Raw genomic sequence first — 56,685 nt, forward strand, 5'->3', positions numbered from 1 at the left:
CCGCGCCCTGCAGTCATTCTTCTTCACCAGTACGTGCGGATCGTACGACGCCGCCCTTCGGCTCCTTCACGGCGCGGCATCCTCCGCCGCGACCGCCGTCAGTGCGGATACTGCGGCAAACCTGCGGCCACAGTGGACCACGTGATCCCCAAGTCCCGCAGCGGTGACTCCAGCTGGGAGAATCTGGTGGCCTGCTGCGGTCCGTGCAATGTTCGTAAGGGGGACAAGACCCTCGAACAGCTTGGCTGGGCGCTGCTCATCACGCCCAGGACCCCATCCCATCACCTGTGGCTGCCCGCTGAGGTCGATGCCCCACGGGATGCCTGGATGCCTTTCCTCGACCCGGCAGCAGTGCCCCACCAGACCCGCAGCGCGGCTGCGGCAGCCTGAATCCTTGAACTCCCAGGACCCGGAGAGAGTTCCGCACACCGCCGGGCTGAAAAGAGCGGTATTGGACGTGATTGGCCAGTAGCGTAAGCTGAAGACATTGATCGTCATTGCTTTACCCCAGTGGCCTCAAGAAAACTCTGCGCCAGCCTGGCCTGGCAGGCGCAGAACCCGCACCGTGAATGTATCGGTGCATTAAAAGAAACACAGTTAGGAACACACATGGCCACTGGCACCGTCAAATGGTTCAACGCCGAGAAGGGCTACGGCTTCATCGCCCCGTCCGACGGCTCGGACGACGTCTTCGTCCACTACAGCGCTATCGATCCCGGTAGCGGCGGATTCAAGACCCTCGAGGAGAACCAGCAGGTTCAGTTCGAGACTGCTTCCGGCCCCAAAGGTCTGCAGGCAGAGAACGTCAGCCCTGCCTGACATCAACTCTTCCTAAGGAACGGCCCTCAGGTTCGCCATCACGGCGGCCTGGGGGCCGTTCCCGTTAAATCCGCGACGCAGCCGGGGTGGGTGTGCGGCCCAGGGCAGAGCCAGCTGGGCGTAAACTGCTGGTCGGGAGGACGCTTTGGCTACTGGACTGACCCGCAGGCAGCTCTGTCTGGCTTGCGGAATCACCGCATCGGCCGGATTCGTGGACGGCATCGGCTTCATCCACCTGGGCGGGTACTTCGTCTCCTTCATGAGCGGCAACTCGACCAGAGCCGGGGCTGATCTCGCCGAAGGCGATCTGCTGGGCTGGGGCAAAGCCGTGGGACTGGTGGCCGCATTCGTCTTCGGGGTCATCCTCGCCTCGCTCGTCACCTCAGCACGGACCATGGCGAGAGCACCCTCCCGCGCCATCACTCCGCAGCTGCGGGCCATTTGGCTCTCGGTGGCGCTGCTGGCCCTTGCTGCGGTCTGCGGCACCGTCCCTGCAGCCGGCCCGCAGGGCGCAGAGGCGGCCGTGGCCCCGCTGATCGCCGCCGCGATGGGGGCAGTGAACTCCACCTTTACCCGTGGCGGGGAGGTGTCGGTGGGTCTGACCTATATGACCGGGGCCCTGGTGAAGGCGGGCCAGCTCTTCGCCGCCCGGCTGCGAGGCGTACCTGAGACCGGATGGCTGCGCTACGCAGCTCTGTGGCTGGCCATCGCCGTCGGCTCCGCAGCCGGAGCAACGAGCTACCTGGCGGCCGGGCTGCCGGTCCTCTGGGCGGCTGTGGCGCTTCTGGGCTTCTGCGCGGCCCTGGTGTGGTGGCGTCGTCGTTCCCGGACTTGACTATCCTGGTGTTGAACGGAATCGACGGAACGGAGCAATGTGATGCGGATACGTCAGGGCCCGGAGCAGAACAGCGTGGAACTGCGCAGCGGCACCGCCACCGGAGCACGGACGGCACTCGGCCTGGGGTTGGGCATCGGGGGCTTCCTGTTCAGCATGACGATCGCCTCAAACATCTTTGTGGCCCATCGCGCCTCTGAGCACATGCCCACCCCGTGGTGGGTCCTTATCCTGCCGGTGGTCTTCCTGGCCTTCGGCATCTCCTACGCAGGCAGTGGCAAGCGGGTCCGCACCCTCCTGCGTCGTTACGGTGAGAGCCGTACGCTGGTCAGCAGCTGGTTCGGCCTGAAGAAGGAGGAGACCACCTTCGACGCCGCCCACGGCCACCATCTCTCTCTGCACACCGATGAGCGAATCAGCCGGAACAAGAATGGCACCACCCGTTACAGGGTCTCCACGCTGGCGCTGGTGACACGCGACGGTGCGGAGGTCATCATCGGCAAGCAGGAGCGCAGCGGCCTGGGCGGAGCCCAGCCGCTGTTAGAGCAGGCAGCGGAGATCTCCCTGTTCCTGGGACTGCCGCTGGAGCGCACCGGCTTCGGTGCACCGATCGGCTATGGCCCCCAGCCACCCGGAGGGGTCGCCGGCCCACCGCCGGGCTATGGGCCACCGCCGGGCTACGGCCCGCCCGGTGGGATGGCCGACCCTCCGCAGATGGGGGGCCACCAGCCGCCAGGCGCGCCGAGCCCCGGCGGACAGAACCCTGGCGACGGTGGTGGGTTGCCGGGCTGGACCCGTGGTCAGGACCGGTAGGCGCCGTCGTGCTCCGCTTTTCTGCTCAGCTGGTCGCGATGAGGCTGATGCCGAGCACCACGACTGCAGCGCCGAGAATCCTGCGCGCCGGGTCTTTCTCCTTGAACAGCCACCAGGCCAGCAGTGCTCCCACCACGATCGAGGACTCCCGGGCCGGGGCCACCAGGGCGACTGAGGCCATCGTCATCGCGTAGAGAACCAAGATGTAGGCCAGCGGCGAGAGCAGGGCGATGATCACCGCCGGACGCCGGTCCGCGTTCCAGGTGGGGGTGACCTTTTCCCTTTTGCGCAGTACCCAGGGCAGCATCAGCGCGGCTTGGAAGAGTCCGCCGAGGCCGAAGTAGATGATGGGGTCGATGCCCAAGGTGTTGACGCTGAAGTGATCCCAGAGGGTGTAGGCGGCGATCATGGCGCCGGTGGCCCCGCCGTAGAACAGGCCGGTGGCCAGACCGGAGGAGCGCTGGAAGAGTCTGCGGCCGGTGACGATCAGGATTCCGCTGATGATCACCACGCCGCCGAGCAGTGCCAGGGGTGCCGGACGTTCCCCCAGGAAGCTGACGGCCACCACGATGGTCAGCACCGGCCCGACGCCGCGGGCCACCGGATAGACCACGCCTAAGTCGGCCTTGCGGTACCCGGTCTGTAGGAGCATCGCGTAGCCGATGTGCAGCAGCGCGGTGACCACGCAGGCCCCCAGCAGCTCCCATCCGTAGCTGGCCCCGCTGACCAGCATGTGGATGAGGCCCACCGGCAGGGTGATGAGGCAGCTCAGTGAGTAGTACATCCACACGAACACTGTGGTGTCCCCACGGGAGGTCTTGGCCGCCAGGTTCCACACCGCGTGGAAGACCGCGGCCGCCAGGACCATGGACAGGGCTGTGGTGCTCATGCGTTCAGTCCCAGAGCCACCGCCGAGCACAGAAGGTCGACGACGGCCAGGTGGGCGATGCGGCTGGAGGATTCGACCAGCTGCTCGGTACCTGTGCTGCCGATGGCTATCAGCGGCAGATCGGCGGTCCGGGCCAGGGGTGAGCCGGAGAAGCTGGTGACGCCGATCACGGAGGCCCCGGCGGCTTGGGCGACATCGACGACGTCGAGGGTCTGGCGAGTCACTCCGGAGTGGCTGACGGCGATGAGCACATCCTTCGGTTGCAGCAGGCCCGCCAGGACCACCGAGGAGTAGTTGTCGGCGGAGTGCTGGACCGTCAGACCGCCCATGGTGAGCCGGTAGGCGGCATCGGTGGCCACTGGCAGCGAGGTGCCGGATGCGGCCAGGAGCACCCGCCCGGCGCTCCGGAGCTGCTGTGCTGCGGCTGCCAGAGTGGATGGGCTGATGGTGTCTTGGGCGGCGCGCAGGCTCTCTGCGTGACTGGCGAGGATCACATCGGTGAGGTCTTTGGCGGTGCGGACTTCGGCCAGCGCCTTCGGGGTAGTGACCGGCGAGCCGCTGCCCAGTGCTGCGGCCAGGGCCTGCTTCAGCGCAGGCAGGCCGGAGAATCCCGCCGAGCGTGCGGCGCGCACAGCGGTGGCCGCGGAGACCCCCGAGCGCTCGGCGATCTCAGCGGCGGTGGCGTTGAGGACGAACTGCGGATCAGCGATCACCAGATTCACCACCCGGGCATGCCCCTCCTTGAGCCCGGGCGCCAGTGACCGCAGCCGTGCCCTGAGTGAGACCAGACTCTCTCTGGATGAAACCATATTTCACATGATATCAATTGATTGAAATAGCATTGCAATGGTCGTGATGGTGCTGCTCTGGCCGAGCAGGATCCCAGCGCCGATGGGGGAGGGTTGATGATGATGTTCGCCGGTGGTGTGCCCGCCAACACTACTCGTCGGTCCACAGGTGCGCCGCTCATCACGAAGTGCTCAGCGCTGGGTCTCAGGCTTTGGGATAATCGTCACGGGAGACAATGGGGGAATGCGATGACCGAGCGAACTGAGCCCCGGGAGCCGGTGAGTAACTACGTGGAAGCACTGCGCCGAGGGGTGCCGTTCCGTGATGAGCAGGGCGCGCTGCATTACCCCACGGTGCGCAGCCGACCTCAGCCGGGCTTCACCCTTGATCCGGTGCACAGGTTTCTGCTGACCGGCAGTTTAGTGGTCTCCATCGGCTACACCCTCTGGATGGTGGCACGGATCCCCTCGATGCCGGAACAGGTTCCGATGCACTTCTCAGCCGATGGTTCAGTCAACCGGTACGGCTCCCCCTGGGAGATGCTGATCCTCGCCTGCTTATCGCTTGCGGTGATCGTCGGCTGCGTTGTTCTCACCCGATACCCCCGGATCTACAACTACGGAATTGGCAAAGTCACCGAAGAGAACATCCAGGCCCACTACAAGAACGCCGTGCAGATGATGGTCTGGCTGGCGTTCAGTCTGGCAGTGCTCCACTTCACCATGCTTGGCAGTATTGCCGGGGACTGGCCAGCCAGTCCGGCAATCTGGTTCGGCATGGCCCTCATGTTCGGATCAGCGGCTTTCTTCATCCTGCGAATGTTGAAGATCTGATCCATCAGTCTTTATCGCCGGGCGGGCGCGTCGCTGGTTCGAACAATGACGCTCTGGTGCCCCCGGCGCGATTCGAACGCGCGACACCCGCTTTAGGAGAGCGGTGCTCTATCCCCTGAGCTACGGAGGCGGGGGTGCCTGAATCCAGCACCACACTATGGTAGCGGTTATCAGCCTTGCGGTTTGTCCCGCCTGCCGGTCACCACAACATCACGCACGACGACGCCGACCACAGTGACTGACAGGAGTACCAGCAGAACCCAGCTGATCTGGGTGAGGACCGAGGCCAGGGTCACCAGAGTCGGCTCCGGCGGATCGTGGCCCAGGACCGCGTCGACCAGGAAGTTCCCGGTGATGTCCACGGCGGCGAACCCGGCGGCTGCGGCCACCACCGCCCATCGCCACACTCCCCGGGCCAGCAGTCCCAGTGCGGCCCAGGTCGCCAGGAAGAAGACCACCGGGAAGATGATGCCCGCCGTTTTGTGCAGGAAGTTCAGTTGTCCTGCGGCATCGTCCTCGAAGGCTGCCTGCAGAGCCAGGATGTCGGCGGCGTCGTACCCGGTGATCCGTGCCCCCGGCATCGAGAGGCCGTCGGCGAAGTAGGTCAGCTGGGGCATGGCATAGGCATGCAGGTACAGCCCCATGAACAGCGCCACACCCAGCAGGGCGTACACCAGAATCCGGGGTGAGCCCTGCTCCTGGGGTGCGGGCCTGGCCTTCTTTTCAGCCGGCTGCTTCGGCACATTGCCGCGGTCTGTGTGCTGCTGCGGGTTCCCACGAGTCTTCTTCCGCCGCTTGGACATAGTTCCATCTTCCCAGAGTCGGATGCGTGCCCCTGACGCGGGGAGTCCGTCATCTTTTCCCAACGCCGGTTAAACACTTCCCCAACGAATCCTCACCGTTTTCCCTCCATGATCTAGCGCCAGAGCTATCTTTTTGGCCGGTGCCCCACCGCAGGGCTGCTCCCTAGAGTGACTGTGATGTTCATCGAGGGGCCATGAACGAATCACGTTCTGAGGCCCGGCTCCACCTTGCTGATCCGGGAGGATCCGGCCTGCACCGACGAAGGGGAATCGCGTGAGGCAACACAACTCGCTCGTTCACAGTCCACTGCGCCACCGCGCCGACCACCGACGTTCTCCAGCGCGGCTCTTCGCCGCGGTGCTGACAGTTGGCTTGGTCAGCCTCAGCGGACCAGCTGCGTCCGCCGCGGCAGACGTGTCCGGCTCCCCGGAGCCTGTCGAGTCTGAGAGCTCTCCGGTCGCCTCCCCGACTGGAGAGCCAACCACCAGCACTGAAGAAACGGCTGAGCCGACAGAAGATCCAGCTGAGGAGCCGGGCCCTACGGAGACTGCGGCCGAGGAGTCGGGTTCGCCCAGTCCTACGGAGACCGAGGCCGAGGAGTCGGATTCGCCGATCCCTACCGAGACCGGTGATACGGCGCGGGACCCCTCTGAGTCCGAAACCCCGGTCGAACCTGAGGAGTCTGAGGATTCTGCTCAGGAGCGTACTGAGGATTCCGAGGAGGATGAGGACCTGGCCACTCCGATGGAGGTCCCGGAGCCGGAAGACACGGAGGCGATCATTAACGTCAACGTCGGCGGTGACCGCTCAGGAGACACCAGTGTGGGCAACTTGGCCGGGGTGACCCTTCGCCTCCATGACGGCGGCAGCGGCGGACCAGGCGACCCGGTCGAAGAAGAGTGGGCCACGTGTGAGTCTGATGCAGACGGCGACTGCTCCTTCGTGATCCCGGAGACCCAATCGGGATCGGTATTTCCTCCTACGAGTTCCGGAGAAAACCGAGACCGCCGGTTCTGGGTGGTTGCTGAGTCCGCTCCTGACGGCTGGCAATTGAACCAGGGACTGGTCACTGGTGGAGCGAACAATCAGTCCGTGACGAGCTACGCGTTCCGCACTGGGTACAGCACAATACTCGGTTCAAACAGGGGTGTTCGGGCCGGAAATACCTATCAGTCTGGCGAGGACTTCATGTCCGGCTCCGGCAGTACCGCCTCAGGGGGAGTCTGGCAGAGCTCCCGGGCCAATCCGGAACTGCCTGAAACCTGTGAAGCCGGACTGAATGTGGCCCTGGTGCTCGACCTCTCCGGCTCAGTGTCCAACGTAGGAGCCCTGGGAGACCTCAAGGAGGCTTCCAAAGAGATGACGGAAGCCTTGGCTGGGACCGGATCCTCCCTGGCACTCTACACGTTCGCCACCACCGCACCGCGCAACAACGGGTCAACGGGCCGGAACTATGACCTGATGCCGATCGATGAGGGGAACAACCTCCAGACCATCAAGGACCGTATTGACGCCTACCAGGCCGGGGGAGGCACGAACTGGGACCGCGGCATCTATCAGGCCGCCCAGTCCAGCGCGAACTATGACCTGGCCGTTGTGGTGACTGACGGCCTGCCCACCTTCTACGGGCCGGGCCAGAATCCCTCGGGGCCGGGCAACAGCACGCGTCTGATTGAAGCGGAGCAGGCCATCTTCTCCGCGAACGCCCTGAAGAGCCAGGGGACCCGTACGCTGGCCGTCGGCGTCGGAGCCGGTGTCAGCGGCAACCCCGCCAACCTGAGTGCCATCTCCGGACCGAACGGCTACGCAGGGCAACAGGCTCACGAGGCCGACTACTTCCAGGAAGACTGGGCCAGGCTGGCCGACCTGCTCGAAGAGATCGCTCTCGGCGCCACCTGCCAGGCCAGCATCGAGATCACCAAAGAGACCCTCGTCTTCGGGGACGAGACGCCGAGCAACGGAGGTGCAGGCTGGGAGTTCGGCGCCTCCACCACCGGCGGGACGCTCTCGCCAGAGTCCTCCCAGACCACAGATGATCAGGGACAGGTCGAATACGACCTTCACTTCGACACCCCGACCCCAGAGCCTGCACAGCTGAGCATCGAGGAGATCCTAAGCTCCGAGCAGGCCGCCGAGGGCTGGTCCCTGGAGGACATCACCTGCACCGTCAACGGTCAGGACGTGCCAGTGGGGGATAGCCGCGCGGAACTCACGGTGACTGTCGGCGACGACGTCGACTGCACCTTCCTCAACGTCCAGCAGCTGGTCCCTGGCATCTCCGTCGAGAAGCAGGCCTGGGACACCCCGGATGCCGGTGGCCTGGACGGCGCTGAGGAGATCGAGGCCGGAGCCCAGGTCACCGACGGGGCGACGATCACCTGGACCTACACCGTGACCAACACCGGTGAAACTGTGCTCCACGACATTCAGGTGACCGACGACCAGCTCGACCCGGACGGGGTGGAATGCCCCAGGACCTCGCTTGATCCCGATGAGTCCATGACCTGCACCGCCTCCGGTGCGGTGACAGCCCTAGACCCCTAATTGAATAGTCAGAATCACCACACCGGCCTGAGCTAGCTTGGGCCAGAATCACCGAATGGAGAGAGTATGAACAAGAAAATGACAGGTTTTGTGGCTGGTGCCGCCGGTGTCGCACTGCTGATGAGCGGTGGCACCTACGCGCTGTGGAGCGACTCGGCCGATGTTGACGGCGGCACGATCACTTCCGGCAACTTGGAGGTGGACTTCCTCAAGTCATCGTGGAAGGACGTCTCCAAGGATCGGAGCGACTACCCGCATTCGATCGATCTGGAAGATTTCAAGATCATCCCAGGTGACACTATCGAAGGCACCTTCCCGGTCGATGTCGGGCTCGAAGGCGAGAACCTGGTCGCCGATCTCGCATTTGTCGGCGGAGGCGAGCCGTTGGGCGAACTGGCCGAGGGTCTGGAGGTGACGTACACCGTTCTGGACGCAGAGGGCGAGGAGGTTGCCAGTGGGACCGGCGGCAGTGTCACGGTGACTCTGGCCTCAGAGGACAACCCTCTGGCGGAGAATCTGATCCAGGTCCCCGATACGACCGACGGCCAGGCTGAGTTCTCTGTGGAGGTCTCCGTCTACTTCGATACTGACACCCCTGAGCGCGAGCTGGTGCAGTCCACCGCGGCACTGGCCGGCGGCAGCGTCGAACTGACCCAGGTCCGTGAAGGCGTTGAAGGCTACGAGTGATCCATCGGGGCGGACCGGGCAAGCGCGCGTTCCGCCCAGCTGAGCAGGAGAGACCATGACTCGCACCAGCACACAGCAGCAGAAGAGCACGGCTAGCGCGTGGCGCGCAGTCGTCTCCGGCGGTGCCTTTGTTCTGCTGCTGGCAGTGCTGGCTGTGGCGATTGCGGTGGCAGTGGTGCCCCGGGCCATGAACGGGGCACCACTGACCGTCCTGAGTGGATCGATGGAACCGACCTATTCCCCCGGAGACATGGTGATCTCCGTTCCCCGCGACAGCTATGCGATCGGCGATGTGGTCACCTTCCAGCCCGTCTCCGGGGACCCGACGCTGGTCACCCACCGGATCACCGGGGTTCGCCAGGGCCCAGACGGCATCACCTATGTGACCCAGGGGGATGCCAACGGGGCGCCGGACGATCCCATAGTGGCTAACCAGGTGATGGGCAAAGTCATCTACCACGTGCCCTACATCGGGCACGTTGCCAACGTGATGGGCCAGGATCGCCAGACCCTGATCATCATCGCCGGAGGCGGACTGCTCGGATACGGCATCTACGCCGTGGGCTCCAGCATGATGGCCAGACGAAGCAAGAACGACCGCAATGCAGCTGCTTCGGCGCTGCAGACACAAGGAGACTGAAGTGCTCAACAGAACCAGAAGATGGCCGCTGCCCGCCTTGGCAGCCGCCGCACTGGTGGCCGGAGCAGGGGCGGCAGGAGGCACCTTCGCTCTTTGGAACGGGACCTCCGGCACAGACCAGGCAGTGATCGTCGCCGGTGCTCTCGACATCAGTGTCGACGACGGCGAGAACCCCCGGTGGTACGAGACATCACCTGATGTGGACAGCACTCCGCGAGACATCGACCCTGAAGAGTTCCTGGTTCGGCAGGGAGATACTGTCGGAGCCGGCTACGAGTTCGCTATCGAACTCGACGGCGACAACATGCGTGCGGACCTCCGACTGGACTGGCTACGGAGTCCCGACCTTCCCGAGGGGGTCAGCGGCAGCTATGAGCTCCTGGACGCGGACGGGGAGCCGGTCTTGGATGAGAATGGTATGCCGGTCTCCGGTGATCTTCCTGACGGCGCAACCAGCGTGGACCTGGGAGTTCTCGACTTTGACGGTCAGGCGAGGAGTGAAGGTTTCATCCTCAGCCTCGCGCTGGACTTTGATGATCTAGAGGACCGTTTCGGGTCCGAGAGCGAGCCCCAGGTCGTTGACCTGGGGGACTTCAGCGTCGGACTCGAACAGATCCGTGAAGGGGATGGTTTCCAGTGACCAATCAGACGGAGATCAAGGGACCGCGCCGAATCCGCACCGCAGCTGTGGTCGGCACAGCGGGTCTGCTGGGAATTGCGCTGGGCACCGGCGGAGCGTCTCTGGCGCTGTGGAGTGACCAAGAGGAGTTCACCGGAGACATCGCCTCCGGCTATGAGTATTTCGCCGCCGGGCACCTGGACGACACCGAGCCGGCCCCCTCGGGCAGCGTCTCCACGACCATCGGTGCCGAAGAGGCCTCCACTCTGATGGAGAACGAAGAGATCGCGATCCCGCTGCAGACCGACTCCCTCAGCCAGGGCAACAAGGGACTGACGTACCAGATTGCCGAGCCGGACTGGGGCGAGGGCATCTTCGGTGCTGCCGATGTCACGATATTTCCGGTCGACACAGCAGAGGAATGCACCGTAGAAAACACCCAGGAGCAACCCGAGGAACTCAGTTCCACACCGGTCAGCGCCGACTACTCCGACTCTGAAGAACTGACTGAGGAGTACTGGTGCCTGACGGCCATCTTGGAAGATCTGCCGGGCGAGGGCACCTACCAGAACATCGGTGCTGTCACCGCCGATGATCCCAGAGGAGAGGCGGTCACCGACGACGACGACTGGGATGCTGTGGTCGGTTCCGACTTGGATCCCGAGGATGAGGCAGACCACGCGATCGAATTCAGCTACGAGACCTTCCGGGCAGGAGACCAGACACCATGATCATGCGGCTGAAACGGAAGACCCTTGTGCATGCGGCCGGGGCGGGTGTGCTCACCGCGAGCCTGCTGGGAGCCGCCATGGCGGCAGCTTCTGCGAGCCCCGCCTATGATGATTCCATCCAGCTGTCATGGGACGGCAGCACCTATGCCGCCACGACCACCGAGAGTTTCGTGGGCACACCGGTTGCTGTTCCAGGGGACCAGGCGACCCGCACCCTTGTGGTCCGCAATGACGGCCCCACCGAGGGCGTCTTGCATGCCGTGATCACCAATGTGGAACTTCTTGACCCTGATAGTGAAGACGTCCACTACAACCCGAACCACCAGGCCCCAGATGAATCCGGCTACTATTCCGGGGCGGGCCATCAAGGTGACTTCTACGACGACCTCACGGTCAGCTGGAGCACCGGTGAGGCGTCGATGACACACCTGGATGCCAGCGAGACCACCGAGATCCTCACCACCGACCTCGCCCCGGGGGAGGAGACCGAGGTCTCGATCGGCTATGAGTTCCCGATCGAAGCAACCTCGGGGAACACCGCTAACGTAGATCCGCGCAGCGCCTCTTTCGACGTGATTCTTACCCTCGGCGGAGAGATACCGGAAGAACCGGAGCCCACACCCACCGAGCCGGAGGAGCCCACCACGCCGACAGCTCCACCGCCGGAAACGAGCGAGCCCGAGCCCACACCCAGCCCAGAGCCTGATGCACCAGGTGATCCCGCGGCAGCAGAGCAGCCACGGGACTCCCTGCCGGTGACTGGTGCCAACGTCATGTGGCCAGCGTTGGTGGGGGCCCTGCTGGCATTCTCCGGGCTCATCCTGCACAGGGCCTTCCGGAACAGGCCGCGCTATGAGGGCATGTGAGTCTCCACCGGGCCGCGGAGCACCCGAGCCACCTGGGCCCGGTTCGTGATGCCCAGCTTCCGCAGCACATTGGAGACATGGAAGCGCGCCGTCGCCTGCGAGACGAACAGCACATCGGCGATGTGCTTGTTGGTGCTGCCTTCAGCCAAGAGGTGAGCGACCTCACGCTCCCGGGGAGTCAGCGCAGACAGCAGTTCCAGATGGGCCAAATGGTCGAGGTCTCCCAGAGCCGTGGAACGGTCCACTACACGTGATATATGAGCGACGGCACCGATGCGGTTCAGAGTCTCCGTGGCTTTGCGAAACTGTGTTTTCGCTTCAGCCCCACGCTGCCGTGACGCAAGAAAAGTGCCATAGTCACTTCGGGTCAGCGCCTTGGGGAGTGGATAAGTGGTCTCATTCACCGCACGCTGGTAAAGCTCGTCAGCTTCGGCATCGTGGCCGCGCGAGTGGGCCATACGGGCTTGAAGCCAGCAGAGCGTTCCCCAGGTCTCGGCCCATTTGATGCCGCGCCACTGGGCCAGTGTGCCGATGAGTTCTTCGGCCTCATCGAACCGTTCACAATCAATGAGGGCATGGACCCGGTGGGTGAGAAACCCGCGCCTGGTGTCGATGAGGCCTTCAACCTGCTCTGGGGCTGTCGCGGCCAGGATATCCTCTGGTTTGCCCGCCAGCAGTGCGATCTCACACTCTGCCATGACCGCCAGATCAAAGCCGTAGCCCACCCATTCCACCTCGTGCAGCCGCTTGGTCTCCTCCAGGTGCATCTGGCCATTGCCGTCACCGGTGACCGCCGCAAGCCAGGCACGCAGCGCGGCTGAGGTAAACCTGGTCTCGAGATCCGGGACATCAAATGACAGCTCTTCGTTCTCGGTGAGCACACGGTTCGCCTCAGACAGCCTGCCCTGCAACAGGAGCGTGTGGGCGTAGATCACTCGGACGTTTCCTGAGGCCCAGGGCGGGTCCACGGTGCCCAGCATTTCAGTGGCCTCAGCTGTCAGGCTATTGGCGAGTTCGATGTCGTCCAGGGCGACGGCCGCACCGGCGAGTGGGATGATCGCGTCGATCTTATAGGAGCTCGGCGGCCGCTGGCGCAGCCGCTCGACCAATGTCGGCATCTGCTCGCGGACCTGCTCCAGCTGGTTGTTCAGGTACAGCGGGACGATCGAGAAAGAGTCGACGAGTACCTCGAAGTCCCGGGGGGCGACCATCCACGCCAGGCGGGGGTCGGTGAGTTCCCCGGGGTCCTCCGGAGCATTGGACCAGATGGGCCGAGCCGCCACCATCAGGGTGTGAAGGGCTTCCATCTCCCGGCTGCGCAGCATCATCATCACAGACATAAAACACATGAACGCCTGAACCGTGCGAGTCTCCGGATCCTGGCTGCGGTCCTGGAGCAGCGTCTGAACCCGCTGGTTTGCCGCAACATCCTCGAATTTGTAATACCCCAGCACGATGGCTAAGAACTCGCGCACCGGTGAATAGGGCATCGCTTCAATCTCGGGCAATAGGTCGATCACGGCGAAACCGGTCTTCCTGCGCATGTTGAGCAGAGCCAGATCCGTGATGAGCCGCTGGCGCTCCGCAGGGGGAGCCAGATCGATGCTCGCCCTCAGGATGTCGTTGGCATATCGGTAATGCCCGTTCTCCACGGCGGTGTTGACGTGGTCATCGACGCGGGCTCCCAGGTCTTCGTCCCACTGCTGGGCACCGCGCAGAGCGTAGGAGATCGTTGCGTGATCCTCGGAGGCCGCGGCCAGTGCACGGTAGATCTCCTTGGCCCTCTCTGCGGGGACAGCCTCTTGGATCGCGTGTGCGATCAGTGCATGGGAGACAAGCACCGAACTGCCGAATCCGGATTCCAGCAGAATGCCTGCTGCACATGCTTCGTCGATGTCGGGCGTGTGGCCGAGCTTCTCAGCGACATCCCTGAGGACAGCCTTCGGTATCTCATGAGAGGCGAAGCTTGCCACCTCCGCGGCAAGCTTCCCGGCCGGACCCATGGTGGTGTAGCCACTGAGAAACGGGTCATTCTGCACAGCAGCCCCTCGGATCTGGAGATCCCAGGTGAGGTGCATCGTCTTGACCTCGCCGGGGGTCAGACCCGAGAAGACCTTATCCACGCCGAGGAAAGTGCCCCTGGCGGCTTCAAGGATGGACTGCGCAGTCCGCGTGGAGATCGCGGTCTCAAAACGTTCAACCGCGAGCGCCTTGATGTCACTGGTGGAGAGAGCCTCAAGGTGCCGGTAACGGTGAATCGGACTGGACTCGGTGACACTCTGCAGAAATCCGGTGAAGGAATCCTCATGGTAAGGAGTGCGTGCGGCGAAGGCTACGAACACTCCCTGCTGGACCACCCGGGGAATCACATAGCGCAGGACGCGGGTGGACTCTTCGTCGATCCACTGGGCGTCGTCAATCAGCACGGTACGCAGGACTCCGCTTGGCACTTCTACAAGGTGCCGCAAGAGGTGGCGGGCAATTTCCACAGGTTCAGTATCTGGTTCCACATGCGGCTCGTCAGCCAAGCCGCTGCTGAGCAGGCGTTCAACGAAGCTGTACGGAATATTCTGCTCGAAGGCATCGGCGTACACATAGTGGCGGTGAGCGTCCGCAGGTTCTGCATGGCTCGTTTTGTCCCCGACGGCACGGAGGTAGTAGGTCTTTCCCATACCGGCTGCGCCGGTGACCAGCAACAGCATCCCATTCTGGGCCTGGGCGGTCTCCGCTATGTGGTGCGCCTGATCGCGACGATTCTTCTGGGGGCTCTCACTCATGATCTGCGTTTCTGTTGGGGACTCCAAAGGTGTGTGTTGGGTATGGACGGTACTGTCCCTGCCGAAACTGATCTGGGGGCGGTGGTGCCTTGATTTGGTGGGTCGGCAGCATCAGCCATGGGCCGCCGAACTGGCTGCTAGGTGGTCTCAGGCAGACGAGCATCTGATCCCCTCATGTAGTGTTCTTTCGCCTTCAGCGCACAGTGAGCGACCTGACCTGCTCGGAGGCCAGCGAAAGCACTGCATATGTCAGCACACTAAACCCTGCAGATTCTCATCAGAGGCCAACCAGCACAAAACTCCGTAACGATCTCCGTAGTTCTGGAAAACTACTGAGGACCACTCCGTACCATCGCTCACCATGTGTAGTGTGGGAGATGCTCTCGTCACCGGGTGCAGGGTTTTACACTGGAGGCCATAAGGAGATGACACCAACGGCGGGCACTTCAGCCGGGCCGTGCCTGGGGCGCCATGCCCAGATTGAGCGAATCCGGGATCATATTCATCATGCTGCGACTGGTGTCGGCCAGTTCGTGCTCATTGAGGGCTACGCCGGTATCGGCAAATCTACGCTCATTGAACACGCGTTGACATCACTTACCGATTTTTCCCGGGCTTCTTTCTGCTACTTTCTCGAAGAGGACCGGCAGCGCGAAGGTGCTCTGGAGCCATCCTTCACTGGTCACAGCGCAAGCTGCGGACAGGACTCGGGGACCCTAGCTCATGACCATGCAGGGAAGCTTCAGGTGACGGACAGCAAATTCCTCCCAGAAGGTCCCCAACCAGCAGTGAGAGTGATTGAGGATATCCACTGGGCCAATGAACGCTTTGTTGAAGGCCTCTGGGAAGGTCTGTGTCACTCGGACGCGTTCCCGGGTGTTCTGATCGTGTCGATGCGCCCTTCGACACGTGCTGACCTCGCACAGCTGAAACGGTTGGCACAGTCTCAACCCCAAGCCTCCCACCTGTGGCTTGAGCACCTTACCGTCTCTCAGGTCCGGAAGGTGCTGCAACAGAAAAGTGGGTTGCCCATATCCCCGGGCGTCGCTTCGCAGGTACATCAAGAAACAGGGGGGCTGCCCCTGCTGGTTGATGAGGTCGGCATGTGGTTAGTCCAGAATCCGCCCTACCCGGGGCGTCGAATCGAACACGCTCTCAACGCCTGCCGTCAGGACCTTTGCCGGCCCGACCATCCGCTGAGACGGCGAGTCGCCGGGCAGTTCGACCCATTGCCTTCCGCGGACCGCAATGTTCTGGAGTTCCTGGCTGCGGCGAAACGCCCTCAGCCCTCAACTCACATCACTGCTGCGGTGGGCTGTCATGTGACGGATCTGGACCGTCTTGTCAGTGCAGGGCTGCTGGTCTATGACCAGACCGCTTACGGGTATCGATTGCCAAGCCGCAGCTGGAGCAGCGTGCTCACCGCGACGCTGAACCCCGAACATCATGCTCGGTTCCATTACGCGCTCGCTGCGTCTGCGGCTGAAACGGAGGCGTTCGAGCACCATTTCCAAGCCGCAAGGTTGTTGGGCACCACCGATGCCATCTCACAGGCTGCCGACTTTGGCTGTGATCTTGCTGATCAGCTCACCGGCCGCCAAGAAGCTCAGAGCGCCTGGCAGGTACTGCGCAAGACAGTCCTGCTTCGCCCCACAACATCCACCATAGAATCCTTAGTGGAACTGGTCCTGGGCAGCGATCGAGGAAGCCTGCTGGCCGATCCCGACCTCGAGGAGCTATACCGAAGGTTCGCCCCTGCCGCCCAGCGTGGCAGTCTCCTGGCTCTGACGGCACTGGGCCGCGGGGACATGCCGGCCGCCGTCGCGCATCTGCGCGGCGTTGAGGAGGGATCATTCCGGCACTGCCATGATCGGCTGCTGTATGCGCACGCTACCGCAGCTTGTGGGCATCACAGCACCATTCATGGTGTGATCGGTCCGCCGCGCATGCTGTTCTCCCGGGCTATGGCTGCCTTGGACAGCGGTACCTCTGCAGCACTCGGGCTGAGATCAGATGACACCGAAACGCTCACTGGACTGCGATTGATTCTCGAAACATGCTGGACACTATGCGATGAACCACTGCGTTCCGAGACAGAGGATCCTCAGCTGCTGCGGTTCTCTGAGGCTCAGCGGCAACTCGATGCGTTGACCCGAAGAACTCATGAGTCAGATTTCACCACCAAGGTGCTGGCCTTCCTCGACCGTCTCAAGAAAGAGAGTCCAAAGAGTCGGCACCATCTGGCGGTACAAGCCATCGTGGCCGCCTACCTACGCTCCCACGGTGCATCTCAGCTTGCTTTTGGCCACCTGCAAGAAATCTGCCGCGACATCAATTACGCCACAGGGGGTGACTCCAATGGCGGGCACTTCAGCCGGGGCCAGTTCGTCAGATCCTTGTTCTACGCGGGATGTTGGGACCAGGCAGAGGAACTGGCAGTGGAGACCGCCCAATACGGACTCGAGCACGGCGAAACACCCGATGCGCTCATCGCGTATTGTTATGCGGCTCTGATTCCTGCCGCTCGGGGTCAACGAGGCGGTCACCGCATTCTTGACGCTGTCGGCCGCGCTCAAGACATCGGTCAGCTGCCCGCGGTGATCAACACTCGCCGCTATCTTGAAGCCCTGATCAGCTCAGCGCACCAGGATCACCAGAAAACCGCTGACCTTTTGCTCACGCTGCGCGACAGCGACTACGCCTGGACCGCCATTGGGCTCATGCCCACCACACTGTTGGCGCACGCCCTGCACAACACCGAGCAGCACCATGCCTTGACTACCCTGCGGAATTTGGCCGAAAACCGGCACTTTCCAGCATTGGAACCCCTGCGGGACTACGCACAGAGCTACCTTTGCGGTTTGAGCAGTGCAGACCCAGAACAGGCAATCGACCACCTTCTCGACGCAGTCTCTTGGATCGATACCCTCGCCCCGCCCAGGTCAACAATCACTGAACCTGAACGTGGCACGTTCGGTTTTCACCGTGGACTGCTAATACTGGATATCGGTGCGCTCTACAATGCTCACAGCAGTGAAATAGCTGATCGGGCTGACACCATCTACGATCTTCTCCTCTGGGCCGAAGAGTTTTTTGACACATGCGGTGCAGACGGCCTGACTGGCCGTGCTGAAACCCTACGCGCCAGCGTGAAGACACCCACCGCCCCGTCAGCACGGCAATACCCAGAACAGGCCTTCCACGGCAGGCTCCACGGTCTTACTCCGCGTGAGCAACAGATTGCCGCGTTGGTCGGCCGTGGCCTGAAAAATCGCGACATCGCAGAAGAGCTTGTGCTGTCCAGGCGCACCGTCGAATCGCATGTGGCGAACATTCTCTCGAAACTAGAGGTGGCATCCCGGAAAGAACTCCACCAAAACCTCAAGAGATCCTCGCCATAGGGCAGCTACCGTCTGTTCAACGACATCAGGAGCAGGATCAAGCTGAGCAGCAGAAGCAGCGCCAGCAGTGCCATCGCGCCGGAGTAGCCCAGCGGGCTATCCGCCAGCCAGCCGACTGCTGCGGGCCCAGCGGCCCGGCCCAGGGCGATGGCGATGGCCTGGACACCCATCAGCGCACCGAACCGAGGCCCTGAGTACCAGTCGCTCATGATCACCGCCCGCAGCGGGATGAAGGCCCCGAAGAGCAGCCCGAAGAGGATGAAATGCCCGTTCATCTCCCAGGCCGTGGTGCCTCTGATCGCCAGCCATACAGCGGGCATGATCAGGATGGTCACTGCGATGTAGAGCGTGACGGAATCGAACCTGTTGGCCAGCACCGGCAGGAGGAACCGAGCCGGCAGGCTCAGCAGGCCGACGGCGGCAGCCCACCATGCCAGCAGCTGCGGGTCGAAGCCGGAGGCCTCGAACCGGGCGATGCGGTGGACGTTGAAGGACTCCAGCACTGCCATGGTCAGCCCCAACGCGGTGGTCAGTGGAACAAAGCCGGCGGGCAGCTTGGGCCGGGCGCCAGACGGGGTGCTGGCGCCGTCGACGGTGCGATCCCGGGGCGGCTCCGGTGTTCTGCTCACGGGAGCCGCGCGCAGCGCCCAACCCGCGGTGACACCGCAGGTCATCAGCACGGTGGTGGCCAACAGGGCCGCTGTCTGACGCCATCCGAGAAGCTCCACCAGATATGAGGTGGTGGGCACAAAGACCGGACCGGCCAGACCGGTGATCAGGGTGAGCATGCCCGCGGCACGGTTGCGCCTCTCCCGGCCGAACCACTGCTGGATGGCGACGAAGGCAGGTTCGAACAGCACCATCGCGCTGCCGGGGCCGATCAGGATCCACCAGACTGTCAGGACTTGCCACCCGGAGGTGCTGGCGGCGAACCCCAAGAACCCGAGGAAGACCAGCAGCCCGCCGAGGGCAACCATGGCACGGATGCCGTGCCGATCCGCATGCCGGCCGATGTGGACCGCCACCGCGGCGCCAGTCAGCACAGACCCCGAAAACGCCGTGGAGAGCAGCGAGACCGAGAACTCCGCACCTGCGGCTGAGGAGGTGATCAGCACCGAGGTGCCGTAGAGGATGGCGCCGAAGCTGACGCCCACACTGACAGCCAGCGCATAGACCAGACGGCGGAAGTGCGGAGTGGGAGAGTGGGGACGGTCCATGGGAAACCTCTCAGGCAGGCGACGGCATGACAAGATGCCGACTCCACTCCTGGAGGTTTCTATCCCTTAAGATCAATGCCGCCCTGAAGCGGCACGCTGCGGCGCTTGAACCAGTCCCGGCAGACGCCGGCGGAACCCTAGCCGCCCGTGCTGGTCGGAGAGTTCAGCCTACGGCGTGGCCGGTGGAGTGCGCAAAGCCCGCAGCCGGGATCCCCGTGTGGGCAGCAATCCGACCCTGATCTGGGTGGAGGACCACAGCACGCCGCCGATGACCAACAGGCCGCCGAGCAGCTCCAGCCAGGTCGGGACCTGGCCAAGCATCAGCCAGGCTGCGAGGATACCGACCACCGGCACCAGCATGGAGAAGGGCGCGACGACGCCGGCAGGATGTCTGCGCATCAGCCACACCCAGATCCCGGAGCCGACAATGGTGCCGAACAGCATCGTGTAGACCAGCCCGGCCCATCCCGGCAGCGCCTCCAGGCTGATCGAGGCGATCAGAGCCGATGAGATCCGCTCCGGTCCTTCGACAAGCAGGGAGGCGGCGAACATGGGCACCGGAGGCACCACGGCCATCCACATCACCAGGGCCAGCGGACGGTCAGTCTGCGCCTGCCGGGAGGCAAGGTTCCCCAAGGCCCAGCCGAATGCCCCCAGCACCACCAGAAGGAAGGGCAGCCAGCCGTCAATGGAGCCTCTGGAGACCCCGACGACGGCCAGCCCGGCGACAGCGACTGCGATCCCAAGTGCCCGGCGGCCCGTGATCTTCTCGCGCAGCAGCAGAGCCCCCAGGAGAACGGTGAACGGGGCCGAGGCCTGGAGCACCAGCGAGGCCAGTCCGGCGGGGAAGCCCGCTGACATCCCCAGATAGAGGCCGAAGAACTGCAGGGTGCCGAATCCCAGGCCGTAGCCCAGAAGATGTGCGACCTTCACCCTGGGCCAGGGGATGAAGAGCAGCGCCGGCAGTGCCAGCACCGTGAAACGCAGCCCCACCAGGAACAACGGCGGAAAATGCTCCAGCGAGAAGTGAATGGCGATGAAGTTCACTCCCCACAGGGTGACCACGGCGAGTGCGAGGAGAACATGTCGAAGAGGCACCTCAACATCATCACCGGACTCAGAATGTAGGTCTACTGAATATTTATGAAATCTATATGTAGGCTAACTACATGGAGATCAGGCACCTTGACCTGCTTCGCGACATCGCTCGCCGGGGCACGCTGACCGCTGTGGCCGCTGCGACCCACCGCACGCCTTCTGCTCTTTCGCAGCAGCTGCGGACAGCTGAGCGGGAACTGGGGGTCAAACTGGTGGAACCGGCGTCCAGGGGCATCCGGCTGACTGCGGCCGGACAGTTGCTGGCAGAAGGTGCCGAGGATATTCTCCAGCGCATCGCCCGCCTGCAGGCCAGAGTCGAGGCCTCTGCAGGAGCCCCACGAGGGCAGGTGCGGATCGGCACTCTGCCCAGTGCCGGGGAGGTCCTGCTGCCCCCGCTGATGGACGCGCTGGCAGCCACTGCCATCCAGATCGATCTCGATGACTTCGACATCGCGGAGGAGGACTTCGCCGCTCAGACGCTGGACGCCGACATCGTCATCGGCCACAGCCTCACCGGTGACGTCCCCACAGGAGCCTCCGGCCTGATCAGCACAGTGCTGACCAGGGAGCCGTTGGATATAGCGCTTCCTCAGGATCACCCGCTGGCTGGCCGGCTGAGTCTGAGCCCCGAGGATGTCATCGGCTGCGACTGGATCGGTGTGCCGCACCGGTATCCGTTCGACTCAATACCGGTGGCCATCGAGCAGCTGACCGGCCGTAGCATCCGCCGAGTGGTGCGGCTCAGGGATAACCACCTGGTGGAGGCGCTGGTGGCACAGGGACAGGGGGTCGCCCTGCTTCCGCGCTTCACCACCCGAGCCCGTGACGGGGTGGTGCTGCGGCCACTGACCGGCGTGCGTGCTGAGCGGGCGATCGTCGCACTGAGCCGCCCGGACCGGCATGCCCGGCTCGCGGTCCGGGAGGTCACCAAGCTTCTGGTCGAGATCGGCCGAGACCTTTCGGAGACACATGCACATGATCGGCACCACAGGGCCTGACGTGATGTTCTTGCCGTCTCAACGCGGTCCAGGCATCCGGCCGGCACTGATCATGAGGGCCTCCGTCCCGGGCCGTAGACTGGAGGGGATATGGAATTCCTCTTCACCCCGCCTGCTCAACCCAGTACGACGACGCCGCCGAACCCGCGGCTGCCCCAGTCTGCCCCGGGCAGCGGCCCGGCCTGGGACGCTGAGGGCGGATCCGGCCGGTGGGATGACACGAGCGCTGCGGTGCTGCAGGACAGTGGGGCGTCATCGTCGGCTGATGCCACTGACGGGCTGAACCCCCAGCAGAAGGACGCTGTGCTGCACACCGGCGGACCGCTGCTGATCGTCGCCGGTGCCGGATCCGGCAAAACCCGGGTGCTCACCCGCCGCATCACCCGGCTGATCCAGACCGGAGCCGCCCGGCCGCACGAGATCCTGGCCATCACCTTCACCAACAAGGCCGCCCGGGAGATGAAGGACCGGGTCGCCGCACTGATCGGCCCCGCCGCCGAACGGATGTGGATCTCCACCTTTCACTCCTCCTGCGTGCGTATCCTGCGCGCTGAGTCAGCCACCATTGGTCGCAAGTCCAGCTTCACCATCTACGACGCCGCCGACTCGCTGCGCCTGATCACCCAGATCGCCAAGGAGCACCAGCTGGACCCCAAGCGGTTCAACCCCCGTGCCATCCGCAACAAGATCTCAGCGTTGAAGAATGAGCTGGTCGACGCCGAGGAGTTCAGGGCCAAAGCGCCGAATGAGCCCTTCAGCGAGGCGGTCTCGACCATCTTCGGCGAGTACACCACCCGGCTTCGGGCGGCCAATGCCTACGACTTCGACGACCTGCTGGCCGAAACCGTGTACATGCTGGACGCCTTTCCGGCTGTGCTGGACAACTACCGGCGTCGGTTCCGCCACGTGCTGGTCGATGAGTACCAGGACACCAACCATGCCCAGTACCGGCTTATCCGGCTGCTGACAGCACACCATGAGGAGGTGGACACGGCCCCGGCGTCACTGACCGTCGTGGGGGACTCCGACCAGTCCATCTACGCATTCCGGGGCGCGGACATCCGCAATATCGTCGAATTCGAGCGCGACTACCCGGAGGCCACCACCATCAAGCTGGAGCAGAACTACCGCTCCACCCAGAACATCCTCTCCGCCGCCAACGCGGTGATCAGCCAGAATCCCGCTCGCACAGAGAAGAAGCTATGGACCGACAACGGCTCCGGAGCCAAGGTCAGCCTCCACACCGCCCACTCGGAGTCCGATGAGGCCGAATGGATCGCCCGCACCATCGACGCCCTTGGTGACGACCACGGAATCCGGCCGGCGGATGTGGCAGTGTTCTACCGCACCAACGCCCAGTCCCGGTCCCTGGAGGAGCGACTGATCAACCGCGGCATCCCCTACCGGGTCATCGGCGGCACCCGGTTCTACGACCGCAAGGAGATCAAGGACGCGCTGGCCTACCTGCACGTGATCAACAACCCCGACGACGATGTCAACCTCCGCCGCATCCTCAACGAACCCAAACGCGGAATCGGGGACAAGGCGGAATCCAGCATCGCCCAGCTGGCTTCCCGTGACCGCACCACCTTCTTCGAGGCGCTGCGCCGGGCTGTTTCACACGACGGCGGGGAGACCGGGCTGGGCTCCCGGGCGGTGAAGGCCATCGGCTCCTTCGTGCGCATGATGGACGACGTCGCCTCACTGGCAGACTCCGAGCGGCCCTCGGTGGTGCTGGAGGCAGTCCTGGAGCAGTCCGGGATGATGGCTGCGCTGCGCGAGTCCAAGGACCTGCAGGATGAGTCCCGGGCTGATAACCTCGGCGAGCTGGTGGCCGTGCTCAAGGAGTACGAGGCCACACAGGACACCCCGGGCCTGGCCGGCTTTCTGGAGCAGGTCAGCCTGATTGCCGACGCCGACGCCATCCCAGATGCCCCCGACGCCGAGTCTCAGCGATTGGCGGCTCAGCAGGGCCAGGTCACTCTGATGACCCTGCACACGGCAAAAGGACTGGAGTTCCCTGTGGTGTTTCTCACAGGAATGGAGCACGGAGTGTTCCCGCACCAACGTTCCATGGGGGATTCTGAGCAGATGGCCGAGGAACGGCGGCTGGCCTATGTGGGGCTGACTCGCGCCGAGCAGCGGCTCTACCTGACCCGTGCGGAGTCCCGCAGCCTCTGGGGCCAGACGCAGTACAACCCGCCCAGTCAGTTCTTGGCAGACATCCCCGAGGAACTGGTGGAGCTCAGCGGGGCGTCGTCGTCGTTGTTCTCTTCTGCGCCCCGGCCCGGATCCCCGCGTTCTGGGGGCTCAGGCGGCACAGGATGGGGTGCCGAGCCCGCGCTGACCGGGGGGTCTGGCCCGGTCTCCGATGTCACATTCACACCAGTTGCCAAGAGTGCGCCGCGCACCCAGGTGAACCCAGAGCGCGAGATTCCGGCACTGAACCCCGGTGATCAGGTGCAGCACGCCAGTTTCGGCCGTGGTGAGGTGATCGCGGTGGAAGGTGCAGGGGATAAGCAAGTGGCCAAGGTCAGCTTCGCCGGGGCGGAGAAGAGACTGCTCCTGCGATATGCTCCAGTGGAGAAAGTCGCCTGAGCACTCCTGTGGCTGGCGGCATTCGGCAAGTGAAGTTGACTTCGACGCAGAAGGACACCACCCGTGGACCTGTATGAGTACCAGGCGCGCGATCTTTTTGAGGCACACGGAGTACCCGTGCTTGCCGGAATCGTGGCCACCACCCCTGAAGAAGCCAAAGCAGCAGCCGAGAAGATTGGCGGCGTGGTCGTCGTCAAGGCTCAGGTGAAAGTCGGCGGCCGCGGCAAGGCCGGCGGCGTCAAGCTCGCCAAGACACCCGATGAGGCCTTTGAGCACGCGCAGGCGATCCTGGGCATGGACATCAAGGGGCACACCGTGCACCGGGTCATGATCGCCCAGGGCGCAGACATCGCCGAGGAATACTACTTCTCCATCCTGCTGGACCGTGCCAACCGCAACTACCTGGCCATGGCCTCCAAAGAAGGCGGCGTGGAGATCGAGCAGCTGGCCGTGGACTCCCCGGAGAAGCTGGTCAAGTACAATTTCGACCCCAACACCGGGATCGACGACGCCGCAGCAGCAGCGATCGCAGCCCAGGCCGGATTCAGCCCCGAGGAGGGGCCAGCCCTGGCTGAGGTCTTCCAGAAGCTCTGGGGCGCCTTCGAGAAGGAGGACGCTACCCTGGTGGAGGTCAACCCCCTGGTGAAGACCGGCGAGGGTGCCATCATCGCCCTGGACGGCAAGGTCACCGTGGATGAGAACGCCGCCTACCGGCAGCCCGGCCACGCCGACCTGGTCGATGAGTCCGCCGAGGACCCGCTGGAGGCCAAGGCCAAGGCCAATGACCTCAACTACGTCAAGCTCGACGGAGAAGTCGGCATCATCGGCAACGGCGCCGGTCTGGTCATGTCCACCCTGGATGTCGTCGCCTACGCCGGTGAGGCGCACAACGGCGTGCAGCCGGCCAACTTCCTGGACATCGGAGGAGGCGCCTCCGCCGAGGTCATGGCCAACGGCCTCGACGTCATTCTGGGCGATGATCAGGTCAAGTCCGTATTCGTCAACGTCTTCGGCGGCATCACCGCCTGCGACGCCGTGGCCAACGGCATCGTCAAGGCCCTGGAGATCCTCGGCGACACTGCCACCAAACCACTGGTGGTCCGCCTGGACGGCAACAACGTGGAGGAGGGCCGCCGAATCCTGGAGCAGGCCAACCACCCGCTGGTCATCACCGCTGACACGATGGACGGCGGTGCCGACAAGGCCGCTGAACTCGCAAACAACCCTGCGCTGGCTAGCAAGTAAGGACTGAGGATTCACTATGTCTATCTACCTGAACAAGGACTCCAAGGTCATCGTCCAGGGCATCACCGGTGGTGAGGGCACTAAGCACACCGCCCGGATGCTCAAGGCAGGAACCAGCATCGTCGGCGGCGTCAACGCCCGCAAGGCCGGCACCACGGTCACCCATGAGGACGCCGACGGGCAGCAGGTCGAGCTGCCGGTCTTCGGCTCAGTCGCCGAGGCCATGGAGGCCACCGGTGCCGATGTCTCGGTGCTGTTCGTGCCCCCGAAGTTCGCCAAGGACGCCGCAGTGGAGGCCATCGAAGCCGGCATCGGGCTGATCGTGGTCATCACCGAGGGCATCCCGGTGCAGGACTCTGCTGAGTTCTTCAACCTCTCACTGACCAAGACCGGTGCCGACGGCAAGCCGGTGACCCGGATCATCGGTCCGAACTGCCCCGGAGTCATCACCCCCGGTGAGGCCCTGGCAGGGATCACCCCGGCCAACATCACCGGCAAGGGCCCGATCGGCCTGGTCTCCAAGTCCGGGACCCTGACCTACCAGATGATGTACGAGCTGCGCGATATCGGGTTCTCCACCTCCATCGGCATCGGCGGCGATCCGGTCATCGGCACCACCCACATCGACGCACTGGAAGCCTTCGAGGCCGATCCGGAGACCGAGGCCATTGTGATGATCGGTGAGATCGGCGGGGACGCCGAGGAGCGCGCCGCCGAGTACATCAAGAAGCACGTGACCAAGCCGGTGGTCGGCTACGTGGCCGGCTTCACCGCACCGGAGGGCAAGACCATGGGCCACGCCGGGGCGATCGTCTCCGGCTCCTCCGGCACCGCTGAGGCCAAGAAGGAGGCGCTGGAGGCCGCCGGGGTGAAGGTCGGCAAGACCCCGTCGGAGACCGCTCGGCTGCTCCGGGAGATCTACCAGGGCAGCAGCACCGAGAGCGAAGCCTCTCCGGCTGCTGAGGCCGCCGAGAGCCTCAAGGAGAAGTTCGAAGGGCTGGTCGACAAGATCAAGGGTGCCTTCAAGAAGTAGGGCCGCGCCCACCCGCTGCGCAGAGCGCCGTCGTCCTCACCGGGCGGCGGCGCTCTGCGTTCTCAGTCGCCGCCGGCCTCAGAGCCTTCGCCCAGCTCACGCTCCGGGTGGTGTCCGAAGCGGAAGTGCCGGCCGGTAATCTCCGTGGGCTCGATCCGCACGTAGTAATCTTTGAGCGTCGGAACCCAGGGCTTGAGGTTCAGCTCCTCAGCCTTGGCCAGCTCTGCATCGGAGTCGAGCACATGTGCGGTCCCGCGCACCACCACCGACCAGGCCTGATCGGAGAGAATGCCGTCAGCTTCGAAAAGCACATTCTCGTTCACCGCGACTTCGGCGAGCTTGGTGCCCGGAGCGGTGCGGAACACCAGTGTGCGGTCCTGTGCTGCAGCGTTCACCGGGAAGATATCGGCCCGGCCGCTGACCACTGCGACCAGCCGGCCGTGCTGGGTGCCTTCCAGCAGCTGCCAGCACTGATCCTCGCTCAGGACAAGAATCGGATCATTATTCGGGTGGTCAAACATCATGGGGCACTTCCTCTCCACCTAACTGCTGGGCCTCACTGCCCAGCATGACCAGTCTACTCCTTTCTTCTACACGAGGTAGAAGAGAGTAGTGGGTGTCATGTGCTCAACGCGCAGCGGTTTCAACTCTAAGGTAGAAGGATGAACCACTCCTCCTCTGAGACGCTCACCGCCGCCGATCTGCGCGGCATCGCCGTCACCGCGGCCCATACGGCTGGGGAGCCGCTGAAGACGGCCTTCCGCTCTCAGATGGATGTGGAGCTCAAGACCTCAGCCCATGACCTGGTCACCGTATGGGACCGGCAGACCGAGACCACGCTGATCGAACTGCTGAGGCAGGCGGTGCCAGACTCTCGGTTCACCGGTGAGGAGGGCGGATCCCATGGTCAGGGGCATCTGGAGTGGATCATCGATCCCATCGACGGCACCTCCAACTTCGCCCACGGCTTCGCGATGTTCAGCGTCTCGGTGGCGGCCGCGGTGGATGATGTGGTGGTGGCCGGAGTCGTCTACGACCCCATCAACGGTCTGACCTTCTCCGCCGACGACGTCGCAGCCTACCTCAGCGCCCGCGACGGGCGGGAGAAGGTGCTCCGGCCCGCGCCGAAGACGGGTGTGCCGGAGGAGAATCTGAGCCTGCTGACCAATTTCCCCGGTCCGTGGGCGGTGGAGCATCACGGCGATGAGGCTCTGCGGGCCTTCGGGAACCTGGTCACCACCTTCGCCACTGCGCGCCGGATCGTCTCCGGGGCGCTGGAGCTGTGCCACCTGGCCGCTGGCTGGTCGGATGCGGTCATCAACTGCCGCACCAGTCCGTGGGACGTCGCTGCGGCGCAGCTGGTGCTGCGCCGTGCCGGAGGCAGCTACCACCCCTACGGGGTACGCGGTCAGAAGTCCTGGGACGGTGCTGAGACCCAGGACCTTCACCTGGCTCCCGGGTACCTGGGGCTGGGGCCAGGTGTGAAGGCGCCCACTGCCGCCGGTGTCGTCGCCCGTTTCGTACGGCACAGTGCTGGTTCCGCCGGCGGGGAAACTCCGCTCGGCTCTCGGCCGGCTGACGCCGGCCATCACGCCTGAAGTCGGCGCAGTCGCTACGCTTGCGCCTCACGTTGCTGCTTGAGCGGTGCCAGACGCTTAGGCGTGCTGAAGATTCGTCACATGGGGTGGCCGGTTCCCCCGGAACGGCCCGGCACGGCACTATGGAAAGGGTGAACGCCGAAACCGAGCATCCCTTACCGCAGCCGAGTCCGGAGCAGATCAGGCGCTGGCGGAGGTACCTCGCCGACGAAATCGCCGAGGCGAGGCTCTATGAGCAGCTTGCCCAGCGGAAGTCCGGTGACCAGCGGCAGATCCTCCTGGGGCTTGCCGAAGCGGAGCGGCGGCATCAAGAGCACTGGCGCCAGCTCTTGGGCCAGCACGCCGAACGGCTTCCCTCCCCCTCTGCGCACCGAGTGCTTCTGGGCTGGATGGCCAGGATATTCGGCTCCGTCTTCGTGCTCGCCCTGGCCCAGCGGGCTGAGGCGGAGTCCCCCTATGAGGATGATCTGGACGCTACCCGCGGAATGGCCGCCGATGAAGAGGTGCACGAGGAGGTGGTGCGCGCTCTGGCGGCCCGGGGCAGGGAGAAGCTCTCCGGCGGTTTTCGGGCTGCGGTCTTCGGGGCCAATGACGGGTTGGTGTCGAATTTTGCGCTGATCATGGGGATGGGCGGTACCGGTGTCGGAGCCACTGTGGTGCTGCTGACCGGAATCGCAGGCCTGCTCTCAGGCGCCCTGTCCATGGCCGCAGGCGAGTTCATCTCCGTGCGCAGCCAGCGTGAGCTGCTCGACGCCACCCGTCCCACCCAGGCCACGCTGAGGGCCGCCCCGGATCTGGACTTCGATCACAACGAGCTGATTCTGGTCTACCGGGCACGCGGCATGAGCGCAGAGGACGCCGAACACCGGGCGCTAGAGCGGCTGGGGGTCTTTGACTGCGACTGCCGTCCTGATCGTTCATTCGGCGCGGAGGACGGGGAGAACCCTCATCAGGCAGTCGGTTCGGCCTGGACTGCTGCCGGGTCCAGCTTCTGCTTCTTCGCCGCCGGTGCGCTGATACCGATACTGCCCTACCTGTTCGGCGCCACCGGCTGGCTGGCCATAGGGCTGTCTGCCGCCCTGGTGGGCTTTGCCCTGATGTGCACCGGCGCAGTGGTGGGACTGCTCTCCGGGGCCTCACCACTGCGGCGGGCACTGCGGCAGCTGGCCATCGGGCTTGGCGCAGCGGTCATCACCTACGCCTTGGGATCACTGCTCGGTGGCGTCCTCGGATAGGGGCGCAGATGTGCCGCAGCGGCGCCAGTCAGCAGGCCCATCGGAGTCTCTGAGCGCCTGAGAGCGGAATCAAACTTGTTGATGAATCACCGTGTACTCGTTGCGTTTCACGCCCCTCACGCCTAAGATAGTTCGTAAATGCAACTAAAATCTTCGGGCTCTCAGGACACCAGTGCGGAGCCGGAGCCTTCCCTGAACCCGGCTCCGGCCGCTGCTGCGCAGCCTGAGACGCCTCGGGTGGCCTCAGCCACCGGCGCGGGGCTGGGCTGGGCCATCACCGGAATCCTGGTGGTCTTCTTCGCCGCGATGCTTTCGATGAACATCGTGATTACTGCCTTGCCGGTGATCGTCTCCGAGCTCGGCGGCACTCAGATTCAGTACGCCTGGGTGCTCACCGGCCTGCTGCTGGCCAATGCTTCCTCCACCCTGGTCTGGGGCAAGCTCGCGGACATGTACTCCAAGAAGACGCTCTTCCAGCTGGCCAACGGCATCTTCCTGCTCTCCTCCGTGGGCGCCGGGTTTGCCCCTACTATGGACGTCCTCATCGTCGCCCGGGTGGTCCAAGGCATCGGCATGGGTGGGCTGATTGCCTTGGCCATGGCGATTATGGCCTCCATCGTCTCGCCTCGCCAACGCGGCAAGTACGCCGGTTACATCGGGGCGGTGCTGGCCGTGGCGACCGCCGCCGGGCCACTGATCGGCGGACTCACCGTGGATACCCTCGGCTGGCGCTGGTGCTTCTGGGTGGGCATCCCACTGTGTCTGCTGGCCCTGGTGGTGGTGCATTGGAAGCTTCGCGTCCCCCAGATAGCCACCCCCGGCAAGATCGACATCCCCGGACTGCTGCTGCTGGTCACCGGCTGCAGCGCTTTGCTGATCTGGCTCTCCTTCGCCGGGACACCTGAGTTCTTCGCCTGGGCCTCTTGGCCCTCTATGCTGCTGTTTACCGGTGCGGCGGTGACTATCACCGTATTCGTGCTGGTGGAGCGTCGGATGGCCAATCCTATCGTGCAGCTGGGCATGCTGCGCGACCGGACCACCGTACTGGCTGCGATCTCATCGGCAGCCATCGCCCCGGCACTGTTCTCCTGCATGCTGTTCCTGGCCCAGTATTTCCAGATCGGCCGCGGATTCTCACCCACTGAGGCGGGACTGATGCTGGTGCCCATGGTGCTGGGCAATATGCTTGGCGCGCTGACCACCGGACGGCTGATCACCCGATACGGCTACTGGAAGGTCTATATCGTCTCAGGTTCGCTGGTGATGAGCGCCTCGATGTTCACCTTGGCCTTCATCCTCGGTCCGGACACCCCGATCTGGCCAATCATCGCCACCCTGGCAGTCACCGGCCTGGGCTTCGGCGCTCAGATGCAGAACCTGATGCTGGTGGTGCAAAACACTGTACCGGTGACCCGGGTCGGCCAGGCATCAAGTCTCATCGCCTTCTGCCGCATCCTCGGCGGGGCCGCCGGCACTGCGGTCCTCGGCTCGGTGATGGCCGTCGCCGTGGGCACTGTTTCTGTCACACCAACCAATGGCACCAACCCGGTCTACGCGGAAGCCACCGGTACCCTGTTCCTGATCGCTGCAGCCATCACCACCATCGCTGTGGTCTGCAATCTGCTCATCAAGGAAGTCCCACTGCGCACCACGGTGTGAGCACAGATCACGACGGCGTGGTGGCTGCGGGTCCTCTGCCTCGTGTCACCTTCACTAGTATGGGAGGGGTGAGGACCGACAAACCCCAACCCACTGAGGTTCATCAAGATCTGTCAGCGGTGCGGGCCCACTATTCCAACGCCGAACGCAACCGGCCCACGAAAGCCGAGGACCGCTGGCACCAGCTGCGGCTGAACCTGGCACGCCGGCGCGGGCAGCACGTCACAGTGCTGTCACTGGCCGGATACGGATCTCCCCGTTGGGTGCGGATCTTCTCCCGGGTGGTGATGGCTCCAGACTCCCACTTCGAGGCCGGCCGCCGGGTGGCCAAGGTGATCGCCGACGGGGTGCGAGGGTGGCGGAACTTCGTCTCCGCGCCGGTACCTTTCGCGCAGGTCACCATTGAGGTGGCGGGGCAGCAGTTCCAGGTTGCTGCAGACCGCGGGGGCATTGTGGATGAAGTGGTTGAGCTCCGCGGGGGACTTCGGCTTCCCTCCGGCTGGCAGCAGATCCGGTTGGAAGCCCCTGGCGCTGAGCCGATCACTGCGGAGGTGCAGATCATCGGCGATGAGGTGACCTCCGGGGTGATCTGCGATATCGACGACACCGTGGTGGTCACCAAACTGCCCCGGCCCTTCCTGGCGGCCTGGAACTCCTTTGTGCTCGACGAGCATGCCCGGACCCCCACCCCAGGGATGGCGGTGATGATGGAGCGGCTGCTCAGCGCCTCCTCATCGGGCTCTGATCAGCACAGGGCGCCGGTGCTGTATCTCTCCACCGGCGCCTGGAATGTGGCACAGACGCTCACCCGCTTTCTCACCCGGAACCTGTACCCGCAGGGGCCGCTGCTGCTCACCGACTGGGGGCCCACCGAAGACCGCTGGTTCCGCTCCGGCCAGCAGCACAAAGTCGAGCAGTTGACCCAGCTGGCACAGGAGTTCCCTCAAGTCAGGTGGACCCTGATCGGCGACGACGGACAGCACGACCCGATGATCTACGCCGACTTCGCCCGCAAGAACCCTCAGTCAGTCAGAGCAGTCATCATCCGCGAGCTCACCTACTCCGAGGCTGTGCTGGCCGGCGGCAGGGCCGAGCAGCCCGAGGGTGAGGAACTGCTGAAAGTCACCGAGACCGGTGAGCATCCGACCGGGGTGCAGAAGGTGGGCAAGCACCGCATCCCGTGGATCTACGGGCCCGACGGCAAGGACATCTCCGAATCGCTGGCGGCCTACGGGCTGCTGTAGGCGCTGGGGTGATCACAGGGCCGAAGTCTGCCTTCCGGCCCGGAAGCCGGCACCACGTGCGCATAGGACGCCGTCGATTCCGGAAGAGTCACCCTGTGGTCCCGGGAAGCAGGATCCCGGGCAGTCCCTCGCCGGCTGTGTACCTGGTGGCCCGAGCCAACTGGAGGCGCTCGTTGACCTCGATCGCCCGGGCGTAGTGGCCGATCAGCTGGTTGCAGATCGTCTCCCAGGTGCGCCCCTGCACTTCCTGGTGAGCCTCGGCGGCAGCCCGGAGACGGGCGCCGTCGTCCTCGACCAGGTGTTCCACGGCGGTGCGCATACCGGCCAGATCCCCGGGCTGATACAGCCAGCCGGTCCTGCCCGGGTCGACTAGATCCAGCGGGCCGCCGCGCCCGACGGCAACGACCGGGACCGCTGAGGCGAAGGCCTCCTGGATGGTCTGGCAGAACGTCTCAGCCTCGCCGGGGTGGATGAACAGATCCAGGCTGGCCACATGGGTGCCGAGGTGATCGCCGGACTGGAAGCCGGCAAAGTGCGCGTTCGGAAGCCGCTTGCGCAGCATCTTCTCCTGCGGCCCGGTGCCGATGATCACCAGCCGGGTGCCGGGCAGGGAGTCCAGCACTGCGAGATCCTCGACCTGTTTCTCGGCGGCCAGCCGGCCCATGAAGCCCAGAATCTTCTCCCCGTGGGGTGCGATGGCCCAGCGCAGCGCCTCAGAGCGCCGCGCTGGGCTGAACAGTTCCAGGTCCACCCCGCGTCGCCAGGTCCTCAGCCGCCGGACACCGCGCTGGTGCAGCTGGCTCTTGCAGAAAGAGCTCGGCACCAGGTTCATGGTGGAGGCGTTGTGCATCCGCCGCACATGCTGCCAGAGCATGTCCGTGGCCCAGGGCACCCGATAGCGTGCCGCATAGGCAGGGACCTCAGTCTGGTAGACAGAGACGGTGGGCAGGTCCAGCGCTCCGGCGGCCTGGATGGCGCGCCAGCCCAGTACGAAGGGGGAGGCCACATGCACCACATCCGGCTGGATCTGTTCAAGAAGATGACGGATGCGCATGATGAACCCCGCAGCGACCCTGACCTTCGGGTAGTCAGGAAGTGGTAGCGAGGGCACGCGGATGACCGGAAACCCGGAGCAGAGCTCAGGGCGGTCCGGCAGCTGCTCTGCCAGCGGATTGGTCTCGAGGAATGAGTCGGAGGGTGCGATCACCGTCACCTGATCCCCGCGGCGTCGAAGATGGGTGAGTACCTGCAGAACAGAGTTGGTGACCCCGTTCATATGCGGCAGAAAGGATTCAGCGACCACTACGACCTTCACGCTGACAGACTGCCGGTGCCCGGTAACCGGACTCCAACGCCTGAGTGCGTGTCAGGTGAACAACCCGTGAACGTCTAAGAACCGTCCGTCCCTGTGCTCGATGCGGTGCAGCCTCGCCACGAATGGCTGGCCACAGTTCGGCGTCTGGCTGATGAGGACACTGCCGGGCTTAGGCCACTGGCCTCATCGACCCTGCACTGAATCAGCCGTCCCGGCAGAGGTTTCGTCTTGGCAGATGACCTTCTGGGGGTGCATCGCCGGTGGCGCGGAACGCCGCGGCGGTTTCGACGGTGTGAGCTTCCCCGCCGGCGGGACTAGCATGGGGATGATGCGCAGACTTCCCGCCCCGCCGCTGTGGCTCTTCGGACTCTTCGAGGCCGTCCAGGCAGTGCTGGTCACCACCCTGCTGGTGGCCCTGCCGGTGCTGGGAACTGCCCTGGCGCGCCACTGGGGTGACTTTGACCCGCTGGCCTCATCGGAGCTGGCTGCTCAGGTGTGGCTGGTCATCCATGCCGTCCCGCTGAACCTGGAAGCCGAGGGGCCGGGCGGATGGTTCCATGTGGTGCCGCTAGGCTTCACCCTGGTGCCCTTGATGCTGTCATGGCGCGCCGGCCGGCGGCTGGCCCAGGGCGCCTATCCCCATCAGCTGTGGCAGGGGCTGCTGGCCTTTACCGCGCTCTACGCCGGTGCCGCAGTGGGCCTGGCCCACTTTTCGCTGGCCGATCCCGGCACCCTGGTCTGGTCCGGGGTGGCTGCGGCAGTGCTGACCGGACTCGGCTCGCTGGCCGGGTGCTACGCCGAGGCGCGCAGCGCCACCCGCATGATCGGGGTGGACCTGGAGGCCAAAGTCGAAAGCCTCTCCCAGCAGCTCAAATGGGCGGGTGCGTATCTGTGGGCGGTGCTGCGCGGCGGAACAGCGGCTGCTACGGCCGCCGTCGGACTCTCCTCGGTGCTGCTGGCCGGCTGGCTCAGCTGGCGGTGGATGGATGTGGTCAACTCCTACCAGGAGCTCGATGCGGGCATCGCCGGCGGGGTGGGGCTGACGCTGCTGCACCTGGGGCTGGCTCCCAATCTCCTGCTGTGGACGCTGGCCTACTCCACCGGCGCGGGCTTCACCATGGGCAGCGGTTCCCCGGTCGGGCCGCTGGAGACGGAGCTGGGTGCGGTGCCGGCAGTGCCGGTGCTGGCCGCGCTGCCGGATGAGGTCTATGACTACTCACTGGCCACCCTGGCCGTTCCTGTGCTCGCCGGATTTATCGCCGGATGGTGGCTCATGCGCGAAGGTGAGAACCACTTCGACGACTGGTGCCAGCTCAAGCTCAAGTTCCGGCCGTTCTCCCTGACGGTGTCCACCGTGACCCTGGCGGTGCTCACCGGTCTGGTGGCCGGTGGGTTACTGATCGGCCCGCTCTGGCTGTCTCACATCTCACTGGGCATCGGGCTGATGAACGATATCGGACCTCACGCCGGACTCACCGCAGGGCTGCTGGCGGCCTGGATCGCTGCAGGAACAGCGGTGGGATATCTGCTGACCGCTGCCGCGAAACTGCTGGTCCCGCGCCGTCGTCCGCAGGAGAACGACGCCGCCGAGGAGTCCTTCTCCGCGGCGCACTGAGCTGGGTCATACTGATCCTTTGGCAGCATTGCCCAGATGTCAGTTCCACATCAGTTCGTGCACTGCGACGCCGGCCTCGATGGCCCAGTCGTTGGTGAATTCTGTGAGCGTTTCCACCTCATGGAGGAACCCGCCGCCGGCACCCCAACGCACGTCGACACCGTCATAGGAGACACCAACACCTATCGAACTCAGCGACGCGCCCAGATCCGTGTTCTCCGGTGCAAAGACGTACCCGCCGATCTCCTCCGCCCGGTCATCCTGGAAGTAGAAGCCGGCAAACGCCGCATCCTCCTTCGAGATCGGGCTCGGCGGCACGTTGATACTCATCACCAGTGACCCGGCGTCGTCGAGCTCCCACAGCGCCTCGACATCACTTTCGACGATGATCCGCTCTTGCGCCTCGGTGTCCCAGACGCATGTCATGCTGAACGGATCGAACTCGTGCTCCGGTGGTGTGATCAGCTCGCCACGGAGCACGAGGTTCCCGATCTGCCCGCCAGCCCACTGTTCGATCTCACCGCAGCTCGGGAAGTCAAAGTCATCGAAATCCCATGTGCTCGGCTCCCAGAGGCCGGGGTCGCTGGAGATGATGTCAAAGACATCCTCGGAGAGCTCCTCCGGGCGCTCGATGTCCTCGGTACCACCGATCCGCCCTTCGGGGTCAACCGCGCCTGCCCCGACATCGTCACCGCTGTGCGCGTCTGGTGTGCCCTCACCCTCGATGTCAGTGCCGGTGTTATCACTGGATTCGGCGTTGTCACTGCATCCGGTCAGCACCACGGCGGCCACCGCGCACCTTACCAGCCCCCGCATCAACTGTGTGGTTCTCATTGTTCCTCGCTTGATCGATTGCTCTGGGCGCGAAGAGCCCCAGAGCTTTCAGAACGATAGCTCAGGAGAAGGTGGCGATGTGTGCATCCCGGACGATTCCGAACAACCGGTCTGACTCAGCGCATGCCGGGGATGGAGCCGATCATGTCCTGCTCGTACTGGTCGAAGCACCGGGAGGTGGCGCGCTCGGTGACCGCACTGCGCAGACAGTTGTCGAACTGCACCGACGCCTCCCAGAAGATCGCCTGCACTCCAGCGGTGAACAGGAAGAATCCGCAGCAGACCAGCAGTATCACTGAGCCGATCAGCACAGCCGGAGGGAGCTTCCTGCGGATCGACTGCACCAGCAGCGCCGCCGCACCAATGGCTCCTCCCAGGGACACTACAATCGTCACCAGCCGCCAGGGCAGCGGCATCTGCAGACCCCCGTAGGCAATGATCAGGGCCAGCAGCAGCCAGCCGATGAACCGTGAGTAGAACCGACGGGCGTCCTCATCGAGCTCGGGCCGGTTCTTCTTGGGCGAGGTGTTGGGATTCTGCGCCGGCGGGGCCGGCTGACCTGGAGGGGGAGTGGCACTCATGACGCCTACCAGCCTATAGGGTGATCATCATGCGAATTGTGGTGCTGGTCTCCGGCTCGGGGTCGAACCTTCAGGCGGTCATCGACGCCGCAGACGCCGATGAGCTTGCGGTGGAGATCGCCGCGGTCGGTTCCGATGCGCCGGGATGCGGTGGACTGGCAAAGGCCGGTGCTGCTGGCATCCCCACCTTCACCGTGCCTCTGGAGAAGGGCGCCACACCCAACCGCCGGGCAGCCTGGAACCGGGAGCTTGCGGCCTCAGTGAGCCGGCACAGCCCGGACCTGGTGGTGACATCCGGGTTTATGCGGATCCTCTCTGCGGAGTTCCTCAGCACGGTGGGGGTGCCGGTGATCAATACCCACCCGGCACTGCTGCCCAGTTTTCCGGGCGCTCACGGGGTCCGCGACGCGCTGGCCCACGGGGTGAAGGTCACCGGATGCACAGTGCACCAGACCGACGCCGGAGTGGACACCGGCCCGATCCTCGCCCAGGCCGCAGTGCCGGTCAGCGAGGACGACGACGAGGCTTCGCTGCACGAGCGGATCAAAGTGCAGGAGCGCCGGCTGCTGCTGGAGACCCTGGCCAAGCTGGCCGCAGGAGAGCTCACGCTGCGCTGATGCGGCTACTGCTGCCCGGTGTAGCCCTGATAGCCGTTCCGCATGGTTTCCTTCGCCCACCTGCGGTGGCGGATGTACTGGCTGGAGGCGGGCAACCACATCATCACGAGGGCGACCACGCTGAATGCCACCGTGGCGGAGATGAGCCCATAGCTGGCGCCGTCGTGGCCCAGGAGGAGGAACAGCAGGCTCAGGCCAGCCCAGATGGTGGCGATGATCCGTCCGGGGTTGCCCGCCATGGCGCCCAGGAAAGCGGTGGCCACGTAGACAGCGAGCAGGACAACGGCCCAGATCAGCGCGAACATCCCGATGCTGAAGAGCATCACCTCTTCGATCTCCTGGGGGCTGAGTTCCTGCAGCTCGGGATCCTGAGCTGACTGGCGTTCCAGCTCTTCAGCCATGAGTTCGCTGAAGTTGCCCCCGAAGACCCCTGACATGGTCTGGGTAGGTATGGTGACAAAGACGTAGATGCCCCAGATCAGAGAGGTCGCCCCTGCTGCCAGCAGGGCCGCCAGCACCGTCCACAGCGTGGCTGGACGTTTGGGCCGTTGGGGCGCCCCGGGACTTTGCGGGGGGTAGCTGCCCTGAGGATATCCGCCCTGCTGCGGCCCACCAGGCTGGTTCCAGGAGGGTTGGTGAGGCTGCTGACTCGGTTGGCCGCCATCGGGGTTGCCGTAGGGGCTCGGCTGGTTGGTGCTGTACGGGCCCCCGCCATAGGGACTAGGTCCTGTCTGAGCGCTGGCTGACTGACCGGAGCCGGGCTGGCCCCAGGTCGGTGGGGTATAGGGGTTGTATGAGTCTGTGGTCTCGGAGTCTGAGCTGCCGCCCGGGCCTCCAGCAGCGCCGGGCTGTGTCTCGGCATCAGGGTGCCGGCCAGCATCAGATGGCGAGGCGTAGGCCCCGTATCGCGGCTGGGGCCGCGTCTCCTGCCCCTGTTCTGCAGCGGAGGTGTCTTTGGCGGAGTCGGGCGAGGTGTCGTCGTCGCGCGGCGAAGTGCTCATGCCTTCAACTGTATCGGCAGGTCCTGGTTTTTTCCCAGGTTCTGATTTCGGCGTGGAAACTGCCAGACTTGGCCTATGGCTGATACTGCGACTGTCCACCTGGTCCGGCACGGAGAAGTGCACAACCCTGACAAAGTGCTCTACGGCCGACTGCCAGGATTCGGTCTCTCCGAGCTCGGGAAGCAGATGGCCGAAGGCATTGCGGACTACTTCGGCGACCGTGCCCAGTCGGGGCGCCCGGTCCACCTGCTCGCAGCCTCACCGCTGCAGAGAGCGCAGGAGACCATCGCCCCTGTGTCGGCACGGTTGGGACTTCCGGTGGTCACCGAGGACCGGGTGCTGGAGGCGGAGAACGCCTTCGAGGGACTCTCCGATGTCAAGCGGCATCTGCGCACTCCCAGGTACTGGCCGCTGCTGATCAACCCGTTCCGCCCCTCCTGGGGAGAGCCGTACAAGCAGCAGGTGGAGCGTGTGCTCCACGCGGTCAAGAATCTTGCTGATCGTGCGATCGCTGAGCACGGCGACGGCGCAGAGGCGGTGGTGGTCTCCCACCAGCTGCCGATCTGGGTCACCAGGCTCTGGGCCGAGCAGCGCCCGCTCTGGCACGACCCGCGTCAGCGCGAATGCTCCCTGACCTCAGTGACCAGCCTGCACATCGGTCCCTCGGGTGTGGAGTCGGTCAGCTATGCCGAGCCCAACAAGGAGCTGAGCCGGCAGGCCCTTGCTCTCCCGGGCGCCTGAGATGCGAACTATCTTCTACGGGCTGTAGAATTGCTGACTGATGCGCTCTGTTCACTTTCAGCCCCGCCGTCGTTCTCTGCACGCTGCCGCTGCAGCGGCGTTGATCGCCGCGCTGGCGCTGACCGCCTGCGGCACTGACGGCGGCGACGATCTGGCCCAGCGCGCCTCCAACGACGGCACCAACTACGTCGCCGGCGACGGCTCGGTCCAGGAGTTCGACACCGAGAACCGGGGCGAGCCGGTGGATTTCGAGTCCACTCTCTTCGACGGTACCGAGGTCAACCCGCAGCGGTGGGAGGGTGAGGTCGTGGTCATCAACTTCTGGTACGCCGCCTGCGCCCCCTGCCGGGTGGAGGCCCCTGACCTGCAAGCCATCCACGAAGAGTTCGCCGATGACGAGGTCCAGTTCTACGGGGTCAACACCCGGGACACCCAAGCCACCGCGGAGGCCTTTGAACGCACCTTCGGCATCACCTACCCCTCCATGGAGGACCGCGGCGGCACCGTGCTGATGGCGATGACCGATTACGTCCACCCCTCCGCGGTGCCCACCACTCTGGTGCTGGACCGGCAGGGACGGGTCTCGGCGCGAATCAGCGGAATCGTGGAGCCGGGTACCCTCCGTGCACTCATCACCACGGCCCTGGATGAAGACCTCGGCCAGACCCAGGCCGCCGGGGACGTCGCCGGGGCCTCGCCCCTCACATGAGCCTCACCTGGCTGCCGGCACCGGCCCTGTCGGCCAACCCCTTCGCCGAGATCGTCTCCGACGGCTCCCTGCTCATCGCCGCACCCGTCGCGATGCTGGCTGGACTGATCTCCTTCCTCTCACCCTGTGTGCTGCCCCTGGTGCCTGGGTATCTGGGATATGTCACCGGGCTCTCCGGGGCCGAGCTGCACGAACGCTCACGCTCCAGGATGGTGCTTGGCGCAGCACTGTTCGTGCTCGGCTTCTCCGTGGTGTTCCTGCTCATCGGTGCTGTCTTCCTGCAGGCCAGCGTCTGGCTGAGGTTCCAAGGAGGCTGGGTCACCCAGGTGCTCGGCGTCTTCGTGATCCTCATGGGGCTGATCTTCATGGGCGCCTTCAGCTTCTTCCAGCGCGAGGCCAAGATCCGCCGCCGCCCCCCGGACGGCCTGCTGGGCGCACCGGTGCTGGGCGCGACCTTCGGCATCGGCTGGGCCCCCTGCATGGGGCCGACCCTGGCCGCGGTGCTGGCGCTGGTGCTCGGCGACCCCACAGGTGCTGAGCATACCCGTGGGGCACTCCTGGTCTTCATCTACTGCCTGGGCCTGGGAGTTCCGTTCATCCTGATCAGTCTGGGACTGCAGCGCGGAATGCGTGCATTGGACTTTTTCAAGCGGCATAAGGGAGCGGTCATGCGCACCGGCGGCAGTCTGCTCATCCTGGTCGGGGTGCTGATGGCCACCGGCATCTGGAACACCTGGGTCTGGGCGCTGCAGGACTGGTTTCAATCTGAGATTGTGATGCCCATCTGATGAACAAGCCACGCAACAACACCCCGGTGCAGCCTTCTGCCCACCGTGACAATGCGCGCGAAGACGCCATGGACGCTGCCCAGGGCACCGCTAAGAAGGACGTCACGGTGCCCACCTTGGGGGCCCGGGGAATGCTGCGTTGGGGGTGGACCCAGCTGACCTCCATGCGCACCGCGCTGATGCTCCTGCTGCTGCTGGCGGTGGCCGCCGTACCCGGATCCATCTTCCCGCAGCGGGTCCAGGACGCCTTCGCAGTGGCGACCTACATTGAGGACAACCCGCAGCTGGGACCGATCCTGGACTTCTTCCAGTTCTTCGACGTCTACTCATCGGTCTGGTTCTCCGCGATCTACCTGCTGCTGTTCATCTCGCTGATCGGCTGCATCATCCCGCGCGCCCGCAAGCACTACCATCAGATCGTCAGCCCGCCGCCGCGCACCCCGCGCCGGCTGCAGCGGCTTCCCGAGTACGGTGCCATGGAAATGGCGGCTGGCGGGCCTACTCCGGAGCAGGCGTTGGCTGATGCTGAAAAAGTGCTCAAACGCCGTCGCTATCGGGTGGAAGTCCGCCGCAACGACGACGGCACCGGCTCAGTCGGCGCGGAGAAGGGGTACCTGCGGGAGGTCGGCAATATCATCTTCCACGTATCCCTGGTGGGCGTGCTGGTCTTCGTCGCCCTGGACGCTATGTTCAGCTACCGGGGCCAGAAAGTGCTGATCGAGGACGAGGGGTTCGTCAACGCCCTGGTCGCCTACGACAACTTCTACCCCGGTTCATGGTTCGACGAAGAGGATCTGGAACCTTTCTCCATCCGGCTGGACAGTTTCGAACGAACCTTTGACCGGCAGCTCTTCGGCGGTGAGCCCAACCCCAATTACGGGCAGGCCTTAGACTTCGTTGCCAGCCTCACCGTCCAGGACAGCCCCGAGGACGAGCCCCGGCAGGCTGAGCTGCGAGTCAACGAGCCGTTGAACCTGGGCGGGGCCAATGTCTACCTGCCCGGGAACGGATACGCTCCGGTGGTCACCGTGCGCGACGGCGAGGGTGAGGTGGCGTTCTCCGGCCCGGTCATCACCCGTCCCGATGACGGTGTCTACACTTCCATGATGGTGATCAAGGCGCCGGACGCCAGCCCCGAACAGTTGGGCTTCGTGGGCCTGTTCCTGCCCACCGCGCATGACACCGGCGAGGGACTAGCTGTTTCCATCGACCCCGAGCTGGGCAATCCCGAACTCCACCTGAACTCCTACTACGGCGATCTGGGGCTCGACGACGGCATTCCGCAGAACGTCTACGTGCTGGACACCGAGGACCTCACCGAGCTCAACTCCAGAGAGTCCGAGGCAGGTGGGATCGTGCTGGCCGAAGGGGAGACCCAAGAGCTTCCCGATGGTATGGGATCCATCGAGTTTGAGGGGGTTCAAGACTATATTGCCCTTGATATCGCCTACAACCCTGGCACCACCTGGATTCTGGTGTTCTCGCTGACTGCCACCGCAGGGCTGATCACCAGCCTCTTTCTGCGCCGGCGCCGGGCCTGGGTCACCGTGGAGACCATCCCTGGCGTGGCCGGCACAGGCTCTGAGGAACCAGCGCCGGGCCCAGACGCCAAGGGCTCTGAGCACGGGCGTACACTGGTGAGGTACGGCCTGCTCGCCCGTGGTGAAGATTTTCGGCTGCGCGATGAGAACATCGCCCTGCGCACCCAGTTTGAAAAGATATGGCCGGTCCGTCCCCCGGAGGAGAACAACGAATCATGACTGTCGCGCCACTGTCGGCCCAACTGTCCCCGATCAATGTGGAGCTGGCCGAGTACTCCGAGCTGTTCATGATGATCAGCGCGTTCATCTACACCCTGGCCTTCATCCTGTTCACCGTGGACACCGCGCGCAGTTCGGCCACTATCCGCAGGGTTGAGGCCGAGCTCTCGGCCGAGCAGCGTGAACGCACCCGGGCCACTGCGCTGGTGGGCGCCGACGGACCAGATACCGGGGACAACAGCGCCCCCGCCGAACATCCCACCGCGGCCTCCTCTGACCTCGTTGACGATGATCTTGCCTATATCGGCACCCGCAGGCCGCTGGCCAATGTGGCTGTGGCACTGACCGCAGTGGCTGCGGCAGCCCATGCTTTCGCCGTGATCTCCCGCGGTGTGGCCGCCTCGCGGTGGCCGACAGGCAATATGTTCGAGTTCCTCGTCGCCGCCGCGCTGGTGGTAGCGGTGGTCTACCTCGCTGTGCTCACCCGCCGTGATGTGCGCTTTCTGGGCATCTTCGTCATCGGCCTGGTGGTCACCATGGTGGTGGCGGCCACCATCGGCTTCCCCACTCCCATCGGGCATGTTCAGCCCGCGCTGCAGAGCCCGTGGATCGCCATCCACGTGACATTGGCCGTGCTGGCCATGGCGGTCTTCACCCTGACCTTCGCCATGAATGTCCTGCAGCTGGTGCAGTCCCGGCGAGAAAAGGCCCTTGCCGGCGAGCCCAAGGGCGGTACCGACCGCCGTCTGGCCAAGGCCCAGTTCATGCGGCTGGTGCCCAGCGCCTTCTCCCTGGAGTCCTGGGCCTACCGGCTCAACGCCGTCGGATTCGTCTTCTGGACCTTGGGACCGATGATCACCGGGGCGATCTGGGCCAATGAGTCCTGGGGCCGCTACTGGGGGTGGGACCCCAAGGAGGTCTGGACCTTCGTGATCTGGGTTGTCTACGCCGGATACCTGCACGCCCGCGCCACCCGGGGCTGGACAGGCAACCGGTCCGCCTGGCTGTCGATCATCGGATTCGTGTGCATCATCATCAACTACACCGTGGTGAACATCTGGTTCCCGGGACTGCACTCCTACGCAGGACTGCCGGAGTAGATCTATGGCTGTGCTGAAGTATTCGCTGCTGCGCCTGGGGGTCTTCGCCCTGGTCTTCTTCGGGTGCCTCTACCTGGATCTGGGTCGGTTTACGCTCATCTTCGCGGTCATCGTGGGGCTGGCGGTGTCCTGGGCGGTGGGCTACCTGTTCTTCAACTCGTGGCGGATTGCAGCCGGTGAGCAGCTGGCCGGCTGGTTCGGGCGTCGTCGTCGTTCCAGTGCAGAGGAGCAGGACAACGCTGCAGAGGATGAGCTTGCCGAGGAATTTCACAGCCAGGAGCCCGGCGGCGACTCTGAGAAGCGTCGGCGCCCCGGCCAGCAGGGGTGATTACCGTGCCAAGGCCTGACCGACTGACTGAGCCGCCGGGTCAGCGGGGAGCGGAACCGCAGGCCAGCCTGGGGCTGAGTCCACTACCCTGGAAGGTATGGTTCGGGTCTTTATAGGTCTCGGGGTTATCGCCCTCGGTCTGCTCATCTACAGCACGGTCGACTGCATCATGACGCCCAAGCACAAAGTGCGGGTCCTGCCCAAAGTCGCCTGGCTGCCGATCATTCTGCTGCTGCCGCTGCTGGGGGCCGGCCTGTGGCTGGGCTTCGGCAAGGCTCGCGGTGGAAACGGCAGGGGCGGAGTTGCCCGCAAGGGGCCGACGGCACCGGACGATGATCCGGAGTTCCTGCGCAATGTGGAGTTCCAGCGCCGCCAGCAGCAGCGCCGCGAAGAGGAGGCCCGCAGAAGGGCCGAACAGGAGCGTAAGCGCCGTGAGGCTGAGCGCCGTGCCCAGCAGCAGAACAACGACGACGGCGACCCCGGTTCAAGCGGCTGAGGTGTGCTGAGATCATGCATCTCGCTGAGGGCGCAGAAACCAATCCCCTCGTGCCCACCGGGGGAGAGGGCCTCGGTGCGGTGGTGGGACTGCTGATCCTGGGGCTGATCATCGGTGCGGTGATCGCGGTGCTTCGCTCGGAGCACACCGCCGCTGCGAAGGCAGGTATGCTGCTGCTGTGTGTCCTGGTACCGGTCATCGGCGCAGTCTTCGCTCTGCTGCTGGCGCGTCATGAGCCGGACCACCAACGGCGAGGCGCAGGCCTGAACTATCCCGCCAGCAGCAGGGCCGCCGAGTAGCTTGCCGCGAAAGCCAGTCCCAGAGTACCGGTCTGCTGGAGCACCGGGATCAGTGCAGGGCCTTTCGGCCGGACCGTCCGCCAGGGCCACATCGTGACCATGGGCCGGATCGCGAAGGGCCATGAGGTGACCACCAGCCAGAACCACGGGCCGTAGCCGGTCAGGCTCAGGCTGACCGGGATGGCGATGGCGACGGCGACCATGAAGCAGTAGGCCCAGCGTGCTCGGGTCTGTCCCAGCCGCACAGCCAAGGTGTTCTTGCCCACCTCGCGGTCCGTGGGAATGTCGCGGACGTTATTGGCCATCAGCAGGGCTGAGGCGATCAGCCCGTGGGAGACCGCGCCGATGAGCCCGGTGACCGCGGGGAAGTCCACGCCGATGCCATAGCCTCGTCCGACCTCGGTGATGGCGAAAGCTGTGCCCAGGGTGGCCACCAGGCCGAAGAAGAGGAAGACCATCACCTCACCGAGTCCCAGATATCCATACGGTCTAGACCCCCCGGTGTACCACCAGGCAGCAAGGATGCACACCAGGCCGACTGCGATCAGCCACCAGGCGCTGATCATCACCACGATCACCAGTCCGGCCAGCCCGGCCACGGTGAAACTGGCGAATGCCGCAGTCTTGACCTGCGGTGGTGTCGCGGCACCTGAGGCGGTCAGCCGCATCGGACCCACCCGCACGTCGTCGGTGCCTCGCACGCCGTCGGAGTAGTCATTGGCGTAGTTGACCCCGACCTGCAGGGCCAGGGCGACCACCAGGGCCAGCAGCGTCACGCTCACCAGCGGCAGCACGGGGTAGGAGCCCGGGGCGTAGGTGGTGTCCGAGAGCGGAGCATAGGCATACCAGCTGGACCGGCCGAATTCGCCGAGGCCCGCGGCAGCGCCGATCAGCACCGGGCAGACCGCCATGGGCAGGGTCCGCGGCCGGGTGCCGGCTATCCACTCACCTAACGAGGCCATCCCCTCTCCTTCCTGACCACAGTCCGTTCGGTGACCCCATGTGACCACAAAAGTGGCCGAATTCGGCCCGAGATGTCGTCATCAAGGGCCGCCGAAGGTGAGCAGGTCCAGGAGAGCCTGGCGGTCGGGCTTGCCGTTGGGCAGCAGCGGCAGTGAGCCCAGCAGCTCGTAGTGCTTCGGCACGGCCGGGGCGCCGAGCTGCTCCCTGACAGCCTGGTCAATCTCGTCGAAGGCATTCCCCTCCCGGGAGGCGCCCGCCAGCACGACGGCGGCTGTCACCTTCTGTCCCCATTCGGCGTCCTCGACCCCGGCCACATAGGCCTCCCGGACGCTGGGGTGGGCTTCCAGGGCCTGGCGGACCTGCTGTGCGGAGACCTTGACCCCGCCGGTGATGATCACATCATCAGCTCGACCTGTGACCGAAAGCGCAGGCACGATCTGCGCGGAGTACCCGGCCCCGGTCACCTGAGCGATGCTGTCCACCTCGGAGGTGGTCACGGTCTTCAGCTCACCGAGGTCATCGGTGCGGAAGCGGCGGTGTCCAGTGGCAGGGTCGGTGCCGAACTTCTCGGCACTCAGCTCAGGGTCGTCCAAGTAACCGAGGGCGACCATCGGCCCGGAGATGACCACCCGGCCGTGGGCGCCGACGGTGATGGAGACATCCGGCAGGGGGTGGCCGTCATAGACGCAGCCGCCGCATGTCTCCGCCATCCCGTAGGTGCGGATCACACTGAGCCCCAGCTGCCGGGCCCGGTCGAAGAGCACCGGGTGGGTGGGGCCGCCGCCTAAGAGGATGGCGTCGAACCGGCGCAATGCAGCGAGCAGCCGTTCTCCGATACCCCGATCTTCAGCGGGGGTGTGCGGGGTGAGGCCGTCTTCCGATGCGGCGGAGCTGGCGGCCTCACCACTGGTGGCGATGTTCTCAGCGGGACGGTCATGTGTCCCATCTGGTGGAACCGACGACGGGACCCAGTCCAGCAGCTTCTGCAACTGGGTAGGCACCAGCGAGACGTAGCGGCGCTCGCCGGTAAGACGTTCCGCGGCCTCGGTGAAGAGTCGGGCATTTGTGGTGCCCTCCAGCAGAGGGATCGGTTCACTGTTCGCCACCAGGCTGCGGGTCAGCACCGCCAGGCCAGCGACATAGCTGGGCTGCAGGGTCAGCAGCCACTGGCCGTGCCCGCCCAGAGCGTCGGCGGTCATCTCCGCAGAAGCCTCTAGCGCCTCCCACGGCAGCAGGGTCTGCTTCGGGACACCGGTGGACCCGGAGGTGCGCACCACCACAGCAGGCCCGGACCGCCGATGCGATGTGTGCACTTTCGGGGCGGGGCGGAGGTGCAGACTTTGCGCCGGTGATCCGGGGCTGAGCGCATCGGCCCGCTCGGTCCAGCGGGGAGCACGGCCATTCTCCATGGGCAGGAACTCCAGCGGGGGGCACTGGCCTGACCGGGCGGCGTCGAGCGCCTCCAGCGCCTTGGGAATCCAGAAATCAGACATAGGCACGACGACGCCGCCCTCAGTGGTAGGAGAACTCTGGGCGTTCATCTAGGCACTGTTGGCATAGTTTGTGGTTGTGGTCATGCTTTTCTGGCCTCACCTTGTGCTTCTCCGGAATGTTTGTGGTGTTGGTTGGGCAGGGCTTCTTTGGACCCTTTTGTGCCCAGTATGCACCCAGTAACCAGCGAGTCCTAGGCAAGGCCCACGGCAGCGGTCCGGGTCCGGTCATCAGTGTTGTGCCAGAGGTGTGCATAGGTGTTTAGCCTAGTCGTTGCCCTGGGGTGGCCCAGTGACTTCTGCCCGGTCACCGCGTGCCGGCCGGCTGGATAAACCTGGAAGCGTGGAAGTAGGACGTGCTCAGGATCCCTGATGAAGCAATAAGCACTCACCACGAAGGAGCCGTCCACACTCCATTTTTCCATTGCGCGGCGCAGTGGAGACACAAGGAGTGGCGCTCGATAGTACTGCGGGTCTGGCCTTTTGGTGTCATGAGGATGTCAGATTCTCACATCCTGGGTGAAGAGAATACATCAACCCCCATTGGGAGAGAGAGGTTCACTGCCGGTGACTGGGCGGGAGGATCACAGTGTGCCTCCTGCTGCCTGGGGGGCGTCGTCGTCGTGCTTTCTGTGTTCCCAACTGCGGGCCTTGGCGCCCATTTCTCCGAACTTCCTGCTGGCCTGTTGCAGTTTCCCTTCCCACTCAGGGTTGGGCACTTGGCCCTCGGTAACCTTGGCCCAGACCTGCAGCATGGCAGTGACCGCGAAGGGCTCAACGACGGCGAGCTTCACCGCCCATGTCAGGCTGAGGGTGAGAAGCAGCGGCACCAGTCCTCCGGTGACTGGCAACAGCCACACCACCAGAGCGACGGGCATCAGCAGCACAAGGAAGATCAGCAGAGTTAGCCCCCACACCCCGAGGGTGAGTTTGACTGCGTTCTTCAGGAACTGTGAGTAGTTCTGCGCGTACAGGATCAGTCCCTGGCGGCTGGTCTCCCACGGGTTGGTGGAGCGTACCCGGAGATTGTGCCCCAGGATGGTCTCATCAACGTAGGTGAGTGAACTGTTGATCACCGCGTTGCCAATTTTTGCGACTTTGGCGGCCCCGGGAATCGGCAGGAAGTTCGCCACTCGGACCACCAGACGATTGAACGCTCTGAGGATGCCCTTGATCACAGAGTCGACGCCGAAGAGAACTGACATCTCCACAAAGCGTTGCTTCACCGCTTGCTGCCCGTACGCGACTTGGCCTTGGCCAGCCGGCAGAGCTCGGCCGTCTATCGCTTCAACCAGCACTGCGATGTGCGCAGACTTAACCATGTAGAGCAGGTAGCGGCGGAGGAATGCCAGGATTCCGAGGCATGCGACAAAGGCCATCAGCCCGCCCACCGTGGCGCCGGCCGCGGTAGATCCGCCCACAGCACCGACCATCGCACCGATACCCGCTCCGACAGCGGTGATGATGATCCAGCCCAGGGCGATGCCGACATAAACCAGCAACCGGAAGACCAAGAAGGGCAGGGTGCGGAGCAGCAGTTTCATTGTTCTGCCATAAGTGAAGTCCATGATTCCTAAGTCCTTTCTCGAGGTGTACAGGATGACCGTAAGTGGGGGTCCGTAAAGCCGGCGTAATGCGTTGCTTTACGGAGCCTTTACAGGTGAACGGTCAGCATGGTCAGTGTTGCGGCCGAGTGCCGGCCGCTGCGCACTCATCGAGAAGAGGGAGAAGGAACACATGGAGAGCATCAAGGTTTCCGCCGCTGTGTCAGTCGGCTTGGGCACTGTCCTACTGCTGAGCGCATGCGGCCAGTTTCAGGAGGTATCCGAATCCCTAGAGGAACTTGGCGAAGCTGTTGAGTCTTCCGCAGATGAGGCGACTGACGAGATCGCCTCAGGGCAGGGAGACTCTGACGCCGCCTCGGAGGAAGGGTCGGCGGAGACCCATGCTGAGGCCGAAGAGCGTGAACTGGGGATCACCGGACACCAGGCCGGGGTGGACCACACTGTGGAAGCGGTCAGGCTGTCGCCACAGGAAGACGGCAGTCTCGTGGTGGAAGCGGATATGCGCTTCACCAACACGACTAGTTCCGACCGCCCTGTGGCGTTGAACTACGAACTGCGCTGGCCAGACGGAGAAGACACTTACACGGTGCCGGGCCAGGGATCATTCGCGGATACCGGAGGGATGGTGCCGGCCGAAGCGTCGAACAGCGGCCAGGTGGAAATGATCATCGATCCCGGACAGGTTGCTGGCTTCGACGCCGACCATGCGGTGCTGCTGATCGGCACCTCAGGTCGCAGCGCAGCTCAGATTGCCCTGGGGCCGAGCGGGGAGACCGTCACTCGGGTTCCCGTAGAGATCCCAGACCTGGAGGGTGTTGAACAGCAGCTCCAGGAAGAGGATGTCGATGACCTGGTGACTATTACGTATGCAGAAATCCGGTGGGGAGGTCCGGATCTGTCTCCACTGGACAATGGGCGGGCCCACCTATATCTGGAATACACGGTCCAGAATGAGGGTGATCACCAGACCTGCAGTTCCCGGGGCAACGGCGGGTGGACCCTGACCCAGCCCAATGGTGACAGCGTGCTCGATGAGGGTGTCTCCGAACGATGCGTCTCTGGGGGAGACACCCAGACTGAGATCCAGACCGGGTTCACCATTGACGCCGAACTCGCGGGCGACTATGTGGTCGTTCACGAGCGCACTCGGGGCGGCTCAGCGACTGGACAGTGGGAGTTCACCGTAGCTGAATTCGATGGGGCACCTACAGAAGATGACGATGATGAGACTGACACAGGGGAAGAGTCAGACTGAGACGTGGGCGAATCCTTCTTGGGCGCGGCGCAGGGCGACCGGACCGGTCTGTGCTGCGCCCAGACTTAATTCCGAGCCGAACGTATCAGCGCCGAGAGTCTCCTCCAACGAGCGCCGCGCCTCATCGAGGCCGGGGACAGTTTGCTGATTCGGACCCAGACCGGAGCGGCTTCGCAGGGACTCGGCCGCCCCCAGCAGGCGTGTAGCGGCCAGCAGACTGCCCTGGTCCATCATGAGCACTGCAGCCAGCTCAATGAGGCCCGGAATCCACCACGCGTCAGTTAACCTGTGCTCCTGGGCCAGTCTCATGGACTCAAGCATGTTCCGGGTCGCCGTGGTAGGGTCCTTCGACACCAGCGCACTGATCCCGAGGCTCCAGTAGCTTCGGGACAGTTCTAGCGGGTCATTCAGCTCCACTCTGATCTGGTGTGCTGCACGAACCAGCGCGTCTGCCGCGGCGGCGTCATCACGCTCGGCGGCCAAGTAGGACCGGCGCTCCAGCACCAGTGCTTCCAAGGCGCGGGCACCGGTACGGTGGGCGGCGCTCAATGCCACTTGCAGATGCGTATCCGCGTCGTCGAGTCTACCCAGCTTTTGGGCCGCGATTCCGGCATTGATACCTGCTCGCAGCATTCCGGAATCATGCCCCAGATGTTCAAGAGTGGACTGCGCTTCGTTGAAGAGGCAGTAGGCACGTTCATGGTCTCCGCCATGGGAGACTCCTGCGCCCAGCAGCAACTTTGCGGTCGCCACACCCGCTGCATCGCCGATCCGTTCACGCAGCTGGAGGCATTTCAGAGCTGCCTCTTTGACCGACGAGACTCCACTGCCATTGTCCAGGTGGAACCACGAAGCCGTCTCGTACAAGCTGGCCAGCAGCTCATCAGAGATGGCGCCTCTGTGCTCAAGCAGGGACTCGATCCGGCGCAGCACCTCATGATGGCTGCGCCGCGAGGTCCAATACTGTCTCAGCTGGACGCACATCTCAGCAGCTGCGGCGGGATCCTCGCATCCTGCCTGGTCCAGAACCGCACGAACGTCGTTGGCATACGCATCAACCCGGGCGAACAACTGAGGTGCCTCTGCCTGGTGGCTGCCGTCTCCGGCGTCCTGTACCAGGGAACGCATCGCTTCTCTGTGCCGGGTTCGCGCCATAGGGGCCTCCCCCGATTTCTCCAACATCTGCTGCGCCATCCCGTGCACGGGAGTCAGCAGGCGGTACCAGCATCTGTCACTTTCCCTGTCGACCTGCATCAGAGAGCTCTTGGCCAACCCATCGAGGCAATCCACCAGATTACTCTCAGTGACAGGGGAAACCAGGCACACGCTCTCCACCCCGCGCAGATCAAAGGCGCCCTGGAACACTGCAAGTCTGCGGAGCAGCGCCCTCTGCGCAGTTGTCAGCGCTTCGGTGGTCCAGTTCAGTGCCACATCAACGGAACGGTGCCGCTCCGGCCGATCGTGCTCTGCCCCTTCCATGGCTCCACCAGTGCGCAGACGCTTGGCGATGTCACTCGATGAGAGCGCTCCGCACCGGGCCGCTGCCAGCTCGATGCCCAGCGGGTGCCCGGCTAAGAGCCGGCACGCGTCTGCAATAGGGGCGGCGTTGTCCTGGTCAAGGTGAAAACCTGATGCAACTGTCTGTGCCCGGGCTAGGAAGAGCTGTACGGCGTCGCTACGTTGACATTCTTCGACCGTGTCATTTTCTGGCACCGCCAGGAGCGGAATCGGCCACACCACCTCAGCTTGCAGCTGCAATGGTGTGCGGCTTGTGACCAGAACCGTGAGGTTTGGGCACTCGGTGATCAGCGCATTAGCTGTCTCGGCCACTGCGGCGGCAAGGTGTTCGGCATTGTCGAGTACGATCAGCATCCGAGCGCTGCCGAGGTGCGTGACGATTCCGTCGACAGTTTCAGCAACGGTTCCGACCGCTTGCCCGATTTGCCGAGGTACTAGGTCAGCGTCCGCGACTGGGCCTAGTTCTACACACACCACGCCGTCGGGGAAATCCTCAGCAGCTGCCCCGGCGGCCTCCACTGCCAATCTGGTCTTTCCGGCCCCGCCGAGCCCCACTACCGTCACTAGTCGGCGATGAACTGCCAGATCCGTGAGCTCTGCGACCTGGTCATGACGACCGATGAACTCAGTGGCGTACCGGGGCAGGTTGACCGTTGCCGGCGATGGCGGGTCGAGTCTAGGGTCCTGGTTGAGGATGGCGGTTTCAACATCGACCAGTGATGGGCCGGGATCCAGGCCCAGCTCTTCGCGCAGTACGGTCTTTGCCCTCTGGAAGGCCCCCAGTGCCTCAGCTTGACGGCCTGCCCAATAGAGAGCCGTCATCAGCAGTTCCCATGCACGTTCGCGGTAGGGGTACCTCTGCGTCAGCTCTTCCAGCGTGGCGATGTCCGGAGGGAGCCCTTCGGCGAGTAGCCGCGCTTCGGCCAGCAGGAGCTCAACTTCCTCTTTGGTGTTCGCCAAGCTGGAGCTCTCCTCCCACAAGGCGCCATGGTCTGGCCACTGCGGTTCGTGCCAGAGCTCCATCGTGCTCTGGAGCGTTTCGTAGGCTGCCGGGTAACGGCGCTGATGCAACATCTCCCTGCCGTGATCAGCAAGCTGACGGAACACCAGGGCGTCCACCTCCGCCGGTGTCACCGCCAGCCGGTACCCGTTTTCTGCTGTCTCCAGCAACTCTTCCCCCACTACTTTGCGCAACTGGGAGATAAGCACGCGCAGTGATGTGGTTGCGGTCGGCGGGCAGTCCTCGCCCCAGACAGAAGCCAGAAGACGCTCACGTGTCACAGTTTGCCCCGCAGCCAATGCCAGGGCCACCAGGACAGCCTGCCGGCGCTGACCGCGAACCTCCACCAAGTCATCCCCGACTCCGGCGGTGATCGGTCCCAGAATGTTGATCCTGCAGTTCTGTCGCTCAGTTTCACCCTCGGCGGTGGTCATTGCACGCATTTCCAACCCGCCTTCCTGGCACACGTCTGAATGTGTCCACCGCGTCCTAACAGCCCCATAACGCCATTTACTCTACGTGGCGTACAGCTCAGTGTCAGTAAAACTCCAGGAAAAGTTGAGACTCGCTTTCAGCAGGTGAGGTCGAAGGTCACTGCGCCGTCACCAATGGTGCTGCCCTCATCGGGGAAAAATAAAAGTCCACACCGACATCGTCCGAGTCCAGAACTATGGTGTCCTCGCCGCAGCCGGCTAACAGGAGGCTTCGTGAAGGATCATGCATTACATCTCCAGGCACGGAAGCCCCAGCAGATGCCTGATTCCTTTACGGCACTTTTGTGCCCAGTGGAGGAGCCATAAACTGCTGACCTGGGTCGACATGTTCCCTCAGTAGTAGTACGGGAAGGCTGACCAGTCGGGGTCGCGCTTGCCCAGGAAGGCGTCGCGGCCCTCCACGGCCTCATCGGTCATGTATCCCATGCGGGTGGCCTCTCCGGCGAAGACCTGCTGGCCGGCCAGTCCGTCGTCGGCGGCGTTGAAGGCGAACTTCAGCATCCGCACTGCCTGCGGGGACTGTCCGGCGATGTCCGCGGCGTATTCCAGGGCCACCTCTTCAAGCCGTTCGTGGTCAACGGCCTCGTTGACAGCACCGGCGGTCACCATGTCTTCCGCACTGTGCTCACGGGCCAGGAAAAAGATCTCCCGGGCCTTCTTCTGGCCGATCTGGCGTGCCAGCAGTGCGGAGCCGTAGCCGGCGTCGAAGGAGCCCACGGTGGCATCGGTCTGCTTGAACCTGCCGTGCTGCTTCGACGCGATGGTCAGATCGCACACCACATGCAGCGAGTGACCGCCGCCGGCGGCCCAGCCGTTGACTACGGCGACAACCACTTTGGGCATCGTGCGGATCAGCCGCTGAACCTCCAGGATATGCAGCCGCCCGGCCCGCGCCGGGTCTACAGTCTCCGCGGTATCCCCCTCGGCATAGCGGTAGCCGTCGCGGCCGCGGATGCGCTGATCGCCGCCGGAGCAGAAGGAATGCCCGCCATCTTTGGGAGAGGGGCCGTTGCCAGTCAGCAGCACCGCGCCCACATCAGAGGTCATGCGGGCATGATCCAGCGCGCGGTAGAGCTCGTCGACGGTGTGCGGGCGGAAGGCGTTGCGCACCTCCGGGCGGTCGAAGGCGACCCGGACCGCGGGGAGGTCCCGCACCACGGCACCGTCCTGGCCGCGCTCCACCCGGCGGTGATAGGTGATGTCGGTGAAGTCGAAGCCCTCGACCACACGCCACTGGTGCGGATCGAAGACATCGGAGACAGTCGGCGGCAGGTGCGCAGCGGAGGCCGCGGGGCCAGGAGAGTCGGTACCGGTCACCCCAGAGAGTCTACCGATGCTCAGTCGCCGGTGCTGCGCAGGATACTGATGAGGTCCTCGGCGATCAGCTCATGGGAGTAGTTGTCGAAGTCGTCATCGTAGAGCGAGTTGACCTCCAAGTACGCCACGGCGTCTGCCTCTGAATCATGAAAGATGGCCTGGAACTCGCCGTGGGGGCTCGGGTTGGTGGGGTACCAGCGCTGGAGGGCATGCATCTCGACGCCGTCGACCTCGAGACTCATCACGTCGTTGTCCTGCTCGGGGATGTCTGGCTGGTCGAGGAAGTCATCGATGAACTCCTGGATCTCATCCGGTGTGGAGCCCTGTATCAGCGCGATCGTGCCGGCGTAGTTGTCCGGGGAGTGGAACTGGCAGATGTGCCGGTAGGCCTCCGGATTGTCCGGGCTCTGGCCAAAGCCGCCCCATGCCGCACGGGTGATGTCCGCCGCATGCCCCAGGAAGTCGGGCACTTCGTTGAGCAGATGGCATTGGTCGTCCTGCGTGGAGACGGCGTTGTAGGAGGCGAAGCCTTCGGTGCTGGGCCACTCCTCGGAGGTCGCGGCGAGCCAGCTGTGGGGAACGGCCAACTCTGCTGCAGTCTCTTCGGCGGCCGCATCAGAGGCTGCGTCGGTGGGTGCCTCCTCCGTGCCGGAGTCAGGCGCGGCGGTGCTGGAGGCGGTCGCAGAGGGTTCGGTCTCCGGGTTTCCGAACGGATTTGCGCAACTGCTGGCCAAGAGCGTGGCGGCTGCAGCGGTGATGATGGTCAGTGCATGCGGTGATGTTCTCATGCACCCCACTTTGCCATAGTTTGCAAATGCAATGCAAGCAAATTATTAGGGAGTCTGGGTCGGGGCCCCTGGAGCAGCCAAGTTCACCCCGACGGGACGATCGTTCATTCCGGCTGGGTGCCGTCGTCGTTGTTCTTCCGCTTCTGCTCCAGCTCTTCGAGCCGGGCTTCGAGCATGTCCAGGCGCCAGCGGTCTTCTGCGGCCATGTTCTCTTCGGCTTTGGTGGGGATGTGCGGCTCATCCTCGAGCTGCTGGGGCTTCTCAGCCGCCTCAAGTTCGGCGATGCGCCTCTTGAGCTCCTCGACCTCGTCGCTGTTGGCCCCTTTCGGCAGCGGCCGCCCGGTGGCCATGCTGATGATCTGGGTGATCCCGAAGACGATGATCGCGACGATGGCGATGGTGGCGAACCATGGCATGGTCCAAAGGTAGCAAGAAACCTGATGGCAGGCGGTCCCAGCGGCGGGGTAGGCATAGGCTCAGCCTTTGCCGGTGCCGCAGCGAAGATGGCACAGGCAGGTCCGAAAGGGCCTCAGCGAGGTTTGTGGGCCAGCAGGATCAGCTCGGGGGAACCCGGCTTCACCGGCGAGCGGTCCCAGTCGCCCCAGACCTGCTGCACCTCGAAACCGGCCTGCTCCAGGGAGGCGCGCAGCACCGGCAGCGGACGGTAGCGCAGCGGCTCATCGGCGGTGATATGCCGCCCGTCGGGAAAGATGTTGTGCCCGCGTGCGGTGATCAGCGGTCCGTCGGCGTCGTCGTGCTCCATCCCCACCACCTCCAGCCAGCTGGTGAACTCGCCGCCGTCAGGGTGCGGCTGGGTCTCCCGGGTGGACTGCTCGTCCCAGGCGTCGGCGTCCATGCCCTGCGGGTTGCGCGACTCGAACGCCAGATGACCGCCAGGTGCCAGTGCCGCGAACGTCTCGGCAAGCGCCTGGTCCCAGTCGGCGCGGGACAGGAAGTACTGGGCCACATGTCCCATCATGATCGCCGCGGAGAACGACGACGCCGGCACCTCACCCGCGGTGCCCTGAATCAGGGAGACGGCGTGCCCCACCCCGGCCTCCTGTACCCGGTGGCGGGCCACGTCGATCATGGCGGCGGCCGGATCCGCACCGGTGACCTGGATGCCGCGGCGGGCCAGTTCGACGGCGAAGACTCCGGTTCCGCAGCCGATGTCCAGGACGCGTTCGGCACCTAGCCTGACCACCAGGTCACAGTAGAAGTCGATGTCCCACAGACCTTGGTTCTCCACATCGTAGAGCTTCACGAACTCCGGATCCTCGGTCCAGGGGCCAGCCAGCATTTCCATAGTGAACGAGTCTATGCGGCAGGATGTTCTTCCTTGACATCTTCCTTTCTTCCCTCGATGGTGGATGTATGGCACTGAACATCAAGGACGCCGAGACCGACCGACTGGCTCGTGAGCTGGCGGAGGAGGCTGGCGAGAGTATCACCGTCGCTGCCAGGCGAGCCATCGAAGAGCGACTGGTGCGCATCAGGGCACAGGCTGGGGCTAAGGACCGTGGCCAGGACCTGATGGAGTTCATCACCAGAGCTAGGGCCCGGCCGGTGCTTGATGACCGCACACCGGAGGAGATCATCGGATATGACGAAGATGGACTCCCGGCATGACTGTCGTCGTTGACACCTCAGCCCTCACTGCGGTCCTCTTGGGGGAGGAGGACGCTGAGCTGTACCTCCGGGAACTTGCGCGCAACGCCGGTGATCTGGCCGTCAGTGCAGCCACTCTGGTCGAGACCCGAATAGTACTGGAGCGCAGGACAACGGTTGAAGCCTTGGCCGATCTCAACCGGCTCCTGCACGATCTGCAGATACGCGTCGAGCCGTTTGATGACCAGCAGGCGGGCGCAGCACATGCTGGCTGGAGACGGTTCGGCAAAGGGCGGCACGAGGCCGCGCTGAACCTCGGTGACTGCTATTCCTATGCACTGACCAAGCAGACCGGCGGTCGGCTGCTGTTCAAGGGCGAGGACTTCTCCAAGACGGATCTTCCCTCCGCCCTGTGATCTCCGTATCAGTCTCCATGCTCAAGCAGTTGCCAGTCTCCTGTGGTGTGATGGACCCATGACGATTCCCGCAGACATCATCATCAACTGGGATGTGGCCCGCTCCACTGCTGCG

General features: G+C 64.3%; 53 protein-coding genes, 1 tRNA gene and 1 pseudogene (2 of these 55 running past the window's edge). 35 read left to right on the top strand and 20 right to left on the bottom strand.

Translation table 11 applies throughout. The features are described from left to right. From DVO78_RS02455 to DVO78_RS02470, 4 genes are all read left to right on the top strand, one after another. On the top strand, positions 1-390 hold the 3' portion of the coding sequence (locus tag DVO78_RS02455; protein ID WP_120003228.1) for an HNH endonuclease. Its footprint begins 141 nt before the window's first position; 390 of the gene's 531 nt are visible here — the last part of the coding sequence; its start codon lies beyond the left edge, outside the window; the stop codon is at positions 388-390. Positions 391-609: 219 nt separating this feature from the next. Further along, a complete protein-coding gene (locus DVO78_RS02460; RefSeq protein WP_120003229.1) occupies positions 610-819 on the top strand; it encodes a cold-shock protein in 210 nt (69 codons plus the stop codon). 145 nt (positions 820-964) lie between these two features. After that, the gene (locus tag DVO78_RS02465) at positions 965-1,654 is read left to right on the top strand and encodes a YoaK family protein (RefSeq protein WP_238385105.1); all 690 of its coding nucleotides are present in this window, start codon (positions 965-967) and stop codon (positions 1,652-1,654) included. Between the two features lie 42 nt (positions 1,655-1,696). Continuing rightward, on the top strand, positions 1,697-2,467 hold the full coding sequence (locus tag DVO78_RS02470) for a hypothetical protein (RefSeq protein WP_120003230.1): 771 nt from the start codon (positions 1,697-1,699) through the stop codon (positions 2,465-2,467). A 25-nt stretch (positions 2,468-2,492) separates the two neighbouring features. On the opposite strand, the gene DVO78_RS02475 is transcribed toward DVO78_RS02470, so the two are convergent. Together DVO78_RS02475 and DVO78_RS02480 are read right to left on the bottom strand one after the other, a co-directional pair. Further along, positions 2,493-3,356, bottom strand: coding sequence for a DMT family transporter (locus tag DVO78_RS02475; RefSeq protein WP_120003231.1), 864 nt, complete (start codon positions 3,354-3,356; stop codon positions 2,493-2,495). Continuing rightward, entirely contained in the window at positions 3,353-4,165 is an 813-nt protein-coding gene (locus DVO78_RS02480; protein WP_120003232.1) for a MurR/RpiR family transcriptional regulator, read from the bottom strand. Before DVO78_RS02480 ends, DVO78_RS02475 begins: the two co-directional genes overlap by 4 nt. Before the next feature lie 228 nt (positions 4,166-4,393). Here DVO78_RS02480 and DVO78_RS02485 point away from each other — a divergent pair, with 228 nt between their 5' ends. Then, positions 4,394-4,978, top strand: coding sequence for a DUF1648 domain-containing protein (locus DVO78_RS02485; protein WP_157983819.1), 585 nt, complete (start codon positions 4,394-4,396; stop codon positions 4,976-4,978). A 54-nt stretch (positions 4,979-5,032) separates the two neighbouring features. On the opposite strand, the gene DVO78_RS02490 is transcribed toward DVO78_RS02485, so the two are convergent. Next, positions 5,033-5,108, bottom strand: a tRNA-Arg gene (locus tag DVO78_RS02490). 40 nt (positions 5,109-5,148) lie between these two features. Further along, entirely contained in the window at positions 5,149-5,781 is a 633-nt protein-coding gene (locus tag DVO78_RS02495) for a hypothetical protein (protein WP_120003234.1), read from the bottom strand. Between the two features lie 274 nt (positions 5,782-6,055). Here DVO78_RS02495 and DVO78_RS02500 point away from each other — a divergent pair, with 274 nt between their 5' ends. The 6 genes from DVO78_RS02500 (at position 6,056) to DVO78_RS02525 (ending at position 11,869) form a co-directional block, all read left to right on the top strand. Continuing rightward, a complete protein-coding gene (locus tag DVO78_RS02500; RefSeq protein WP_120003235.1) occupies positions 6,056-8,326 on the top strand; it encodes a DUF7507 domain-containing protein in 2,271 nt (756 codons plus the stop codon). A gap of 66 nt (positions 8,327-8,392) precedes the next feature. Further along, the gene (locus tag DVO78_RS02505; RefSeq protein WP_120003236.1) at positions 8,393-9,013 is read left to right on the top strand and encodes an alternate-type signal peptide domain-containing protein; all 621 of its coding nucleotides are present in this window, start codon (positions 8,393-8,395) and stop codon (positions 9,011-9,013) included. Positions 9,014-9,068: 55 nt separating this feature from the next. After that, positions 9,069-9,653, top strand: a complete 585-nt coding sequence (locus tag DVO78_RS02510) for a signal peptidase I (protein ID WP_120003237.1) — start codon at positions 9,069-9,071, stop codon at positions 9,651-9,653. A gap of 1 nt (position 9,654) precedes the next feature. Then, a complete protein-coding gene (locus DVO78_RS02515; RefSeq protein WP_120003238.1) occupies positions 9,655-10,293 on the top strand; it encodes a hypothetical protein in 639 nt (212 codons plus the stop codon). Beyond that, the gene (locus DVO78_RS02520; RefSeq protein WP_120003239.1) at positions 10,290-11,003 is read left to right on the top strand and encodes a SipW-dependent-type signal peptide-containing protein; all 714 of its coding nucleotides are present in this window, start codon (positions 10,290-10,292) and stop codon (positions 11,001-11,003) included. Before DVO78_RS02515 ends, DVO78_RS02520 begins: the two co-directional genes overlap by 4 nt. Further along, the gene (locus tag DVO78_RS02525) at positions 11,000-11,869 is read left to right on the top strand and encodes an LPXTG cell wall anchor domain-containing protein (RefSeq protein WP_120003240.1); all 870 of its coding nucleotides are present in this window, start codon (positions 11,000-11,002) and stop codon (positions 11,867-11,869) included. The genes DVO78_RS02520 and DVO78_RS02525 overlap by 4 nt, the downstream gene beginning before the upstream one ends. Here the strand turns inward: DVO78_RS02525 and DVO78_RS18120 are convergent. Next, entirely contained in the window at positions 11,854-14,646 is a 2,793-nt protein-coding gene (locus DVO78_RS18120; protein WP_120003241.1) for a LuxR family transcriptional regulator, read from the bottom strand. The genes DVO78_RS02525 and DVO78_RS18120 overlap by 16 nt on opposite strands. A 425-nt stretch (positions 14,647-15,071) precedes the next feature. Between DVO78_RS18120 and DVO78_RS18285 the strand changes: the two are divergent. Next, positions 15,072-15,461: pseudogene (locus DVO78_RS18285) on the top strand (ATP-binding protein); the annotation flags it as partial. A gap of 288 nt (positions 15,462-15,749) precedes the next feature. Continuing rightward, positions 15,750-18,047, top strand: a complete 2,298-nt coding sequence (locus tag DVO78_RS02535; RefSeq protein WP_238385106.1) for a response regulator transcription factor — start codon at positions 15,750-15,752, stop codon at positions 18,045-18,047. Between the two features lie 5 nt (positions 18,048-18,052). On the opposite strand, the gene DVO78_RS02540 is transcribed toward DVO78_RS02535, so the two are convergent. Together DVO78_RS02540 and DVO78_RS02545 are read right to left on the bottom strand one after the other, a co-directional pair. Further along, positions 18,053-19,264, bottom strand: a complete 1,212-nt coding sequence (locus DVO78_RS02540) for an MFS transporter (RefSeq protein WP_120003243.1) — start codon at positions 19,262-19,264, stop codon at positions 18,053-18,055. Positions 19,265-19,432: 168 nt separating this feature from the next. After that, a complete protein-coding gene (locus tag DVO78_RS02545; RefSeq protein ID WP_120003244.1) occupies positions 19,433-20,362 on the bottom strand; it encodes an EamA family transporter in 930 nt (309 codons plus the stop codon). A 71-nt stretch (positions 20,363-20,433) separates the two neighbouring features. Between DVO78_RS02545 and DVO78_RS02550 the strand changes: the two genes are divergently transcribed. The 4 genes from DVO78_RS02550 (at position 20,434) to sucD (ending at position 26,236) form a co-directional block, all read left to right on the top strand. Beyond that, positions 20,434-21,360 (top strand): LysR family transcriptional regulator, encoded by a 927-nt coding sequence (locus DVO78_RS02550; RefSeq protein ID WP_120003245.1) that lies wholly within the window; start codon positions 20,434-20,436, stop codon positions 21,358-21,360. Between the two features lie 90 nt (positions 21,361-21,450). Next, positions 21,451-23,958 carry a DNA helicase PcrA gene (gene pcrA, locus DVO78_RS02555; RefSeq protein WP_120003246.1) on the top strand — a complete coding sequence of 836 codons (2,508 nt, stop codon included), beginning with the start codon at positions 21,451-21,453 and terminating at the stop codon, positions 23,956-23,958. Positions 23,959-24,021: 63 nt separating this feature from the next. After that, on the top strand, positions 24,022-25,203 hold the full coding sequence (gene sucC, locus DVO78_RS02560; RefSeq protein WP_120003247.1) for an ADP-forming succinate--CoA ligase subunit beta: 1,182 nt from the start codon (positions 24,022-24,024) through the stop codon (positions 25,201-25,203). 16 nt (positions 25,204-25,219) lie between these two features. Next, a complete protein-coding gene (gene sucD / locus DVO78_RS02565; RefSeq protein ID WP_238385107.1) occupies positions 25,220-26,236 on the top strand; it encodes a succinate--CoA ligase subunit alpha in 1,017 nt (338 codons plus the stop codon). Positions 26,237-26,298: 62 nt separating this feature from the next. On the opposite strand, the gene DVO78_RS02570 is transcribed toward sucD, so the two are convergent. Next, entirely contained in the window at positions 26,299-26,760 is a 462-nt protein-coding gene (locus tag DVO78_RS02570; RefSeq protein WP_120003248.1) for a pyridoxamine 5'-phosphate oxidase family protein, read from the bottom strand. 138 nt (positions 26,761-26,898) lie between these two features. On the opposite strand from DVO78_RS02570, the gene DVO78_RS02575 reads away from it, so the two are divergent. The 4 genes from DVO78_RS02575 (at position 26,899) to DVO78_RS02590 (ending at position 31,972) form a co-directional block, all read left to right on the top strand. After that, a complete protein-coding gene (locus DVO78_RS02575; protein WP_120003249.1) occupies positions 26,899-27,834 on the top strand; it encodes an inositol monophosphatase family protein in 936 nt (311 codons plus the stop codon). Between the two features lie 122 nt (positions 27,835-27,956). Further along, positions 27,957-29,069, top strand: coding sequence for a VIT1/CCC1 transporter family protein (locus DVO78_RS02580; RefSeq protein ID WP_120003250.1), 1,113 nt, complete (start codon positions 27,957-27,959; stop codon positions 29,067-29,069). Between the two features lie 138 nt (positions 29,070-29,207). Continuing rightward, positions 29,208-30,728 (top strand): MFS transporter, encoded by a 1,521-nt coding sequence (locus DVO78_RS02585; protein ID WP_120003251.1) that lies wholly within the window; start codon positions 29,208-29,210, stop codon positions 30,726-30,728. A gap of 59 nt (positions 30,729-30,787) precedes the next feature. Then, entirely contained in the window at positions 30,788-31,972 is a 1,185-nt protein-coding gene (locus DVO78_RS02590; RefSeq protein WP_120003286.1) for an App1 family protein, read from the top strand. An 88-nt stretch (positions 31,973-32,060) separates the two neighbouring features. Here DVO78_RS02590 and DVO78_RS02595 read toward each other — a convergent pair whose 3' ends face one another. Beyond that, complete coding sequence (locus DVO78_RS02595; RefSeq protein WP_120003252.1) at positions 32,061-33,287, bottom strand: glycosyltransferase family 4 protein; 1,227 nt, start codon at positions 33,285-33,287, stop codon at positions 32,061-32,063. Between the two features lie 235 nt (positions 33,288-33,522). Between DVO78_RS02595 and DVO78_RS02600 the strand changes: the two genes are divergently transcribed. Next, positions 33,523-34,902 carry a cell division protein PerM gene (locus tag DVO78_RS02600; protein WP_120003253.1) on the top strand — a complete coding sequence of 460 codons (1,380 nt, stop codon included), beginning with the start codon at positions 33,523-33,525 and terminating at the stop codon, positions 34,900-34,902. Positions 34,903-34,941: 39 nt separating this feature from the next. Here DVO78_RS02600 and DVO78_RS02605 read toward each other — a convergent pair whose 3' ends face one another. Both DVO78_RS02605 and DVO78_RS02610 read right to left on the bottom strand, forming a co-directional pair. Then, positions 34,942-35,736, bottom strand: coding sequence for a hypothetical protein (locus DVO78_RS02605; protein ID WP_157983821.1), 795 nt, complete (start codon positions 35,734-35,736; stop codon positions 34,942-34,944). A gap of 116 nt (positions 35,737-35,852) precedes the next feature. Further along, on the bottom strand, positions 35,853-36,317 hold the full coding sequence (locus tag DVO78_RS02610; protein ID WP_120003255.1) for a hypothetical protein: 465 nt from the start codon (positions 36,315-36,317) through the stop codon (positions 35,853-35,855). 29 nt (positions 36,318-36,346) lie between these two features. On the opposite strand from DVO78_RS02610, the gene purN reads away from it, so the two are divergent. After that, a complete protein-coding gene (purN, locus tag DVO78_RS02615; RefSeq protein WP_120003287.1) occupies positions 36,347-36,934 on the top strand; it encodes a phosphoribosylglycinamide formyltransferase in 588 nt (195 codons plus the stop codon). 5 nt (positions 36,935-36,939) lie between these two features. Here purN and DVO78_RS02620 read toward each other — a convergent pair whose 3' ends face one another. Next, positions 36,940-37,935, bottom strand: a complete 996-nt coding sequence (locus DVO78_RS02620) for a proline-rich domain-containing protein (RefSeq protein WP_120003256.1) — start codon at positions 37,933-37,935, stop codon at positions 36,940-36,942. 75 nt (positions 37,936-38,010) lie between these two features. On the opposite strand from DVO78_RS02620, the gene DVO78_RS02625 reads away from it, so the two are divergent. The 8 genes from DVO78_RS02625 (at position 38,011) to DVO78_RS02660 (ending at position 44,156) form a co-directional block, all read left to right on the top strand. Continuing rightward, positions 38,011-38,676, top strand: coding sequence for a histidine phosphatase family protein (locus tag DVO78_RS02625; protein ID WP_120003257.1), 666 nt, complete (start codon positions 38,011-38,013; stop codon positions 38,674-38,676). Between the two features lie 40 nt (positions 38,677-38,716). Further along, positions 38,717-39,385 (top strand): TlpA family protein disulfide reductase, encoded by a 669-nt coding sequence (locus tag DVO78_RS02630; RefSeq protein WP_120003258.1) that lies wholly within the window; start codon positions 38,717-38,719, stop codon positions 39,383-39,385. Next, on the top strand, positions 39,382-40,173 hold the full coding sequence (locus DVO78_RS02635; RefSeq protein WP_120003259.1) for a cytochrome c biogenesis CcdA family protein: 792 nt from the start codon (positions 39,382-39,384) through the stop codon (positions 40,171-40,173). The genes DVO78_RS02630 and DVO78_RS02635 overlap by 4 nt, the downstream gene beginning before the upstream one ends. A 68-nt stretch (positions 40,174-40,241) precedes the next feature. Next, positions 40,242-41,933 carry a cytochrome c biogenesis protein ResB gene (gene resB, locus DVO78_RS02640; protein WP_120003288.1) on the top strand — a complete coding sequence of 564 codons (1,692 nt, stop codon included), beginning with the start codon at positions 40,242-40,244 and terminating at the stop codon, positions 41,931-41,933. Continuing rightward, positions 41,930-43,033, top strand: a complete 1,104-nt coding sequence (gene ccsB / locus DVO78_RS02645; RefSeq protein WP_120003260.1) for a c-type cytochrome biogenesis protein CcsB — start codon at positions 41,930-41,932, stop codon at positions 43,031-43,033. Before resB ends, ccsB begins: the two co-directional genes overlap by 4 nt. A gap of 4 nt (positions 43,034-43,037) precedes the next feature. Continuing rightward, positions 43,038-43,361: a DUF4229 domain-containing protein gene (locus tag DVO78_RS02650; protein WP_120003261.1), complete on the top strand. Its 324-nt coding sequence runs from the start codon at positions 43,038-43,040 to the stop codon at positions 43,359-43,361. A 97-nt stretch (positions 43,362-43,458) separates the two neighbouring features. Then, a complete protein-coding gene (locus DVO78_RS02655) occupies positions 43,459-43,857 on the top strand; it encodes a PLDc N-terminal domain-containing protein (protein ID WP_120003262.1) in 399 nt (132 codons plus the stop codon). Positions 43,858-43,871: 14 nt separating this feature from the next. Next, positions 43,872-44,156 (top strand): PLD nuclease N-terminal domain-containing protein, encoded by a 285-nt coding sequence (locus tag DVO78_RS02660; RefSeq protein ID WP_120003263.1) that lies wholly within the window; start codon positions 43,872-43,874, stop codon positions 44,154-44,156. Here the strand turns inward: DVO78_RS02660 and DVO78_RS02665 are convergent. From DVO78_RS02665 to DVO78_RS02675, 3 genes are all read right to left on the bottom strand, one after another. Then, positions 44,126-45,118, bottom strand: a complete 993-nt coding sequence (locus DVO78_RS02665) for a 1,4-dihydroxy-2-naphthoate polyprenyltransferase (protein WP_120003264.1) — start codon at positions 45,116-45,118, stop codon at positions 44,126-44,128. The two genes, DVO78_RS02660 and DVO78_RS02665, sit on opposite strands and share 31 nt — an antisense overlap. Before the next feature lie 81 nt (positions 45,119-45,199). Then, positions 45,200-46,660, bottom strand: coding sequence for an AMP-binding enzyme (locus DVO78_RS02670; protein ID WP_120003265.1), 1,461 nt, complete (start codon positions 46,658-46,660; stop codon positions 45,200-45,202). Positions 46,661-47,193: 533 nt separating this feature from the next. Continuing rightward, the gene (locus DVO78_RS02675) at positions 47,194-48,177 is read right to left on the bottom strand and encodes a hypothetical protein (RefSeq protein ID WP_120003266.1); all 984 of its coding nucleotides are present in this window, start codon (positions 48,175-48,177) and stop codon (positions 47,194-47,196) included. A 169-nt stretch (positions 48,178-48,346) separates the two neighbouring features. Here DVO78_RS02675 and DVO78_RS02680 point away from each other — a divergent pair, with 169 nt between their 5' ends. After that, positions 48,347-49,429: a hypothetical protein gene (locus DVO78_RS02680; protein ID WP_120003267.1), complete on the top strand. Its 1,083-nt coding sequence runs from the start codon at positions 48,347-48,349 to the stop codon at positions 49,427-49,429. On the opposite strand, the gene DVO78_RS02685 is transcribed toward DVO78_RS02680, so the two are convergent. The 5 genes from DVO78_RS02685 to DVO78_RS02705 all read right to left on the bottom strand — a co-directional run bounded on the left by DVO78_RS02685 (position 49,421) and on the right by DVO78_RS02705 (position 55,852). Beyond that, on the bottom strand, positions 49,421-52,390 hold the full coding sequence (locus DVO78_RS02685) for an AfsR/SARP family transcriptional regulator (RefSeq protein ID WP_120003268.1): 2,970 nt from the start codon (positions 52,388-52,390) through the stop codon (positions 49,421-49,423). The two genes, DVO78_RS02680 and DVO78_RS02685, sit on opposite strands and share 9 nt — an antisense overlap. 384 nt (positions 52,391-52,774) lie before the next feature. After that, positions 52,775-53,758 (bottom strand): 1,4-dihydroxy-2-naphthoyl-CoA synthase, encoded by a 984-nt coding sequence (locus DVO78_RS02690; RefSeq protein ID WP_202912064.1) that lies wholly within the window; start codon positions 53,756-53,758, stop codon positions 52,775-52,777. Positions 53,759-53,778: 20 nt separating this feature from the next. After that, positions 53,779-54,546: a hypothetical protein gene (locus tag DVO78_RS02695; protein WP_120003269.1), complete on the bottom strand. Its 768-nt coding sequence runs from the start codon at positions 54,544-54,546 to the stop codon at positions 53,779-53,781. A 104-nt stretch (positions 54,547-54,650) separates the two neighbouring features. After that, positions 54,651-54,962: a hypothetical protein gene (locus DVO78_RS02700; RefSeq protein WP_120003270.1), complete on the bottom strand. Its 312-nt coding sequence runs from the start codon at positions 54,960-54,962 to the stop codon at positions 54,651-54,653. A 113-nt stretch (positions 54,963-55,075) separates the two neighbouring features. Continuing rightward, entirely contained in the window at positions 55,076-55,852 is a 777-nt protein-coding gene (locus DVO78_RS02705; protein WP_120003271.1) for a class I SAM-dependent methyltransferase, read from the bottom strand. 68 nt (positions 55,853-55,920) lie between these two features. On the opposite strand from DVO78_RS02705, the gene DVO78_RS02710 reads away from it, so the two are divergent. The 3 genes in view from DVO78_RS02710 to DVO78_RS02720 are tightly spaced (at most 58 nt apart) and all read left to right on the top strand, a layout consistent with a single transcriptional unit that may run on beyond the window. Then, positions 55,921-56,175 carry a type II toxin-antitoxin system VapB family antitoxin gene (locus DVO78_RS02710; protein ID WP_120003272.1) on the top strand — a complete coding sequence of 85 codons (255 nt, stop codon included), beginning with the start codon at positions 55,921-55,923 and terminating at the stop codon, positions 56,173-56,175. After that, positions 56,172-56,570, top strand: coding sequence for a type II toxin-antitoxin system VapC family toxin (locus tag DVO78_RS02715; protein ID WP_120003273.1), 399 nt, complete (start codon positions 56,172-56,174; stop codon positions 56,568-56,570). Before DVO78_RS02710 ends, DVO78_RS02715 begins: the two co-directional genes overlap by 4 nt. 58 nt (positions 56,571-56,628) lie before the next feature. Continuing rightward, positions 56,629-56,685 carry the start of a zinc-dependent metalloprotease gene (locus DVO78_RS02720; protein WP_120003274.1) on the top strand. The gene runs 1,077 nt beyond the window's last position, so only the first 57 of its 1,134 coding nucleotides appear in the window; it begins with the start codon at positions 56,629-56,631; its stop codon lies beyond the right edge, outside the window.

Origin of the sequence: Nesterenkonia muleiensis, assembly GCF_003600155.1 — a bacterium.
GTDB classification, from domain to species: Bacteria; Actinomycetota; Actinomycetes; order Actinomycetales; family Micrococcaceae; genus Nesterenkonia; species Nesterenkonia muleiensis.

Bases quoted from the DNA above. Each gene is read 5' to 3' on its own strand.
- DVO78_RS02460 (WP_120003229.1), top strand. From the start codon at position 610: ATGGCCACTGGCACCGTCAAATGGTTCAACGCCGAGAAGGGCTACGGC.
- DVO78_RS02470 (WP_120003230.1), top strand. From the start codon at position 1,697: ATGCGGATACGTCAGGGCCCGGAGCAGAACAGCGTGGAACTGCGCAGC.
- DVO78_RS02475 (WP_120003231.1), bottom strand. From the start codon at position 3,356: ATGAGCACCACAGCCCTGTCCATGGTCCTGGCGGCCGCGGTCTTCCAC.
- DVO78_RS02480 (WP_120003232.1), bottom strand. From the start codon at position 4,165: ATGGTTTCATCCAGAGAGAGTCTGGTCTCACTCAGGGCACGGCTGCGG.
- DVO78_RS02485 (WP_157983819.1), top strand. From the start codon at position 4,394: ATGACCGAGCGAACTGAGCCCCGGGAGCCGGTGAGTAACTACGTGGAA.
- DVO78_RS02495 (WP_120003234.1), bottom strand. From the start codon at position 5,781: ATGTCCAAGCGGCGGAAGAAGACTCGTGGGAACCCGCAGCAGCACACA.
- DVO78_RS02505 (WP_120003236.1), top strand. From the start codon at position 8,393: ATGAACAAGAAAATGACAGGTTTTGTGGCTGGTGCCGCCGGTGTCGCA.
- DVO78_RS02510 (WP_120003237.1), top strand. From the start codon at position 9,069: ATGACTCGCACCAGCACACAGCAGCAGAAGAGCACGGCTAGCGCGTGG.
- DVO78_RS02525 (WP_120003240.1), top strand. From the start codon at position 11,000: ATGATCATGCGGCTGAAACGGAAGACCCTTGTGCATGCGGCCGGGGCG.
- DVO78_RS18120 (WP_120003241.1), bottom strand. From the start codon at position 14,646: ATGAGTGAGAGCCCCCAGAAGAATCGTCGCGATCAGGCGCACCACATA.
- DVO78_RS02535 (WP_238385106.1), top strand. From the start codon at position 15,750: ATGTGGTTAGTCCAGAATCCGCCCTACCCGGGGCGTCGAATCGAACAC.
- DVO78_RS02540 (WP_120003243.1), bottom strand. From the start codon at position 19,264: ATGGACCGTCCCCACTCTCCCACTCCGCACTTCCGCCGTCTGGTCTAT.
- DVO78_RS02550 (WP_120003245.1), top strand. From the start codon at position 20,434: ATGGAGATCAGGCACCTTGACCTGCTTCGCGACATCGCTCGCCGGGGC.
- pcrA (WP_120003246.1), top strand. From the start codon at position 21,451: ATGGAATTCCTCTTCACCCCGCCTGCTCAACCCAGTACGACGACGCCG.
- sucD (WP_238385107.1), top strand. From the start codon at position 25,220: ATGTCTATCTACCTGAACAAGGACTCCAAGGTCATCGTCCAGGGCATC.
- DVO78_RS02570 (WP_120003248.1), bottom strand. From the start codon at position 26,760: ATGATGTTTGACCACCCGAATAATGATCCGATTCTTGTCCTGAGCGAG.
- DVO78_RS02575 (WP_120003249.1), top strand. From the start codon at position 26,899: ATGAACCACTCCTCCTCTGAGACGCTCACCGCCGCCGATCTGCGCGGC.
- DVO78_RS02580 (WP_120003250.1), top strand. From the start codon at position 27,957: ATGGAAAGGGTGAACGCCGAAACCGAGCATCCCTTACCGCAGCCGAGT.
- DVO78_RS02585 (WP_120003251.1), top strand. From the start codon at position 29,208: ATGCAACTAAAATCTTCGGGCTCTCAGGACACCAGTGCGGAGCCGGAG.
- DVO78_RS02590 (WP_120003286.1), top strand. From the start codon at position 30,788: ATGGGAGGGGTGAGGACCGACAAACCCCAACCCACTGAGGTTCATCAA.
- DVO78_RS02600 (WP_120003253.1), top strand. From the start codon at position 33,523: ATGACCTTCTGGGGGTGCATCGCCGGTGGCGCGGAACGCCGCGGCGGT.
- DVO78_RS02605 (WP_157983821.1), bottom strand. From the start codon at position 35,736: ATGAGAACCACACAGTTGATGCGGGGGCTGGTAAGGTGCGCGGTGGCC.
- DVO78_RS02610 (WP_120003255.1), bottom strand. From the start codon at position 36,317: ATGAGTGCCACTCCCCCTCCAGGTCAGCCGGCCCCGCCGGCGCAGAAT.
- purN (WP_120003287.1), top strand. From the start codon at position 36,347: ATGCGAATTGTGGTGCTGGTCTCCGGCTCGGGGTCGAACCTTCAGGCG.
- DVO78_RS02620 (WP_120003256.1), bottom strand. From the start codon at position 37,935: ATGAGCACTTCGCCGCGCGACGACGACACCTCGCCCGACTCCGCCAAA.
- DVO78_RS02625 (WP_120003257.1), top strand. From the start codon at position 38,011: ATGGCTGATACTGCGACTGTCCACCTGGTCCGGCACGGAGAAGTGCAC.
- DVO78_RS02630 (WP_120003258.1), top strand. From the start codon at position 38,717: ATGCGCTCTGTTCACTTTCAGCCCCGCCGTCGTTCTCTGCACGCTGCC.
- DVO78_RS02635 (WP_120003259.1), top strand. From the start codon at position 39,382: ATGAGCCTCACCTGGCTGCCGGCACCGGCCCTGTCGGCCAACCCCTTC.
- resB (WP_120003288.1), top strand. From the start codon at position 40,242: ATGGACGCTGCCCAGGGCACCGCTAAGAAGGACGTCACGGTGCCCACC.
- ccsB (WP_120003260.1), top strand. From the start codon at position 41,930: ATGACTGTCGCGCCACTGTCGGCCCAACTGTCCCCGATCAATGTGGAG.
- DVO78_RS02650 (WP_120003261.1), top strand. From the start codon at position 43,038: ATGGCTGTGCTGAAGTATTCGCTGCTGCGCCTGGGGGTCTTCGCCCTG.
- DVO78_RS02655 (WP_120003262.1), top strand. From the start codon at position 43,459: ATGGTTCGGGTCTTTATAGGTCTCGGGGTTATCGCCCTCGGTCTGCTC.
- DVO78_RS02660 (WP_120003263.1), top strand. From the start codon at position 43,872: ATGCATCTCGCTGAGGGCGCAGAAACCAATCCCCTCGTGCCCACCGGG.
- DVO78_RS02665 (WP_120003264.1), bottom strand. From the start codon at position 45,118: ATGGCCTCGTTAGGTGAGTGGATAGCCGGCACCCGGCCGCGGACCCTG.
- DVO78_RS02670 (WP_120003265.1), bottom strand. From the start codon at position 46,660: ATGAACGCCCAGAGTTCTCCTACCACTGAGGGCGGCGTCGTCGTGCCT.
- DVO78_RS02675 (WP_120003266.1), bottom strand. From the start codon at position 48,177: ATGGACTTCACTTATGGCAGAACAATGAAACTGCTGCTCCGCACCCTG.
- DVO78_RS02680 (WP_120003267.1), top strand. From the start codon at position 48,347: ATGGAGAGCATCAAGGTTTCCGCCGCTGTGTCAGTCGGCTTGGGCACT.
- DVO78_RS02685 (WP_120003268.1), bottom strand. From the start codon at position 52,390: ATGCGTGCAATGACCACCGCCGAGGGTGAAACTGAGCGACAGAACTGC.
- DVO78_RS02695 (WP_120003269.1), bottom strand. From the start codon at position 54,546: ATGAGAACATCACCGCATGCACTGACCATCATCACCGCTGCAGCCGCC.
- DVO78_RS02700 (WP_120003270.1), bottom strand. From the start codon at position 54,962: ATGCCATGGTTCGCCACCATCGCCATCGTCGCGATCATCGTCTTCGGG.
- DVO78_RS02705 (WP_120003271.1), bottom strand. From the start codon at position 55,852: ATGGAAATGCTGGCTGGCCCCTGGACCGAGGATCCGGAGTTCGTGAAG.
- DVO78_RS02710 (WP_120003272.1), top strand. From the start codon at position 55,921: ATGGCACTGAACATCAAGGACGCCGAGACCGACCGACTGGCTCGTGAG.
- DVO78_RS02715 (WP_120003273.1), top strand. From the start codon at position 56,172: ATGACTGTCGTCGTTGACACCTCAGCCCTCACTGCGGTCCTCTTGGGG.